This window comes from Polaromonas sp. (assembly GCF_029945895.1).
In the GTDB taxonomy this organism is placed as follows: Bacteria; Pseudomonadota; Gammaproteobacteria; order Burkholderiales; family Burkholderiaceae_C; genus Polaromonas.
In genome coordinates this window covers 1-54984 of record NZ_JAQSDL010000003.1, presented here as the reverse complement: position 1 = coordinate 54984, position 54984 = coordinate 1, and the positions used below count along the sequence as shown (strand labels likewise).

Here is a 54984-nt window from a genome sequence, read left to right as displayed (position 1 = left end):
GAGGCGCAGACGGCGATTGAGGGTTATGAAGCCGCAGCGCGCAAGGCACAACAAACGCGCGCCGTCGCAGACCTGACCAGCCGTTTGCTGGCGGCAGAAGTAAGCGGCTCGCTGGCACAACGGGTACGGGAAGTGGTGGAAGAAAACCGCAAACGCTCCAGCTAGTTGCATGCCGGTTTTCCACCTGCTCGCCGGCCCCAACGGCGCGGGCAAGTCCACCCTTTACCGCGCCTTGGTGCGCGATGGCATCTTCAGCGCCGACCTGGCGTTTATCAACGCTGATCTTTTTGAGCGTGAGCATTTGCAACACATCATCGATCCTGTGCAGCGGTCACAGGCCGCCAGAGACTGGGCCGACGCCCAACGCGCGATCAAACTTGCCGGTGGCGAGTCGTTCGTCAGCGAAACGGTTTTTTCCCATGACTCCAAGCTGGCCCTGATCGACGAGGCGCTTGCGCAAGGCTACGTGGTGGCTTTGTATGTCGTGGCGTTGGACGACCCCCAGCGCCTGCTGGCGCGGGTGCAACGCCGTGTGCAGGAAGGCGGGCATTTTGTGCCACCTGACAAAATCCTCGCGCGTTATCCGCGAACCTTGAGTCATCTGTCCCACGCAGTCGGCCTGGCGACGGTGGCGTATCTCTATGACGGGCGGGATCTGGAGGACGGCGGACCCTTCATGGTCGCGATGTGCGAGGGAGCCAAGGTGACCATCTTCGCCGATCAGCTGCCGCGCTGGGCCCAAACGGTGTTGGGCGCCGCGGAGGCCGGCTGATGCCTGGCAGCGGGCCTACCCCCGCATCAAGGCCTCGATCTCATCGGCTTCCACCGGCACACCCCGCGTCAGCAGTTCGCAGCCTTTGGCCGTGACCAGCGCGTCATCCTCGATGCGGATGCCGATGTTCCAGAACTCTTTCGGCACACCTTTGGCCGGGCGCACATAGATGCCGGGCTCGATGGTGGTCACCATGCCGGGACGCAGGATGCGCGAAGGCTTGCGCATCACGGTCTGGCCCAGCGCGTCTTTTTCCTCGCGCGGCTTGCTGCCTGGCTCGGTGTAGTCGCCGCAGTCGTGGACGTCCATGCCCATCCAGTGGCCGGTGCGGTGCATGTAGAACTGGCGGTAGGCGCCCGATGCCAGCACGTCGTCGACCTTGCCGTGCTTCTTTTTGTCGAGCAGGCCGGTGTCCAGCATGCCCTGGGCCAGCACGCGCGTGGCCGCGTCGTGCGGGTCCGTGAAACGTTTGCCGGGCCTGGTCACCTTCACTGCGGCGTTTTGCGCTTCCAGAACAATTTCGTACAACACGCGCTGGGCCGGTGTGAACCTGCCGTTGGCCGGGAAGGTGCGTGTGATGTCGCTGGCATACCCATCGAGCTCGCAACCGGCGTCGATCAGGCACAGGTCGCCGCTTCTGAGTTCGGCGTCGCCGGCACGGTAATGCAGCACGCAGGCATTGGCGCCGGCAGCAACGATGCTGGTGTAAGCCGGAAACTGCGAGCCGTGGCGCCGGAACTCATGCAGCAGTTCCGCTTCCAGGTGGTACTCGCGCAGGCCGCCCTTGACGCCCTCGCGCAGCATGGCCGCCGAGGTCTGCATGGCGCGCACGTGGGCGCCGGCCGAGATGGCTCCGGCGCGCCGCAGGATGGCGACCTCGTGCGCATCCTTGGTCAGGCGCATCTCGTCGAGCAGCCTGCACAGGTCATGCTGGCTTTGCGGGCATTCGGCGCCGAAGCGGATGCGCGCACGCACCTTGCCCAGCCAGCCGTCGACCTGGGTTTCCAGGCCCTTGTGCGTGGCAAACGGAAACCACACCGCCTGCTGGTTGGCCAGCAACGCGGGCATCCTGTCTTCGAGGGTTTCGACGCTGAAAGCAGCCTCCACACCGAGCGTGGCCGGGGCGGCCTTGGGCCCCAGGCGAATGCCGTCCCAGATCTCGCGCTCCAGGTCCTTGGGCTGGCAAAACAGCGTGCTGTGGCCGTTGGCTTCGATCGCCAGCCAGGCGCCCGGCTCGTCGAAACCGGTCAGGTAATAAAAGTAGCTGTCGTGCCGATAGGGAAAGCTGCTGTCGCGGTTGCGCGCCACTTCGGGGGCGGTCGGAAGCAGGGCAATGCCGCCACCGGCGGCCTTGAGGGCGCGCGCCACAGCGGCGCGGCGTTTCTGGTAAATCGTGGTCATGGGTCAGGCGTCTTTTTTTAGCGTGGGATGTTCAATTCGGCCAGGCGTTCGGGCGTCCCCACGTCGGTCCATGCGTCTGAATATAGCGCCGCGGTGACCTCGCCGCTTGACATGGCCTGCCGCAGCAGCGGCGCCAGTGCGGCTTTCTGCCCGGCCGGTGTGTTCCTGAACAGGGCCGGGCGGTACAGGCCCGCCGTGCTGTAGGTGAACTGCTGATCGGCACGCGATAGCGCCAGGCCCGCGTCGCTGATACCGAAGTCGCCTTTTGGGTTGTGCGGCGGGTTGGGCACCAGGTAGATGTGCGCCAGCGCGCTGGATGCCGCAAAACGCTGCGCATCGGCTGCCGGAAAATCAAAGCCCGGCATGAACACGTCGCCAGCCACCAGCCAGAAGGGTGCATCCTGCAGCAGCGGCAGCGCGGTGGCAATGCCGCCCGCGGTTTCCAGTGCGCCGCCAAACCTGGCCCCTTCGTGCGAGTAACGAATGCGCAGGCCGAAGGCGCGGCCGTCACCCAGCGTCGCCGAAAACTGTTCTTCCAGCCAGGCGGTGTTGATCACCACATCGGTGACACCCGCGCGCGCCAGGTGTTCCAGGTGCCACACGATCAGCGGCTTGCCCTGCACCTGCAGCAGCGGTTTGGGGTGGTGGTCTGTCAGCGGACGCATGCGTTCGCCGCGGCCGGCGGCCAGGATCAGGGCTTGGGTGCTCATGTGCTTGCAATTATGCCGGCTTATGGGAAGAAACGGCCCCCTGCCCATACGCATCGGGCGCCATCAGCTACTAAATTAATAGCACGGAAGGCCGGCAGCGCGGCGGCAAACTGCAGGGGGTGGCATCCCGTAAAATCAGGGGTTTTCCCGAGTGCCCGGTTCTTGCCGGTGGCCGAGCCGGCACCGGGCGCTGCGACCTTCACACACCCTGGACTTCAAGCAATGGCTGACACCCCCACATCCCTCATGGCCAACTCCATCCGTGCTCTGGCCATGGATGCCGTGCAGCAGGCCAACTCCGGCCACCCCGGCGCGCCCATGGGCATGGCCGACATGGCGGTCGCACTCTGGGGCCGCCATCTGAAGCACAGCCCGCACAACCCGCACTGGTTCGACCGCGACCGTTTTGTGCTGTCCAACGGCCACGGTTCGATGCTGATTTATGCGCTGCTGCACCTGACCGGGTATGACCTGCCCATGAAGGAACTGAAGAACTTCCGCCAGCTGCACAGCAAGACCCCCGGCCATCCCGAGTTCGGCTACACCCCCGGCATTGAAACCACCACCGGCCCGCTGGGCCAGGGCATCAGCAATGCCGTCGGCATGGCGCTGGCTGAAAAACTGATGGCCGCTGAATTCAACCAGGCCGACCACAGCATCGTCGACCACCACACCTTTGTGTTCATGGGTGATGGCTGCCTGATGGAAGGCATCAGCCACGAGGCCTGCGCCCTGGCCGGCGCCTGGAAACTCAACAAGCTGATCGCGCTGTACGACGACAACGGCATCTCCATCGACGGCCAGGTCACGCCCTGGTTTGTCGACAACACGCCGCTGCGTTTTGCCGCCTACGGCTGGAACGTGATCGGCCCGATCGACGGCCACGATGTGGAGGCCGTCACGCGCGCTCTGACCGATGCCAAAAACAGCGCCGACAAACCGACGCTGATCGTCTGCAAGACCCACATCGGCAAAGGCTCGCCGAACCGCGCCAACACCGCCAAAGCCCACGGCGAGCCACTGGGCGCGGAAGAGATCAAACTCACGCGCGAGGCGCTGGGCTGGACCCACGCCCCGTTCGAGCTGCCCAGGGAAGCCTACGAAGCCTGGGACGCCAAGGCCAAAGGCCTGGCACTGGAAGCCGCCTGGGACGCGAAATTCACCGCCTACAAGGTGACGCACCCCGAGCTGGCGGCGGAATTCACGCGCCGCATGAAGGGCGAGTTGCCGCGCGCCTTCTCTCAAATCGCGGTGGACACCGTGGTCGGCGCCCACACCAAGGCCGAGACAGTGGCTTCGCGCAAGGCCTCCCAGCTCGCGCTGGAAGCCTTCACCGCCGGCCTGCCGGAAATGCTGGGCGGCTCCGCCGACCTGACTGGCTCCAACCTGACCAACACAAAAAGCACACCCGCCCTGCGCTTCGACCTGGCCGGCGACGTGGTCATGTCCGATGCGGCCGACGGCGGCAAGGTCATTGGCCGCCACATCAACTACGGCGTGCGCGAGTTCGGCATGGCCGCCATCATGAACGGCATCGCGCTGCATGGCGGCTACATCCCTTACGGCGGCACCTTCCTGACCTTCAGCGACTACAGCCGCAACGCGATCCGCATGGCTGCACTCATGAAAATCCGCGTGGTGCATGTGTTCACACACGACTCCATCGGCCTCGGCGAGGACGGCCCGACGCACCAGTCGATCGAACACGCTGCCAGCCTGCGCCTGATTCCCAACCTCGACGTCTGGCGTCCGGGCGACACGGCTGAAACCGCTGTGGCCTGGGCCGTGGCCCTGCAGAACAAGGCCAAGCCGACGGCCCTGCTGCTCAGCCGCCAGAACCTGCCCTACGCGCCGAAAACCGACCTCGGTGAAATCAGCAAGGGCGCTTACGTGCTGGCCGAGCCGGCCGAAGTGGGCCTGAACAAGAAGGCCCAGGCCGTGATCATCGCCACCGGCTCCGAAGTGCAGCTGGCACTCAAGGCGCAGGAACTGCTGGCCACCTACAAAATCGCCGTGCGTGTGGTCTCCATGCCCAGCACCACCACCTTTGACAAGCAAAAGCCGGCCTACAAGTCTGAAGTGCTGCCCGAAGGCATTCCGCGCATCGCGGTCGAGATGGGTGTCACCGACGGCTGGTGGAAATACGGCTGCGCTGCGGTCGTCGGCATCGACAGCTACGGCGAGTCCGCACCTGCCCCGGTGCTGTTCAAACATTTCGGTTTCACACCCGAAAACGTGGCCGACACCGTACGCAAGGTCTTGTCGAAAAAGTAAGTACCGCGGCGGTCCGAGGGCTGCCACGGAGACCCCGGTTTTCAGGTTTTCAACTTCCAGGAGCAAAAGCAGATGGCCATCAAACTAGGTATCAACGGCTTCGGCCGCATCGGGCGCAACGTGTTGCGTGCCGCCGTGCAGAACTTCAGCGACATCGAGATCGTCGGCATCAACGACCTGCTCGAGCCGGACTACCTCAAGTACATGCTGCAGTACGACTCGGTGCACGGCCGCTTCAAGGGCGATGTATCGGTCGAAGGCAACACCCTGATCGTCAACGGCAAGAAAATCCGCCTGACCCAGGAACGCGACCCCGCCAACCTGAAGTGGAACGACATCGGCGCCGACATCGTTCTCGAGGCCACCGGCCTGTTCCTGGACAAGGCCTCCGGTGAAAAACACCTGGCCGCCGGCGCCAAGAAAGTCATCTTCTCGGCGCCATCGAAAGACGACACCCCGATGTTCGTCTATGGCGTCAACGACAAGACCTATGCCGGCCAGGCCATCATCTCCAACGCCAGCTGCACCACCAACTGCCTGGCCCCCGTGGCCAAGGTGCTGAACGACAAATGGGGCATCAAGCGCGGCCTGATGACCACCGTGCACGCGGCGACGGCCACCCAGAAAACCGTGGACGGCCCGAGCAACAAGGACTGGCGCGGCGGCCGCGGCATCCTGGAAAACATCATTCCCTCGAGCACCGGCGCGGCCAAGGCCGTCGGCGTGGTGATCCCCGAGCTGAACAAAAAGCTCACCGGCATGTCCTTCCGCGTGCCGACCTCCGACGTCTCGGTGGTGGACCTGACCTGCGAGCTGAACAAGGAAGCCACGCTCAAGGAAATCTGCGCCGAAATGAAGGCGCAAAGCGAAGGCGCGCTCAAGGGCATTCTCGGTTACACCGAAGACAAGGTGGTCGCCACCGACTTCCGCGGCGAGACCTGCACCAGCGTGTTTGACGCCGACGCCAGCATTGCGCTGGACAGCACCTTCGTCAAGATCGTGGCCTGGTACGACAACGAGTGGGGTTACTCGAACAAGTGCCTGGAGATGGTGCGGGTTGTGTCCAGGTAGACCCTGCCAGCCCAGCAAAAAGCGCCTCCTGGAGGCGCTTTTTTTTGATCCGATCGGCTGACCCGTCTATTCGTCATGATTCCAGTGACCCCGTGGAGTCAGGGCGAAGTCGAGCAGCGGCGCTTTTGCCGGGGGCGCTCCAGGGTTTTTTGGCGGCATCGGCCATCTTGGGCGCCTTCTTGATCACCTCCGATCAGGGAACCCTCTGCAATACCGTCAACCGGCCAGTCGCCCGAACCACCTCATGTGACATCCGGCAACGGTGAGTGCCATCCGCGCCCGCCGGGAGAGGCTCAAATCTCACCGCATCTGCCGGCGCGCCGTGCTGTTTGCCTGACAGATGCGCCCGGTGATGGGTTCAGGCGGGTATGACTCGTTGCACCTCTTCGGCGGCTTCACGCAAGCCCTGCACGTCTGCCTCAAACAAATCCGCATGCACAGCGCGCGCGATGGCGTAGCGCGAGAGCTGCTGCACCGCCGTATCAAATTCGGGGTGATGAAGCCGACGGATGGCGGCGAGCGAGCGTTGCAATTGGAGGCCGACCTCCGCTGCCCCGGCCCCATACCGCGCCAGCGGCAAAAACACATCGTCAAGCATGCCGGCTTCATCCAGCGGGGGAGCGCTCACGCGGTCAAACAGCAGATCGGCAGTCCCTGCGTTTGAATGAAGATGGTGTACCCAGTGCGCCAGAGTCCGGACGGCGGTGGCCATCACATCCAGTGCCGTGCCCGGATCGTTGACCCCCGGCGATAACGCCCGTGTGGAAATTTCACCTAACACCACCAGCCCGAACCGAGGATCATGGTCAAAGGTCCGAGAGGCTCCGATCAGCACTGCGCTGCGCATGGCCTCGCGTCTGGCGTCATCCATGACCTGGTCGCCGCTGACGATCAGCGTCGAGGGCTCGACAAAGGCGCCCGGCAGCACGTGGACCTGCAGGGTGTCGTCGTTCTCCTCGGCAAGCTTCTGGAGAATGTCCATGGACACATGCTGTACAAATCCGGTTTCGGATGAGAGCAGGGTGTAGCGGCCCTGGCTGCCCCGGCGAAGCGGTTTGCCACCCAGGCAGGGGCGGGACAGGCGCTGATCCATGGCCTGGGTGGTCGCCTTCTCCACCCGTTGCAAGGTCTCCCCCATCCTGCCAAGTACCGACAGGTAGTCGATCCATCGGAGGAGCACGATCACCACAATCAACAAAATCGCGACGGTGAAGCCAAACAGCACCAGTCGGCCGCCGCCGCCGTAGAGCCGCGCATTCAGGCCGATCAGCGCGATGACGCTGTAAAGAAAAGCGCCAATGAAGGTGGCCAGGGTGTTCTGGATGGTGGTGTCCTCGATCATCAGTTGCGATGCCCGGGGCGTGGCGCTGCTGGCAACCGCCGTGAACGATGACACCATGGTACTGGCCGAAAAAATGGCCACCGTCAGCATGCTGGTTGCGATGATGTTGAGCATGCTGCCGATGGCGTCCGAGCCGAGCTTGACCGCCACGTCCTCCGGAATCGACGGACCGAGCACCATCGACAGCCCCACGGCGAGAACGCCCACCAGCGAAAACAGCACGCAGCGCACCCAGGTCTTGCGCATCACGCGCTGCAGCAGATAGAGCAGTTTTTCCGTCATGGCCGTATCGCCAATTGCGGCGGGCGCTCCTCGCGCCCATCCGGGTGCCGCGCAAACCGCAGGGGGTCGCGCCCATGCACGGGCGCGTCGTCCGCAAACGGCCAGCCGCCGAATTGCGTTTGCTGGTAGTCCCTCAGGGTCTGGGCGATCTCGGCCTCGGTGTTCATCACGAACGGGCCGTATTGCACCACCGGCTCGGCAATCGGTTTGCCCTGCAGCAGCAAAAACTCGGCCTCTTCGCTGCCGCTGTTGAGCAGTTCCGCCGCTGCATCGGCTCGCAGCTCGATGGCCGCAGGGGCGGTGACGGCCTGGCCGCCAATGCGGACGGTGCGGCCCTTGAAAAAATACAGCTGGCGCCGCGTGCCCTGGCCTGCGGCGGCAGGCAGGGTCCAGCGCGCGCCGGGCGCCATTCGAATCGTCCAGATCGCCACGTCAGCGTCGGCCTGGGCGGCCCACGAGTCGGGTGGCGGCGTCATCGGCGGCGCTTCGGCATCGGCGAGCCGGCCCGCAATCACCGCCACCTCGGTGCGGCGGCCTTCCGCGTCCGTGGCGCTCAGGCGCGGGATGTCCTGCGACCAGAACATGGTGAAGTGCGGCTTGGCCATCTTGCTCTGCCGGGGCAGGTTCAGCCAGATCTGGAACAGCTCCAGCGGGTTGGGCGCGCTCGCGTCGAGCAGCGGAAACATTTCGGAATGAACAACGCCCTGCCCGGCCGTCAGCCATTGCACATCGCCGCGGCCGAACCGTGCGGTGGCGCCCAGCGAGTCCGAATGGTCGATCAGCCCCTTGCGCACGATGGTGACGGTCTCAAAGCCGCGGTGCGGGTGGGCCGGAAAGCCCGGGACCACGCTGCCGTGGTACATGCTCCAGCCGTCCTTGCGCGAAAAATCCTGCCCCAGGGCCCGGCCCGCCAGCGCGGCTTGCGGCCCCATCTGCGCATTGGCGGCCGGGTAGGCATCGTCGTGGTACACGCAAAAAAGGAAGGGGTCCATCGTCTCCCACGGAAAGCCGAGCGGCTTGACCTGGACGACGGGAGAGAGCGTATTGGAAGAAGATGAAGATGAAGATGAAGATGAAGAGCTCATGGCGTTGCTTTCAGAAGTCATGGTGGAGCTTACCGACATCTGTTTTCCCTTGCCGGGCGAGGCGGCGATGCCGGTCAATTTCGGACACGCCATCGTGGGTTCGTCCTACAGGGCGTGCCCTGCCGCGCAGGTAAATTTAATGTTCGTCCTCTTGCATCTACGCAGAAATTATTTTGGGCAGTGCAAGGCCGAGGCAGGGAAAACTGCCTGCGCACAATTTCGCGCGCATTTTCCGCTCAAATTCCGAAAGACTCCCCATGAAATATTCATTTCTGCTCGCCGCCCTGATCGCTACCCTGGGTTTGACCGCTTGCGAACGCACCGTTGTCACGCCTACTCCTGCTGTCGTGACCGTTCCAGGTCCTGCCGGCCCTGCTGGCGAAGCGGGTTCCACCGGCGCTACCGGTTCTACCGGTTCGACGGGCTCCACCGGTTCTACCGGCTACACCGGTGCAACTGGCGCGACTGGCTCCACCGGCCCTAGCGGCGGTGCTACCGGCGCCACCGGTGCAACGGGCGCCACTGGCGCCACTGGCGCTACCGGTTCCACCGGCGCCACCGGCGACACCGTGATTGTTGTCCCGCAAAAGTAAGCTTTCATCGCGCGGCCAGCCCTTCCGGGGCTGGTGCTGCATGAAAAGAAAAGGCCCCAGTCACCGCGGTGACTGGGGCCTTTTTTCGTGGCCGGACCTGGCAGGGGGATGCGCCCGAGACAAGCTTTCATCCAGCCGTCAGCGAGCCCTGGCAGGGCCCTGGCACACCCCTGTCAGGTCTTCAATTTCCACCCGGTGCGAAAGATCCACCATACCGCGCCCAGGCACAGCGCCAGGAAGCCCAGAATGGCGATGACGCTGATGCCGACGTTGACGTCGGCCACGCCGTAAAAGCTCCAGCGAAATCCACTGATCAGGTAGACCACCGGGTTGAACAAGGCGATTTTCTGCCACAGTGGCGGCAGCATGTTGATGGAATAAAACGCGCCGCCCAGAAACGTCAGCGGTGTCACCACCATCAAGGGCACGACCTGCAGCTTCTGGAAGTTGTCGGCCCACAGCCCGATGATGAAGCCGAACAGGCTGAAAGTCACCGCGGTCAGCAGCAGAAAGCACAGCATCCAGAACGGATGCGCAATGCTGTAGGGCACGAACAGCCGTGCCGTGGCCAGGATCAGCAGGCCCAGCAAGACGGACTTGCTCGCCGCCGCCCCCACATAGCCCATCACCACTTCCATGGACGACACCGGCGCCGACAGCAGCTCGTAAATCGTTCCCGACCATTTGGGCATGTAGATGCCAAAGGCGGAGTTGGAGATGCTTTCGTTGAGCAGCGACAGCATGATCAGGCCGGGAATGATGAAGGCCCCGTAGCTGATGCCGTCGATGTCGCCCATGCGCGAGCCGATGGCCGCGCCGAACACCACGAAATACAGCGAGGTGGAAATCACCGGCGAGACAATCGACTGCGTCAACGTGCGGAAGGTGCGCGCCATTTCAAACCGGTAAATGGCCCCGATGGCGTACCAGTTCATGCGGCCTCCTTTTGGGGCGCCGGCTTGTCGGCATGGACCAGGCTCACAAAGATGTCCTCCAGCGAACTCTCGCTCGAATGCAGGTCCTTGAAGTCGATGCCCAGCCCGGCCAGCTGCTTGAGCAGCTCCCCGATGCCGGTTTCTTCCCGCTGGGTGTCGAAGGTGTAGACCAGCGTGTGGCCGCTGTCCGTCAGCTCCAGCGCAAGCCCGGCAAGCGCCTGGGGCACGGCAGCCAGCGGCGCGCGCAACTGCAGCGTGAGCTGCTTCTTGCCCAGCTTGCGCATCAGCACGTCCTTGTCTTCCACCACAATGAGCTGGCCCTTGCTGATCACGCCAATGCGGTCGGCCATCTCTTCGGCTTCCTCGATGTAATGCGTGGTCAAAATGATGGTGACGCCGCTTTCCTGCAGCTTGCGCACCATCTGCCACATGCCCTGGCGCAGCTCCACATCGACACCGGCGGTCGGCTCGTCGAGAAACAGGATCTGCGGCTCATGCGACAGCGCCTTGGCGATCAGCACGCGGCGTTTCATGCCGCCCGACAGCGTCATGATCTTGCTGTCCTTCTTGTCCCAGAGCGACAGGTCGCGCAGCACCTTCTCGATGTAGGCCGGGTTGGCCGGCTTGCCGAACAGGCCGCGGCTGAAACTCACGGTGGACCAGACGGACTCAAAAGCATCGGTCGAGAGCTCCTGCGGCACCAGGCCGATCTTGGAACGCGCGGCGCGGTAGTCGTGCACGATGTCGTGCCCGTCGGCCATCACGCGGCCCGAGCTGGGGCGCACGATGCCGCAAACGATGTTGATCAGCGTGGTCTTGCCCGCGCCGTTGGGGCCAAGCAGCGCGAAAATCTCGCCGCGCCGGATGGTCAGGTCGACCGACTTCAGGGCTTCGAAGCCTGAGGCGTAGACCTTGCTGAGATGTTCAATGGAAATGATGTCTGGCAAGTCGGGGTACCGGTTGATGTGGGGGCTGGTGAAGGTGCAGCGGCCCGCGTCACTGTAACCGGATCGCGTGAATGCTGCTGACGCCGGGCTTGTTGACAGTGCGCAGTTGATTTTCCTGGCCTCGGACCGGGTGTCAGGGCTGGTGATAACTGAGCTCGGGGTACCAGTCTTGGCCGCGGCCTTCGGGCGTGCTGTCCAGCAGGGTCCACAGTGGCATCAGGTCAGGCGCGCCGCGCGGGTCCTGGCCGGGGTCGGCGGTGGCCATGCCCATCTCGCCACTCCAGAAATGGCGCAGGCTGCCGCCCTGCCGGGTGAAAACGTTGAAGGCTGGCTCGTCCGCGTCATCCGCGCTCACATAGTCGCGTGTGTAGTCGCCACTCACATCCGAATACAGTTTCAGGTGGCGCCAGCCGCGGGCTTCTTTGAAGGCCAGCAAACGTTCTATCGGCGAGCGCGCCACCACGCCCAGCCCGACGCGCTGCATCACGTCCTCTGCCTCGCCGTCCCAGGCCGACAGCAGCGAGGTGCACATCGGGCAGGGCCGTTTGCGCTGCGGTCCGAACATGTAGCTGTACACGACCAATGACTGCTTGCCTGCGAACAGTTCGGAGAATTTCACCGGGCCGTGTTCGCCCACGAGGTCATAGTCCTTCGGCAACACGCCGCCGGGCGGCAACTCGCGCCGCTGCTGCGCCACGCGTTCGATGTGGCGCCGCAGTTCGATCTCCTCGGCCAGCAACGCGTCACGGGCGCGCCGGTAGTCCGCGCTTTCGTTGGGGAAGCGGACCCCGTTCTTCAGGGCCAGCTCTCTGGCGGATGGCAGGGGGCGTGGCGTGCTCACGGTCTCTCTCCGCCCCTTACGTCGCGCGCCGGTAGGTCGCCATCATGAAGCGTTTCCAGCTGCCGTCCGGCTGCAGGGTCTGCGAGTGCAGGGTGCGTTCGTTCTTGCTCTTGATCGTGATCACGTCCTGGTAGCGCGCTGTCGTTCCGTCACCGGTGAAGCTCGGGCCTTCGGTGTCCAGGGTCAGCACTTTCTGCGCGGCGTCAAGCTGGCCTTCGTAGAAAAACATGCCGGGCATCATGGAGCCGGCCCAGCTGCCGACGAATTTCTTCTTGGCGATGTCATAACCCAGCGTCATCAACATATAGCCGGTGTCTTCACTGCCGGGCATTTCGCCCTCACCTTCGCAGACCACAAAAAAGTCGCCCAATGCACGCACGTGTTCCTTGGCCTTGGTGCGGCTGGCGGGCTGGTCGGGCCCCATATCGCATTCGCCGGTCATGGTCCAGTCGCCCAGCATCTGCTGCAGCCAAACGTGTTCCTGTTGAGGTTTTGCGTCCATCGTGTCTTGTGTCTTTGGTTAAAAACGAAACCTGTTTACTGCGCCGGCATCTCGCCCGGCACCACGACCATCCACGACACGCCGAATTTGTCGGCGACCATGCCAAAGCAGGGAGAGAAAAATGTCTTGGCCAGCGGCATCTGCACCTGTCCGCCTTCACTGAGGGCGGCAAAGATTTTTCTGGCGTTGGCTTCGGTTGCTGGCGAGAGGGACAGGGAAATTCCCTTGAACTCCGCTTTGCCCTGTGACATGCCGTCCGAGGCCATGACCTCGGTCTGTCCGACCTTGAAACTCGCATGCATGATGCTGTCGGGGGGTGGCGTGGGGCCTGACGCGCAACCCGTGGGGTCGGCATTGTCCGGCGTCGTGGGCATCTCGCTGAAACGCATCATCGCGGTCACTTCCGCGTTCAGGGCCTTTTTGTAAAAGGTCAGGGCCTCTTCACAGCGGCCCTCAAAGAAAATGTAGGGTTGAACTTGCATGGCTGTCTCCTTGGATGGATCGGTGGGGCGCTCTTCCTGTGAGTGGATTTGCGTCAGGGGCTAAAAGTGGCGGTGCAGGGTGGCGTACAGCCGCAGGGTTTCAGTGTCCAGGAGCCTCATGCGGCCACGGCTGCAGGCAGCGGTTCCTCAAACGGGTCCAGCCAGCCTTCGAGCTGGCTCATTTCACCGTGCCAGCGGCGGATTTCCGGAAAGTCGTCCAGCGGCAGATGCGCCTCTTTGGCGTAGGGCAGCGTGATCGCCACCGCGAAGTCGGCCACGGTCAGGCTGTCGCCGGCCAGGAAGCGGTGCGTGCGCAGGTGCGTGTCCAGCACCGTGGCAAAACGCCTGAAGCCTTCCGTGGCGCGTGCCACTTCCGCTTCATCGGGCGGGCCCGCGCCGAAACGTGATTTGATGATGTATTCAAAGTACAGGGTGCCTGCCTTGGGCGCAAACTCCGTCGCATCCCACATCAGCCAGCGCAGCACCTCGTATTGGCGCCCATCCTGCGGCCACAAGTCCGAGCCGGCTTTTTGCGCGAGGTAACACATGATGGCGTTGGACTCCCACAGCACCAGGTCGCCGTCCACCAGCACAGGCACCTTGCCGTTCGGGTTCATCGCCAGAAAAGCCGGCGCCTTGTGCTCGCCCTTGCCGAGGTTCACGTGTACCCGTTCAACCGGCAGGCGCAGATGCCTGGCCAGCGCGCAGACCTTGCGCGGGTTCAGCACGTCGGAGCAGTAGAGCTTCACACCGACCCTCCCACTTCTTCATATGCCTTCTGCAACCTGGCGCTGTCGAACTTGACCATCTGCATCATGACCTGCATGACGTGGTTGACCTTCGCCGGGTCCTTGTCGGCCAGCACCTTGCTCAGCACGGTGGGCACGATCTGCCAGGACACGCCGAATTTGTCCTGCAACCAGCCGCATTGCTGCACGGTGCCGCCTTCGGACAGCTTGTCCCACAGCTCATCGACTTCTTCCTGCGTCGGGCAGTCCACAAACAGCGACATGCCAGGCGCAAAGCCGAAGTCCGAGCCCGCGTTGAGCACATGGAAGGTCTGGCCGGCGATCTCGAAGCTGCCGGTCATGAACGTGCCTTTTGGCTGCGGTCCGCCGTCGCCGTAACGCTGGATGGTCCCGGCCCTGGCGTTTCTGAACACCGAGACGTAGAACTTCAGCGCTTCTTCGGCCTGGTCCTTGAAGGTCAGGAAGGTAGTGATTTTCTGCATGGCTTGTCCTTGAGGATGTGTGGGGGCTGGCCGCCCTCCACTTATTGATCGGGCTTGTCCTGGGTCAATGAACAAGATATTGTGTACACCGTCCACAAAAGAATAACAAAGATAATGGACGCTGTCCACATAAAAACGTAACAAGTCATGAGCAGCCCTTCCGACCCCCCTGCAGCGCCTGCCGCCCGCAGCACCTACCGCCACGGCGACCTGCGCCGCGTGCTGCTGGAAGCCGGCATCGAACTGGCGCGCACGGGTGGGCCCGAGGCCGTGGTTCTGCGCGAAGCCACGCGCCGCGCGGGGGTGGCGCCCAATGCCGCCTACCGGCATTTCGCCAGCCGCCAGGCCCTGTTGCAGGCGGTGCGTGCGGCCGCGTTGTCGGCCGTGGCCCAGGCCATGGAGGCCGAACTGGCCACCGTGCCCACCGGCTTGCCGCCGGCCGATTTCGCCCGCGCCAGCGTGCGTGCCGTCGGCACCGGTTACCTGCGTTTTGCCCAGCTTGAGACCGGGCTGTTCCGCACCGCCTTTGCGGCGTCCGACGACATGAAGCAGGAAGCGCCGCGCGACCCCGACAGGGCCGGCCCGGGCGGCCTGAACCCGTTCGAGTTGCTGGGCGCCGCGCTCGACAAGCTGGTGCAGGCCGGCTTGATGCCACCCGAGCGCCGCCCCGGCGCCGAGTTCCTGGCCTGGTCCGCCGTGCACGGCCTGGCCATGCTGGTCATCGACGGGCCGCTGGGCCCGGTGATCGGCCCGCAGATGCAGCTGGTTGGCCAGCGCCTGCTCGACATGGTCGAAAAAGGGCTGTGACCCGGACCCGTCCGTCCCGGCCCTGAGGAACAGACAAAGACAAGGCCAAACGCAAAGAGGACCTCACCCCATGCCCCAGCCCATGCCACAACACATCGGAATCGTCGGCTGCTCCGCGGAAGGTGCCGCGCTTTGTTACCGCACCATCTGCGCCGAGGGGGCCGCGCTGCTCGGACCCCCCCACGCGCACCCCGAAATTTCCCTGCACACGCCCTCGCTCGCCGCGTACGTAGACTGCCTGGAGCGCGGCGACGTGAAAGGCGTGGGCGAGCTGATGCTGAACTCGGCCTACAAGCTCACAGCCATTGGCGCCGACTTCCTGATCTGCCCCGACAACACCATCCATCAGGCCTTTGACTATGCCGCACCGCGCTCGCCGCTGCCCTGGCTGCATATTGCCGAGGTCGTCGCCGAAGAAGCCGCCAGGCGCGGCTTTCGCCGCGTCGGCATCACCGGCACCCGCTGGCTGGTGGACAGCTCGGTCTACCCGGACAAGCTGGCCGCACGCGGGCTGCAGTACCTGCGCCCGAACGATGCCGAGCGCGACGAAATGGGCCGCATCATCATGGACGAGCTGGTGCGCGGCATTTCCCGGCCCGAGGCCGTGGCCAGTTTCCAGCGCGTGATTGAAAGAATGAAAAACGAAGGCTGCGACGCGGTGGTCCTCGGCTGCACCGAGATTCCGCTGATCATCAACGACGGCAATTCGCCACTGCCCACGCTGGACTCGACGCGCCTGCTGGCGCGGGCAGCCTTGCAGCGCGCGGTGCATAGCACCATTTAGGCATCAAATCGGCCTGCAGCCCAATCGGCACTTGCGCAAGCTGCTATCAAAAGAGAAGTATTTGGGGATGCGGCCCAGGCACAGCACCCTCATCGTCAGTGCGCCGGCTCACAGCATTTTCTTGGGCACCAGGGCAATCGTCAGCCCCTTGGCCGTGACGGTGATGCTGCCCGGCTCCAGCCCCAGGCCGTCGGTCAGCATCAGGTCCTGCGGCTTGAGCTTGTGCAGCACCACTTCCTTGAGCGCCTGGCTGGCCAGCGTGGGGGCGTAGGCCTGCAGCAGCGCCGCTGGGCCGGGCGCCATGTCGTCCAGGCGCAGGGCGTTGAGCCGTATCTGGTGCGCACGCAGCGTCTGGTCGCTGGCCTCATAACGCAGCGCAAAGTCCACGTCAAAGGTGCCGGTCGAGGGGCGTCCCAAGGCCGGGCCCGCCGCGTCCACCACCATCTCGGTGCCCAGGCGGTTCTGCTCTGGCAGCAGGCGCACGCGCGGCGCCTGCACATTCAGGTTCAGCAGGCTGCCCATCTCATAACGCCGCGGGAAACGCTGCGCCACAGCCTGCTGCAGTTGCTCAACCGTCACCTTGTAGCCCGTCCCGCCGGGTGCAGCCGGTGTGGCCGCGCGCGCCGCACCGGCCAGGGCCATCCAGCCGGGCAGAGTCAACAACAGTCTGCGTTTCATCGGTCTTTCAGAAAGGCGCATGCAGGCATGCAATCGTTCATTGTGCGCCGCGCTGCATGGGCCGCCGCACATACCCGCGCGGCGCATGCGGTTGTCGGGAACATCCGGTTACCTGCCGACATGCGCGGCCTACAAGCCAACACAAAAACGACACCTGCCGCATATTCAATACATCCATCCGGCCGCTGATGGACGGGTGTCAGGACACTTCATGAAAACGACTCTTCTGGTTTTGACCGTGGCTGGACTGTCCGGCTGCGCCGTCTATCCCGTGCCGACCTACCCGACCTACCCGACCTATGGCGGCGGCCCGCCCATGGTGGTGGAGCAGCCGGTGTACATCGAAGGCGGCTACCAGCGCCGTGGTTATGCCAACGACTACCCGCGCGGCTTCAGCCGGCCTGCGCCTGTGGTGGTGTTGCCGGTTGCGCCGCGTCCAAGGTACCCCCACCGGGACCCGGACCGCGACGGCGATGGCGTACGCGACCGCTTCGACCGCTGGCCCGGTGATCCACGTCGCCGCTAAATTGCAGCCAAGGTGCAGCCAGGCGCAGGCAACACCCGGTTCTACCAGCCGAGGTTGGTGGACAGGCGGGCCATGGTGGCGTCGTCGGGCGCACCGGACGCCGGCAGCCCGGCACGCTGCTGGTATTTGACCAGCGCCTTTTGCGTGGCCTGCCCATACCAGCCATCCACAAAGCGCGCGCCGCCATAACCCAGCAGCATCAGCGCCAGCTGCACGGTGCGCACCGTCAGGTCGGGCAAGGGCCCGAGCTGGTAACGCTTGTGGGCCAGCGCCAGCTTCTCGTCGTACTTGTTTTTCTGGAAATCCTGCCCGTTGTAATTGAAGGCGAACTGCACCCAGTCGGCGTTGCGCAGATGCGGCGCAAGATGGCCCTGCTCGATGAACCCCGCCATGGCGTCCAGCTGCGCATCTTCTGACGCCTCGCAGGCGCTTACCAGTGCGTCCACGCTGGCAGAGCCGACCTTGCCGGCGTTGAACCCCATGACCTGGCCCAGGCCCCATGACGTGCTTTTCAGCGCCGCCTCGCGGTCGAGCATCATGGCCCGGGTGAGCCGCTCATACTGGGAAGCGTCGCCATCCCCGTAACCCCCCGCGCTGCGATTGCTGATGTCAGGCGCCTGTCCATCAAAACGACCATGGGTGAGCCGGCTGAACCAGTGCCGTTCGAACAGGATTTTGGGTCGCCGGTCCGGCAGGAAGCCGCAGCCACTGGTTTCAACCGTCAGCACCGCCCACAGTGCGGGGGCGTCCACCCCCAGCCTGTCGAGCACCGTTTCGATTCCCTGTTGCGACAGTGGTGACGCCTTGCCTGTAAACATGAGTGGTTCCCTTCAGCAGCCAGCGCCGCAGGAACGGTGCGGTCCTGAAAGAGCGGGCGTGCGTTCTGTGAGTTGTTATGCCCCCGGTTGTAGCGGCCCGGCCGCGATTTGGCATCCCCCAAATGGAGGATGAAAACGGGCGTGCTGCCGCCATGGAACCCGTCGGTTCATCACTGTTTTCCCCGCCCCGCCCACTGCTTCGCTGCGCAGGGTCCACGGGGTTGAGGCATCCAACCGGCCGCCGGCCCAAACCACACGGGCGAAAGCAGCTATAACAACAGGAGTGCCAGCGCGCTGTAGCGAGAGCAGGCCGGCGGACCGTGATCGACAGCAAACAAGGAGGCACATGTTCTTCAGCCATTCCAGCGAGATCTGGACCCAGTGCCCCGAGCTGGTACCGGGCGCCATGTTTGTCCGTGGCATCAGCGCCAGGGCGGCGGTTGGCCCGCAGGTCGCGCGTTTCAGCAGCATGGCCGCGGCGCGGCTGGCCAGCCACGGCGAAGGCGAGCTGCCGGAGATCAAGGCATGGCGCCAGATGTTTTCGAAGATGGGGCTCAAACCCACCAAGTACCGCTGTGCGGCCGAGGCGCTGCTGCGTCGCCTGCGCAAGGAAGGCGCGCTGCCGCGGCTGCACCCGCTGGTGGACCTGTGCAACGCGGTCTCGGCGGCCTTTGCCATTCCGGTGGCCGTGTTCGACCTGGACAAGGTCGTGGGCGACCTGCAGGTGCGCCGCGCCACCGGCCTCGAGCACTACCAGACCTTCTCGGGTGAGGTCGAGCTCCCCGAGGCGCATGAAATCATTTTTGTCGACGAGGCCGACAACGCCCACGCGCGCCGCTGGACCAGCCGGCAAAGCAGCCTGTCGGCCGTCAGCGCCGACACCAGCACGGTGCTGATCGTTGCCGAAGCCCTGCACGAGTCAGCCCATGAAGACGTGCGCACGCTGGTCGCCGCACTCATGCACGAAGTGCCGGCGGCCTGGCCTGCCGCCACCGCCAAGGCCCGCCTGCTGACCCGGTCCGCACCACGCTTCGAGCTGCAGCCGCTGAAGACCTCGCGCTGACCACCGCGCGCGGGCCATGCCATGTAAAGCGCGCGTCCCGACTTGAAACAACTTGTGTGTTGCGTCGTCAGCCTGGCCGCGCCGCGCGTTGTACACGGGATCATCATGACTTCATCTGGTCACAGGTCACCACCAGCTCATTCAAAGGATTCCCATGAACAAATTACTCGCCGCCCTGATCGCTACCCTCGTCACCGGCGCTGCCTTCGCGCAAGCTGCCGCACCCGCTACCCCGGCTGTGCCCGCGACACCTGCGGTGGCCAAGGCAGAAGCCAAGGCCGACAAGTCGGTGGCCGCTGCTGTGAAAAGCGAAGCCAAGGTCGACGCCAAGGCCGACACCAAGGTTCAAAAAGCAGAAGTCAACGCCGCTGAAAAGAAAACCAAGGCCGTGACCAAGTCCGCCAAGGCCAAAGCCAAAGCAAATGCCAAAGCCGCCAAGGCCGACGCAGACGACAAAGCCAAGGCCACCGCCAAAGCTGAAAAAGCCAGCGTGAACGCCGACGCCAAAGCCGACAAGACCATCATCAAGGCCGACGCCAAGGTGGAAACCGTCAAGGCCAACGCCGCAGCTGACAAGGCCACCGCCAAAGTTGAAACCGGCGCTGTCAAGGCAGAAGCCAAGGCCGACGTGAAAGCCGCCGGCAGCAAGTAAACAGCAACGCAGCGGCTCTTCGCCGCTGCATGCCAAAACAAAAAAGACAGGCCTTGGCCTGTCTTTTTTTTATGGGTGGTCCCGGTTCATGGGCCGAACGGGACCGCCAGCTTTTTACGCGCCAGCCGGGGAAACAGCCGCCAGCCCTTTCTGGTTTTACCCCGCAGGTTATTGCCGTCGCAGACCGTTCGCGAGAGCATGGGCCCAACACAGAAGGAAACCCCCATGCCAGCTTATGCCTTTGCGGTCCTCCGCGATGTCCAGATCAATGACGAGATTGCCCAGTACATCAGTCGCATCGACGCCACGCTGGCGCCCTTCGGCGGCGTGTTCAAAATCCATGGCGGCACGACCGAAGTGGTCGAGGGCCACTGGGCCGGCGACCTGATCGCCATCGCCTTCCCCGACATGACCAGCGCCAGGCAGTGGTACCAGTCAGAGGCCTACCAGGCCATTTTGCCGCTGCGTACCCGCAATTCCCACGGCATCGCGTTTCTGGTCGAAGGGGTGGATGAGGGCTACACCGGCCGGCAGATGCTGGCCAAGCTGGCCCCGTGTTGAAGCCTCAGGCGAGCAGCACGATGTGAGTCGGCCGGCATCAGGCCTGGGTGGCCTACCGCCCCACCACCGACCAGCCCGCCTTCAGGTTGGCCTTGTCGTTTTCGTATTCCCAGGCGGTGCCGCAGCGGTCGCAGCGGTACTTGGTGACGGTGACCAGCGCGCCGCCGCGCCTTTCCTGGCGGTTGGCGCCCTGCACCAGCTCCGGGTGCCCGGGGGCCTTGCGCCAGTTGCGCTGGATGCCGGCGCACGAGTCGCACAGCTCCATCTTCTTCAGTTCGGTCTTGCGGTTCAGGTCGTCGGTCATGGTGCTTTGCTTCGGTTGGGGGCTGCGCGTTGGTGCCAGCATCTCGGTGTCAGCGCTTTTTGGTCCCGGCGCGTGAGGTGTGATTGTCGCCGCTTCCCTGCGTGCAGTTAAGCTGCCGGCGCATCCCGTCACGCTGCAAGCTGAGCCAGGTAGGTGCGCAGCAGCGCGACCCGCCGCGGCCGGAAGCTCTCGCCCGCAGCCTCCATCTGCTTGATGCGCTCGACGCGGAACATGCGGAAATCTTCGCGCAGGCAGCACCAGGCAAGGACGACCAGCATGTTGTTTGTATAGACGATGGCGAGCGGCCAGATCTGCCTGTCGGTGACCGCGCCCTTCCCGTCGGCATAACGGATCTGCACCGCCTCTTCGCGCCAGCACCCTTCGCGAATGAGGTGCATGTCGGGCAGCGCCGGAAAGCGCTCTTCAAAACTGTACACCTGCGACACCGCATGCAGCAGGTGCTGCTGCCCCAACGAGGGCAGTGTCGCGGCGACTTTACCCAGCACTGCGGCAGCGGCCCTGGCCAGCGCCGGGTCGCCCATGTGGCTGACTTCGGCCAGGCCCAGTACCAGCGCCTCAATCTCGATGCGGCTGAACATCTGCGGCGGCAGCGTACCGTCTTCAATGAGGCAATAACCGTAGCCGCGCTCACCGCCAATCTCGGCGCCGGCGGCGCGCAGGCTTTCAATGTCGCGGTAGATCGACCGCACGGACACCCCGGTTTCGTCGGCCAGTCGCGCCGCTGTGACGGGCGCGGGCAGCGTACGCAGGGCTTGCAGCAGACGGAAAAGACGATCAGAACGGGACATTGGGCAACTGACAAAAACTGGCAGGAGGGTTGGCTAGAGTAACACCTGCCCTCCGCCGGTTTTTTTCGAAGTGTCACCTTGTCATGTTGCAAGAACGTACGCTATCAAACCGGCTACCTCAACCACCTGAAGGAACCCTCATGCTGACCCTTTTCCATTCCCCCAACAGCCGTTCAACCCGGGTTCTTGCCATGCTCAAGGAGCTCGACGCGCTTCAAGACGTGCAAATCGACATCGTGGCCATTCCCCGCGTTGACGGCTCGGGTGGCCGTGACGCGCGCAACCCGCATCCCGAGGGCAAGGTGCCGCTGCTTGTGCACGACGGCGTCGCCGTGTGGGAGTCCAGCGCCATCCTGATGTACCTGGCAGAGCTGTATCCCCAGGCCGGCCTGCACATACCGCCAGGGCATGCGCAGCGCGGCGCCTATCTCAGCTGGTTCGCCTGGTATTCCGGTGTCGTCGAGCCTATCCTGACGCTTGAGGCCGCCGGGTTGAAGCACCCGTACATCACGTCGACCTTTCGCAGCAGCGCGGAAGTCGTCGCCCGGCTGGAGGCCGTCCTGGCGCACCAGCCGTATCTGTTGGGTGATGAGTTCACCGCAGCCGACCTGCTGCTGCATTCGCCCTATGCCTGGTTTGGCAAACCGGGCAATCCGCTGATTGATGCCTGGGTCGACCGCTGCATGGCCCGGCCCGGAGCGCGCTTTGCGGCCGAGTACGACAAAGCGCATCCGCTGCCGCAAGCGTAGTCCGTCAGGCCTCGGCGACGCACGACTGGCGCAGCGTGCAGGGGGAACCACGTATGCCCGAGGGCTCATGCCACGCACGCCCCTGATGACACGCACGCACACCACGGCAAGAGCGCTACTCACGCAAAGCACTTAAACCTCGCAGCCGCTGATGCGCCGCGTCTTCCATGTCCACCGGCAGCTGCTGTTTGGCGCGCAGGTAGTGGTGGGTGAACACGTCTAGGTAGGCCTCCAGCGTCTGCGCCGCGTGGCTTTCACCGGCCAGCTCCAGGCACAGCGCACCCACCTCCGAGGTGCAGAAGTGTGCGTCGCGCTGCGAGCGGCGCAGGCGGTAGCGCGACAGCTGCTCGCTCTGCAGGCTCAGCACCGGCAGCTGGTCGAGGTAGGGGCTTTTGCGAAACATCTTGCGCGCCTCGGGCCAGGTGGCGTCAAGCAGCACAAACAGAGGGCGCCGGGCTGGCGTGCCGCCCAAAGCTTCAGCAGGCAGCAGTTCCGTCACCACCCGCTCCGCCGCCACAAACTCCCCCGGGAACACCAGATAAGGCTGCCACTGCGGATCGGCCAGCAGGGCCAGCAGCGCCGGGTCCACCTCGGTGCGCGCCCAGCCAAAGGCAAAGGTGTCGGCCACCACATCGGCAATCAGCCAGCCCGTGTTGCTGGGCTTGAGCGGCTCGATGTCTGCCATGATCAAACACACGCCGGCACGCACCGTCAGATGCGGGCGCAAGGCGCACAGGCAGTGGCTGGGAACAAGGCGGCAACCGGCGCAGCGCTCCCCGCGCGGGCCACCGCGCGCCAGAAACGGTTTGGAACTGCGCGCCAGGCGCGCGCTGCGCAGGCGGCTCACGGCGTGCGCCTGCGCGGCCGGTGCGAGGCTGCTTGCGTCCATGCTCAGCGGCTGCCCGCGCGTTCCAGCTCGAACAGTGGCACCTCGGCCTTGCGGCTGACCCACAGGCCGCCGCCGACCTCGATGAAGTTTTCGCGCAGGCCCTGGCGGTACAGGGCCGCCGGGTGGCGAAACAGGCGCGGGTCGGCCAGATCGTCGTCAATCGTGCCGCGTTCATGGTCTTCACGCGTGGCGCTTTCCACGTACAGCGCACCCTGGCTCAGGCGGCCCAGGTTGCGCAGCGCCAGCTTCAGGTCAGCAGCGCTCAGGTAAGACAGCACCGCCTGGCAGATCACCAGGTCAAAGGGCTGGGCCGCGCGGTAGTCCACCACCGAGCCGCGCTCCCAGCCAAAGCGGCCGCACAGGTACTCGCTGAACTCCACGCCCTGGTAACTGGCAGCGGGAAAGTGCCTGGCCACGATCTCGCGCCACAGGCCGATGCCGCAACCGATGTCCAGCACCCTGCGCACCGGCACACGCAGGTATTGGAGGTAGCTGCACACAAAGGTGCCCAGCCGCTCAATGTGGCCGGGGTCCACCACGCTGGTTTTTTTGTCGAAGTAGTAGCGCTGGTAATACGCCTCGTCAAACCATGAATCACTGGCAGACGTCACGCGCGTCTCACGCCGCAGGCGGCCGGTACAGGGCGCAGAGCTTGTTGCCGTCGGGGTCGCGCAGATAGGCCAGGTAGAGCCTGCCGACGGAGCCGTCGCGGATGCCCGGCGGCTCTTCACAGGTGGTGCCGCCGTTGGCAATGCCGGCCGCATGCCAGGCGTCACATTGCTCCGGCGACTCCATCTTGAAGCCGATGGTGCTGCCGTTGCCGTGGCAGGCCTCTTCGCCATTGATCGGCGTGGTGATGCCGAACGAGCCGCCCTTGCTGCGGTAGAAATAGCGCTTGTTGTTGGCGACGCCGGGGCCAATGCCCAGGGTGCCGAGCAAGGCGTCGTAAAACTTCCTTGAAACTTCGAGGTCGTTAACGCCGACCATGACATGACTGAACATTGGGTTTGTCTCCTTGGGGTGGCTGGAACTGTGCGCAAATCTGGAACACCGGTGATGGTACATGGCACCCTTTCTACCGGGGCCGGGCATGCAGATGCTCAGGACTTGAGGGCAGGCTGCTCCCAGCCGGACACGTTCACGGCGTAGCGAGTGGCCTTGCCCACGCCTTCCACGCGCAGCAGGCCATGGGCGAGCAAGTCGGCCAGGTCGCGCGTGGCGGTGGCTTTGGAGGTGGCGGTGATCTTGGCGTACTTCTCACTAGTCATACCGCCCAGGAACCCACCGCCCGACCCCACATGCCCGGCTTCCAGCAGTCGCTCAAGCACCTTGCTCTGGCGCGGGTTGATATGGCACTGCGCTGCCCGCAGCCGGAACTGCGCCTTGTCAGTCGCGTCCCGCACCACCGCCTGGCTGGTGATGCACGCGCGGGTAAACGCCTCTACAAACCATTGCACCCAGGGCGTTGCGTCAATCGTGCTGGCCTCGGGTTCAATGCCGCGCAGGCGCTGCGCGCGTTTGAGCGCGTCGTAGTAAGCGGTGCGGGTTTTGAGCATCTGGTGGGCCAGGCCATACACCCGCACCAGCGCCGGGCTGGCTTGCGCGTCATGCGCGTGCATGTCTTGCGCCAGCGCCATGTCTGCCAGGGCGCGACCCAGGCGGCCGTTGCCGTCTTCAAACGGGTGGATGGACTCAAACCACAGGTGCACCAGCGCCGCGCGGGCAATGCCATTCACGGCTGCACTCGTGGCGGATGCAGTGCCGGCCCCTGTGGGGCGGGTGCTGGCAAACCATGCCAAAAAGCAGTCCATCTCCGCAGCCACCTGTGCCGAGGGCGGCGCTTCGTAGTGCACCACCTCGCGCCCCAGTGGGCCGCTGACGATCTGCATGGCATCGGCGTGGCTGCGCACGCGCCCCACGGCAATGCGGGTGATGCCCGACGTGCCCCCGGGGAACAGTGCAGATTGCCAGCGGCACAGCCGGTCCAGATCCAGCGCGGTGCTGTGGTTGGCTAGCGCGTCTTGCATGACCTGCACCAGGCCTTCCACAGACCGGTCCGTGCCCGGCGCATCGGCCAGTGCAAGCCGGTGCGCCACCGACGAGCGCAAGGACTCCAGGTTGAGTTGCTCGCCCTCTATGGCAGCGGTGGCCAGCGCCTCCTGGACCCACAGCTCGCGCTGCACCGCGTTGGCCTGCGCCAGCCCTATGGCACCCAGCAGCCCCAACAAACGGCCCTGCTCCAGCCGGGCTTGCTCCAGCGCGGCAGCCAGTGCAGCAGCATCAAAAGTGAGCTGCGGCCAGGCGCGGTGCTGCCAGATGTAGCGCGGGGATGGGTTTGGGGTGGGCATGAGGCGTATTTTGAACTATGCGGCTCAAAAAGTGAGGTGTATTTGTAAAAATACAGCTCTATTTCAGACGGAAAGGTGGTCGGCTTGGGCAAATGGACGGCGGCCACAGGGTGGCGCAGGCTGGAAGGTGGCGGGCGCAGTACGGGGTATTTGTTGATCAAATAGGGCTGTAGCCCTTGTGGAGTGTGCGCAAACAGCTATTAAAAACAGAGCAACTCCATCTCTCTGTCTGACGCTGAAATGCTGTGCAAAAATACAGTATTCGCCGCGCGGCACGGTTGCTGCCGCTCCAAGGGGTCGCCATGAAAGTTTCGCCTGCCAGCTTTGACGGTCAGTCCATCCGCCGCGTGTATGACGAAGCCACCGAGACCTGGTGGTTCTCGGTGATTGACGTGGTGCAGGTGCTGACGGAGAGCAAAAGCGCCAAGCGCTACTGGTCAGACCTGAAGCGCAAGCTGGCGCAGGAGGCCGGCTCCGGGCAACCGTACGAGGAAATCGTACAGTTGAAACTGACCGCGACAGACGGCAAGCAGCGGGAAACCGATTGCGCTAAAGCCGCCACGCTGTTGCGCATCGTCCAATCCATCCCCAGCCCTAAAGCCGAGCCCATCAAACTCTGGCTGGCCAAGGTTGGCTACGAGCGCATGCAGGAGATGGCCGACCCAGCTCTCTCGCTCAACCGCGCCCGCCAGACCTGGCAACAGCACGGCCGCAGCGACAAGTGGATACAGCAGCGCATGACCGGGCAGGAAACCCGCAACAAACTCACCGACTACTGGCGCGAACACGACATCAAGGCGGGCCAGGAATTTGCCATCCTGACCAACATCATCCACACCGAGTGGAGCGGCGTCAGCGTCAAAGACCACAAGGCCGTCAAAGGCCTGAGCAGCCACAACCTGCGCGACCACATGACCGAGGCCGAGCTCATCTTCACCGCCCTGGCCGAGTTATCTACCCGGCAGATTGCTGAAACGATGAACGCCAGCGGCTTGCCCGAAAACACCACCGCAGCCAAAGCGGGCGGTGGCATTGCCAAACAGGCGCGCAAACAACTGGAGAGCCAAACCGGCAAGTCAGTCGTGTCGGGGCAGAACTACCTGGCACCCAAAGCAGCCAAGGCGATCAAGGCGCCGAAGTAGCCTGGTGCGTCCGTGTAACCCAGCCGGTCCTACTCTGTCTCATCCGGGGTGATGGTGCCCGGCAGCTCGGCAAACTTTGCAGCCATCGTGGGGTTGCCCCGTGTGAGCCTCTTGATCGTCAGATCGTCGGCCTTGTCGTTGGCGAGTCGCAAATTATTCGCTGACTTGTGCAGCGCTTCCTTGGTTTTTTCCAGGTCCTTGATCGCATCGTCGATGCGCTTGATGGCTTCTTCAAAGCCCTCTGAGGCCAGGCGCCAATTGCGCCCAAACGCTATCTTGAATTCGTCGAGCTGGGTTTCGAACTTCGTGATATCCACGTTTTGCGAGCGCACCAGCGCCAGCTCGGACTTGTACTTCATCGCGTTCAAAGCGGCATTGCGCAGCAGCGTGATCAGGGGCACAAAGAACTGCGGCCGCACCACATACATCTTCGGATAGCGGTGCGAGACATCGACGATGCCGCTGTTGTACAACTCGCTCTCCGGCTCAATCAGGGACACCAGCACCGCGTACTCGCACGCCTTTTCAGTGCGGTCCTTGTCCAGCTCTTTCAGAAAATCTTCGTTCCTCTTCCTGGTCGCCGTTTCATCGCTCTCGTTCTTCATCTCAAACATGATTGAGACGATCTCGGCGCCCGACTCGTCCGAGTCGCGAAAAATGTAGTCACCCTTGCTGCCGGTGCGGGCGTCGTTGTCTTTCTCAAAATGCGCCCGCTGAAAGGCCGCAGCACGGATGCGGTTGAACTCAATTTCGCAGTGCTGCTCCAGGGTTTCACCGACCATCTTGGTCGATAACCGCGCCTTCATGTTCCGCAGGCGCTCAATCTCCCCATCACGGTCGCGCAGCTGCAAGGCGTATTGCTCCTTGATTGCTTTCTCTTCCAGCTGATTTTTCACGGTGATGAGGGTGAGGTCATTTTTCAACCCATCGCGCTCCCGGGCGACCACACCCACGGCTTCATTCACGGCCAACTGGCGCGCCACCTCGCCGGCCTCCAGCCTGGCTTGCAGCGCCTGAATTTCGGCGTCCTTTTTGGCGGCAACCCCTTGCAGCTCATGGGCCAGCTTGGCCTCGGCCAACTGAGCAGTAGCTTGTTGCGCGTTGCGCGCTTGCTCCAGCTCGTTCGCCAGCCTATCGCGCTCTTTGCTGACCGCGCCCAATGCCTCCGTCACCGCCAGCTTGCGGGCTACCTCACCGGCAGCGAGCTGGGCCTGCAAGGCCTGAATCTCCGCATCTTTTCGGGCCGCAGCGCCTTGCAGCTCGTTGGCGACCTTGGCCTCGGCCAAGGCAACCGCGTCGCGCTTTTCACGCTCGGCCAGCTCCAGCCGCTCGTGCAATTGTTTGTCAAAATCGCCATCACGCACCTGCTTGAGGATATCGGCGTACCCCGCTTCGTCGATCTTGAAGGCTTTGCTGCAGTGGGGACAGATGATTTCATGCATGGCGGCTGGGCCTTTTCTTTTTGGTTGGATGAGTATCTGCCCGAGCATAACGGCGCTCTTTTGGAGAGATTACCTAGGCATCAAACGCCTTGAAGCCGCCGTTACCGGTTGCCTTAAACGAACACCCAGTCACAGTACGATCATGATTCGTGATGGCCGGTGTGGCAGTCTTGTTCAAGCTGGCTTGGGTCCCGATAGCACATTTGGGCAGGAAGTTAGACTTATCAAAGAGCCAACAATTATTAAGTCATAAATGCGCAATCCCCCAGCCCGCTATCTTCAGACCTTACAGGAGCATTTTGCAACTGCCCCAACTTGGTTTTCGAGCTCCGATGGGATGGATACGCTCAATGCGCGCGTGCCGGCAACAGGGGCGTCTCTGACGACAAATCAAGATGGCAAGGGCACTGCGTTTCAGCGTTGGTTTCACTTTAAGGAGGCCTTCTCCCCTTCCTTTGTCACAGCGGCAATAGACTCGTTGGGATACAGACCTACGCACATAGTGGATCCTTTTGGAGGGTCTGGAACCAGCGCAATCACAGCACAATTGTTGTCAATCGACGCGACAACTGTAGAAGTCAATCCTTTTCTTGCCGATGTCATCAAAGCAAAAGTAAGCCAATTGTCTGCAGAGAAGCTGCGTCATGCTGCAGTTGGCTTTCAAGCAAGTTTGAGTGGAACGCGCAGTAATATTTTGCGTCTGAGTCACCTGCCTCCGACTTTCATCGAAGGGCCAGATAAGCCCCGGTGGATTTTTCCGCTAACTGTTGCGCGTCAGCTGTCACGGTATCTCACATGTATTGATCAAATTGTCGACGCTGGCATACAACGGTTTTTCAAGGTTGTTCTCGGTGCAGTGTTGGTAGAGTGCAGCAACATTTACGTCAACGGCAAAGGCCGAAGGTACCGACGAGCATGGCAAGAAAATCAACCGACGCCTGAAAAACTTGACGCGCTGTTTGCGCTCCAATTCAACACTTCGTTCGAAGACGTACTTCGATTTGAGGGGCGGCCGCGATCGCGAATCAATGTAATACATGGGGATTCACGAATCGCACTAGCTCAAATATCCGAGCCAATAGATTTGGCGGTCTTTTCGCCCCCCTACCCGAACACGTTTGACTACACCGACATTTACAACGTCGAGCTATGGGTTCTTGGCTATATTAGTTCGAGCGCAGACAACGCTCGATTAAGGAAAGAAACTCTGCGATCACATGTGCAAATTAGTCGGCCATATGATGCGCCAAAGAAGTCGTCGCCACTTCTATCTCGGACACTCGATGCATTGAAGCATCAGCAAAGTCAACTTTGGGATGCAAGTATTCCTGCAATGGTTGGGGCGTATTTTCGTGACCTTGAAATCGTGCTTGAAGAGTCCCAACGATTGCTGGCGCCATCCGGCAAAGTAATGATGGTTGTTGGCGACTCTCGGTATGCGGACGTCCGCATTGAGGTGGCAAATGTCATCGGCGAAATTGCTACTGATATGGGGTTTGGTTCGGTCACAGTACGTGAGGTACGCCAAATGCGATCAAGCGCACAACAAGGTGGACGTTTGCTCTTAGCCGAAAGTATCGTAGAGCTTAGAAGCTAAATCGGTTTGTCGCTGGCGGCAGTATTCAGCGGGAAGAAGTGCTTTCTATACTCCTCATGTGAAGCTGTAATCCAATAGCGCCGAGGGATGACCTCGTAAAGCGAAGCGTGTGGAGCGACCGCATTTTCAACGTCCATTATGTTTCCTGCGCAGAAATCGTATAGGCAAAGGAACGCACCATCAAGTTTCTCGCTATCGCGATAAGCAGCAGATTGCTGTACACCCGAACATGCCCAATCAATATTCTCCTGAAGTGATATTTTGATTGGAGTTGAAGCCGGGTTCTTAACTGGCGTTCGAACATCCCTCAAGGTCTTCAATTCAAGAACCGCCCCTTGGGCATCTGGGCCTTTTACAGTGGGATATACCGTAATGTCGCGACGACCATTCCCGCTTACTTCTTCCAATCTCACTAGCGCAACCGCAGCAAAGGTTCCTGTCAGGTATATCCACAAATCTCCTTGCACGGTGGCTTCCGGTTGCTCAACCGTGGTTCGAAGGGTTCGATCTTTCCACCACTTAGTATTTTGCTGCGCAACCAATTTGTAAAACTGCGACAGTGCGTCGTCGATCGTAGTCAAATTGACTGGAGCTACATTGTCACTGAGAGGTATCTCAATCGGACTGTATTCACTATCAATTCCCTGAGGCCAAATTAGCAGTTTGGTATCGGAAGCAAGGACGACGGTTGGTGATGATTGAATATTGTGAGCACGTAATTCGTCTTCACATGAGCTCATATCTTGCAAGACAGCAGGGTACGTGTAGCAGCCTATTGAGGCAGTCCCAACTGCTAGCACACCTGCATACTTATCCAAATGAGATGCTCCTAGCATGCGTCTATGAATCCAATTTCTATACTGATCCGAAAACTCGCCAGTGCTCTCTATATGAACGACAACAACCGGTGCCTGCAGCGGCGTACCCCTCTTGCGAAGGTCCTTTGCGTGTTCACTCAAGGTCTGGGACCAGCTCGCGATGAATGATTCAGGTGTACAGGCGTCTGCCACTGAAACACGCGGTGTTGTAGAACAGGCAACTTGCTCAAGAACACTCGCGAGCGCGCCGCCAAAATCAGTTCTAGCTTGGCTCATGCTGCGAGGGCTAATGCCTTGTCAAGATAGTCACAATAAAGGCGAATGCCATCGCGGTCCGCCTGTGGTCGCATGTCTTTTAGCCTGTTCAAAAGATATCGAGCGACTTCCATGTTCTTGTTCTCATCGGTCCATTCTGAGAAATCGACGACCTCACCCTCCAAGACAAGATTGCTGCCATAGTTCGCGTCAATTGGCCCAATTGCCGAATTCGCGAATAAAAACTTTCCAAAGCTTGCTGCGACTAGCTCACGGAACAGTCGTGCTAATCGAGAGGCGTCTGGTGACCCATTTAATAGCAATCGATAAATTTCCAGTCCTTTGGGACCCAGTCCTAGATGTGGCGTCATTTGCCCCTTAGCGCCAAAATCGACACTTTCAATTTTCAGTACGCCGTTGAATGACAGCTTGTCGATTTCCTGTTGAACATCCGGATAGAAAGGGAACTCGCCTCGTTTCAAAACGCGACCACGTACACGGTGAACATCAAATAGTGATGCGAGAGTATTTGCAAGGTACAAGCAGACATGCAACTGGGTTGCTGAAATGGGGGTAGCACCCATACGATGGGACTCCGCCAAACATATAAGTATCCAAGTCTTCCAAATACCTGCGTCTTCCATTTGAGACTCAGTGTGTTGCGCCGCGGTCATGACGGGCTGCCCGCAAAGCGTTCTGGGTACAAGGCACGTTCCCGCTCGAGCACATACGGCTCCCTAAATCTCTCCAAAGCCCGCGTCGGAACCGCAATCGATAGCAAGTCCAAAACATGCTTCTCCCGTTCTTCTATCGGGACCGTAGGAGGCGATACTTGTGCTGTTTCGTCAACCACCTGGCCATAAAACCGTTGATCTGGATACGCGCCAAACAGCGCTGGAATCATTAGTTCGCGGTTTACGTTCGAAGAGGCAATAAGTCGGGTCCCAATGGCGGGGCCTTGGCGGGCGGCAAAGCGTCTTAACAAATCCGCCGCACGGGGCACAAATACAGAGTCCAAACTTGCTTCTGGCGTCTCAAGAATAAGCATGGCAGGTGTATTCGGTGCAGCGATTTCAAGCAGGGCCATACGAAATGCCAAGTCGACGAACTCTTTCTGCGACTCTGAAACAGACTGACCGTGTTCTCGAACTGTTGCATTCATTCGATGCACGCCGGATGTAAGCGCTGGCACAAAGTGAGGGAAAGCAAAGCTCTCTGTGGCTGAACGTTGACCAATACGACCTTGCCGCGGTGTGTACTTGATTGAACAGCTTTCGGCCAAAAACCCACTTATGAATTTTGAGAAACTGTTCTCGATCAAGCCGGAAACCGTTTGCACTTCAGTATCGATGGCGGATGCAAGTCCTTTGAACTCTTGAGTCAAATTCCGGCTTTCAACCTCAAGCTGGTTGAGTGCCGATTGAAAAGCGTTTAGATGTGATTGGGTGCGGTCTCTTCGTTCAATTGCGTGGGGTACTGATCCTCCGAGAGCGGCGAGTTGACCTTCAAGCTGCGATACCTCGGCTGTTGCGGCAACTAAAGTCGCTGCGGTCTGCGCATATTCACTTTCACTATCGGCCAAAGGTCGAATCATTGATGCGAGCTGCCGTTCCAGCTCAATGATTGATTCCCTCCGTTGTTCAATATCTTCACCAGCGTGTGGGTCGTGCGCTGGTTGATCTGAGTGTTCAATGGGACTTTCGCAGACAGGGCAGGTATTCATCACCATTTTGGCTTTTACACCGGCTATTGCCGTTGCAGAGCCACTTCCACAGACAAGGCAGTTGTTGTTTGCTTCAAATTGGGAAAGTAAGTACTTGGCTGTATCGCTTACTTGTGGGAAGAAGGACTCATAGTAGCTATTGAGCTTCGATGCCACTGCCGCCCGCTCGTCGAATATGTCTTGTTTTGTGTTCTCGATTTGACCTCGCAAAGAATCTCGTCCTCGACCAAGCTCTTCCTTTTTGTCAATTAACGTAGCGATGTCTGATCGCTTCGAATCGAGTTGTTTAATCAGCATTTCGAGCTGACCACCTTCAACAGTACTGTTCTGTCTCGCGAATTCATTTTTTCGCTTGTTCACCACGGCCAGCATGTTCCGATATTCACTATCTTTGCTTAGTAGCTCATTGAACAGTTCAACATAATGCCTTCGGTCAGCGCTTTGGTCACCGAATAATATTCCTAGAATATCGCCTTGGGCCGAGGCGTCCCAGACTAGGGTTCGACGATCCTCAAGAAAGAAGACAACATAACGAAGCAAGAAGACGAAGTCATCGAATGATGAAAGGCCGGCTGCTTGGGACGTCTGCTGCTGATACGTAGCCTCCAGTTCTGATGCACGGGCAGCTGGCCATAACTGCTGGTCAATGGTTAGACTAAGGATGTCCAAATTCGCTAAAGAGCGCTTAACTTCGAAAAAACGCTCACCGATATGAAACCAAATAGTGGCAGTAGCGTCCACAGCATCATCTTTAACGCGCCGGCGGAACCAAAGTCGATCTGCGGGAACCAAGCGACGCTTTTTTCCTCCAAGCTCATCTCCACCAGGCAGATCGAACGGGCCAGTAAGTGAGCGCAACAAAATGTTTAGCAATGTGGTCTTGCCCAGACCATTTATGCCAACAATGATGTTGACACCAGGCACGAATGAATGGTCAAGCCCGGCCGTGTCAGAGGTACCCGGGTACATTCCGAAGTTCTGAACCGACACCCGGTCAAGTACGGGGAAATTAATCATTTAACACCTCTTCGAATCCAATCCATCACTAAACATTATTTAATTCGCCAAAATTAATAGAGCATGAATTGGATATGTGAAAACACTGTTCTCTCCAAGATGCATGGTTTTTGCATGCTATAGCAACGATCATTCTTTGGCTCCGCAAATATGCATCTAAGTCATGTGTCATTGCCACTTTGTTAGTACCAGCATCGTGTAAACAGCATGAAACATTTTTATCGTGTTCAGACGAACGCATTTGCCCACTTCCCATCCCCACCCACCCCCATAACCAACCTCTGCGTAGCCCTTGTCGCCGCCACATAAAACACCCGCGCCGCTTCCTTCTCGTCCTCCCCCGGCGCGGGCATGTGCCCCACGCCGGGTAGTGCCACCACGGGGAACTCCAGGCCTTTGCTAACCTTCATGGTCATCACCTGAATGGCGTCTGCGCCGGGGTGGTAGTCACCGCTGCGTCGGCGCACGCGGTGCGGCAGCTTGCGTTGGGCCAGGGCGCTGGCGCACTGGTCCATGGTGGCCCAGTCGGCGCACAGCACGGCCATGTCGCCCCAGGCGTGACCTTCCTGATGTGCTTGCCGCAAGTGGTCGGCGATGGCAAATGCTTCTTCGCGCAGACTGGGCAGTTTGATGATGATGGGCGCTTGCCCGTCCCGCCCGCAACTGATGGGTTTGATCAGCGGTATGCCGTCGTCGTCGCGGTCATCCGCGGTCAGCAGGTCCGCCGCCACCAGGCTGGCGGTGTGCAGTATCTGGCGGGTGTTGCGGTAGTTGATCTTCAGGATGGTGGTGCGGCCCTGCGCCTGTATGCCCACGCTTTTGAAGCTGAACTGTTTGCTACGCGCGCGCTCGTAAATGCTTTGCGCATCGTCATACAGCACCAGCAGGCTGTTGGTGGCGGGGTCCACCATTTGGGTGACGAGCTTGAGCCATTCGGGCGCGAAGTCGTGGCCTTCGTCGATCAATATCGCCTGGTACTGGCCGCTGGGAATCTGCTTTCTGTCTACAGCGCGGATGACGCGCTCAACCAGTTCTACAGAGAACTGGGAGCCCTGAGGCGGCAGAGCCTGGCCCGAGTATTTGAGCTGGTCATAACACCACTTGTGAAAATGCCGCGCATGTACCTTGTGGCCCAAGCCCTTGGCTGTCATCACGCTGTGCAGCTTCACGCCCAGCGGCTCGTTGAAACACAGAATGAGGATGGGCTTGCTGCTGGCGGTGCTGGCTTGCGCCAGGTATTCGGCGCGGTAGCCGAGGATCATGGTCTTGCCGGAGCCGGCCACGCCATGAATCACGCGGTGGCCATCGCCCAGGCTGCGGGCCAGTTGCTCCTGCTGCAGGTCCATCACACGCATGATGTCGGGCAGGTCTGCATCCGGATCGCTGTCCTTGAAGAGCAGGTCCTGCGTTTGAACGCGAACTTCCGGAAAAAGGATCCAGCGCACGCGGTCAAGCTGCGGCAGCGACATGATGCCGCTCATCATGAACGGGAACATGCCCCACAACCGGCTCTGGCATTCTTCCGCGCCGACTGACTCCAGCATCTCGTCCTGGCAGATGACGCGGTTCTCTTCGATGGCCTTGAACAGTTCTGCGTCGTTGAACTGCTTGCGGGTGATGTTGGTAAACACCACACCGTAGCTCCACGGGAAGGCCAGCTTGCCCTTGTGGTTGCCCTCGTGCTGAATGAGCTGCTTGTCGCGCTGCAGCGCGTCGATCACCTGGTGCGCGTACTGGCGCGACTGCTCCAGCGGGTTGAGCACGTTTTTGGGAATGCCATCGGGCAAAATTTCCCAGGTCTGTTTGTCGGCCTGCTTGATGGTGGACAGGCGCCAGTCCTTGACCTCCAGCACCAGCACCCCGCGCCGCGGATGCATCACCACAAAGTCGGGGTGCGATTGTTTGGGGCCTATCGGTACGTCGTACCAGAGCAGGTAGTCGTCATCAAGCTTCTGCTCCAGCCGCTCGGCCAGCCGCCGCTCGCCGCTGGTCATGCGGGAAACGCAGCTGCTGATTGCCGGAATAAGAGTCGCCATTGAAGATTGCCGCCGTTTCATAACACTTGGTTACGAACATCATGCCTGTGATCGTGCGCAGAAGTGCCTGGTTTTTCAGTGACTTTTTGCCGTGGCGCTGTTCGGGCCGGGGGTAGTCAGGCTACTCACAGCCTTGGGCAGCACGCACTACGCCCAGTCATCACGCTCCTTCAATAGCCTGGCAGCTCAGCGGTTTGCCTTTCTGGCGATGAACAGCAGATGAACGCGCCGTTCAGCATGCGTACACGGTGGATTTTCCACAATGCAGTTGAACAAGAAAGCAGAACCTTGATGCGTATCAAAAGTGCCGCTGGAATCTGGCTGCCAGGCACCCGCCGGGCAGCAGCGGCACCGCAAACTGTTCATCGTGTGCTGACCCGTTTTAAAGGACTCCCATGAAATACCCCACCTCTTTGCGCCCTGGCTTGCTGGTTCTGTCACTGGGCCTAGCCACCTTGCCCGTATGGGCCGGTGACGATTGCGAGGCGCCTTTGAATCGCTGGCAGACGCGTGAGGCTGTGCGGCAGATGGCAGCCGCACAAGGCTGGCAGATCCAGCGGCTGAAGATTGACGACGGTTGTTATGAAATTCGCGGAACGGATGCCCAGGGGCGCAGCTTCAAGGCCAAGATCGACCCGGAAACCCTGAAGGTGTTGAAGCTGAAGCAAGACGCCCCCCAGCGCACCCGGGAACGCGATCGTGACGACAAGGGTGCTGCGCAGCAGGCCCGACCGCCGCAACCGGACGGCGCCGCCGCGCCTTCGCCTTTATTAACCCCTGGCACCGCGCCGCGCGGCCAGATCCAGTAACCACCCACCCCACAGGAACATCACCATGTCCAAACCTCTCATGACCATTTTGGCTACCGCCTGCGCGCTGGCCCTTCCCGCCCTGGCACACAGCCGGCCGGTCACGCTGACCGCCCAGCTCAAGAACTACGGCGGCGACGGCGCCTATCTGGCGGCGTACCTGACCGATGCCAAAGGCGCTTATGTGCGCACCTTGTGGGTGGCCGGCGGTAAGGCCAAGTACCACAAGCACCTGTCTGACTGGAGCCGCCTCTCGGCCGGTGACGCCAGGCGCCTGGATGGCGTCACCGGCGCCAGCGTGGGCGCGGGGCGCACGCTCAAGGTCACGGCCGATCTGGCCGATGCACTGATGGATGCGGGTTACGAAATCCGCATCGACGCCGCCGCAGAAGACATGCGCGACAGCCCGTCAGAGGTCCGCATCCCGCTGTCCACCGCCAACGCCGGCAAGCCGCAGGCCGGCAAGCTGTACATCCAGTCGGCGACTTTCCAGCTCAAGTAAAGAACACGCATGAGCTGGAAAGCCATCCACCGCTGGCTGGGCCTGACGGTCGGCACCCTGGCCGTCGTGTTGGGCGTCACCGGCGCCATCCTGGCGATCGATCCGGTGCAGCAGGCGTGGCAAGCCCCCGCCGCACCGGGCGATCTGCCGGTGGCCACGCTGGTGGAGCGCGTGACACGCACCGTCCCGGACGCGGAAGAAATTCGCCACCTGCCCTCGGGTGCCAACGTGGTGTTCAGCTTCGCCGGCGACCAGCCGCAGGCCTCGTATGTGGACCCGGCCGATGGCCGGGTGCTGGGTGCGTGGCAAGCCTCGGTGCTGCCGCGCTGGGTGAAGAACCTGCACCGCTCGCTGCTGCTGGGCGACGCCGGGCGCTGGGGTGCGGCGGGCATGGCACTGGCCATGGCCCTGATATGCATCTCCGCGTTGGTGCTGTTGCTGCGGCGCATGGGCGGCTGGCGGCGGCTGGCGGCGCGGGTGCGCGGCTCGCTGGCGCAGCGCACTCACGTGGTCGCGGGCCGTGTGGTGCTGGCCGTCCTGTGCCTGACATCTCTGACGGCGCTGACCATGAGCGCCTCCACCCTGGGGCTGGTGGCGCTGGACACCCGGGCCGAGCCGGAAGTGCTCTCGGTGGTCACCGGCAAGCCGGCCTTGCCCGGCGCGCAGCTTGCCGCGCTGCAAGGCCTTGCCGTGCGGGATTTGCGCAAGCTGAATTTTCCCGGAGCCACCGACCCGCAGGACACCTGGAAGGTCGCCACCGCCCAGGGCCAAGGCTGGATTGACCGGTACTCGGGCCAGATGCTGGCCTGGCAAGACGCCACCCTGGCGCAGCGTGTTTACGACTGGGCCGTGGTGCTGCACACCGGCGAAGCGGCCTGGCCGTGGGCGGTGGTGCTCGGGCTGGTGGGCGCCAGCGTGTTGCTGTTCTGGGTGTCGGGCCTTGTCATCTGGTGGCAGGCACGCCGCCTGGTGCCACACATCACGGGCAACACGCCGCTGGCACAGGCCGACGTGCTGATCTTCGTGGCCAGCGAAGGCGGCAGCACCTGGGGTTTTGCCCAAACGCTGCAAGACGCGCTAAGCCAGGGCGGCCACCGCGTTCACACCAGCGCGCTGGAGAACTTTCAGACCACGGCCGCCACGCGGCAGGTGTTTGTGCTGGCTGCCACCTATGGCGAAGGCCAGGCCCCGGCCCACGCCAGCCACGCCTTGCAGCACATTGCCAGCCTCAAAGCCAGTGGTGTGCCGGTGACCGTGCTGGGCTTTGGCGACCGGCAGTTCCCGGCCTTCTGCGCCTTTGCCGAGGCGCTGGACCAGACGCTGCGCACGCAGGGCTGGCCCGCGCTGCTGCCGCTGGAGTGCATTCACCAGCAATCGGGCCAGCAGTTCGCGCGCTGGGGCGTTGCCCTGGCACAGGCGCTGAACGAACCCCTGGTGCTGGCGCATGTGCCGCGCGTGCCAGTCACCACCGCGCTCACGCTGGTCGCGCGCCAGGACTACCCCGGTGCCACCGGACAGGCCACGGCGATCCTGCGTTTTGCGTGGCCTGCACAGGGCCTGGGCGCACGCTTGCGCGGGCACGGTCTGGCGCGGTTTGCTGCAGGCGATCTTGTGGGCATCGTGCCGCCGGGCTCGGCCGTGCCGCGCTACTACTCGCTGGCCTCGGGCTGGAAAGACGGGTTTCTGGAAATCTGCGTGCGTCAGATGCCCGGCGGCCTGTGCTCGACGCACCTGCTGGCCTTGCAGCCGGGGGATTTAGTGGCGGCCTTCATCCGGTCCAACCCCGGTTTTGCACTGCCGCGAACGCGGCGGCCCGTGCTGCTGATTGGTGCGGGCACCGGCGTGGCACCGTTGGCCGGGTTCATTCGCCGCAACGACAGGCGAAGCCCGATGCACCTGTTTTTTGGCGGACGCGACCCGGCGCGGGATTTTTACTTCGGCCCCGAAATTCAACGCTGGCTCGGCGAAGGGCGCCTGACAAGCTTGCAGACGGCTTTCTCCCGCGTGCCCGACGGCGGCGGCTATGTGCAGGACGCCCTGCGCCGAGATGCCGAGCGCGTGCGCAGCCTGGTGGCACAAGGCGCCATCGTGCGTGTCTGCGGCGGCCGCGCCATGGCGCAGGGCGTGGCCGAAACGCTGGACGTGGTGTTGGCGCCGCTGCAGTTGAGCGTCGCGAAGCTGAAAGCCAAGGAGTGTTATGCCGAAGATGTCTTCTGAACCCGCTGCGCCCTGCAAACGCACCACCCTGCACGGCCCCACCATGGGCACACGCTGGTCGGTCAGTGTCTACGCCGACAGCACCCTGGACCTGGTGGCCTTGCGCCAGGACCTTGCCGCTGCGGTGGAACAGGTCGACGCGCAGATGTCGCCCTGGAAGCCGGACAGCGACCTTGTGCGACTGAACCGCGCGCCTGTGGACGCCTGGGTGGACCTGCCCGCTGAAATGCTGGAGGTGCTGGACGGCGCGCTCAATGTCTACCGCCTGAGCGCCGGCGCATTCGACCCGTGCGTTGGGGCGCTGGTCGATGCCTGGGGGTTTGGCGCGGTGCGCGACGCCCCCGATGCCCAGGCGATTCGCGCTGCAAGCCAGCCCACGCCGCACACGGCGAACGGGTGCCTGGAGCTGGACAGGCCCGCAGGCCGCGCCCGCAGGCGTGCGCCCTTGCAGCTTGACCTGTGCGGCATTGCCAAGGGTTACGCGGTGGACCGCATGGCCGCTGTGTTGCAACAGCACGGTGTGCGGCATGGGCTGGCAGCGCTGGATGGTGAACTGCGTGCCGTGGGCGGCCAGGCCAGCGGCGTGCCCTGGGCCGTGGCGCTCGAACACCCCGGGGCTGGGCGCCGTGCGGTGCACGGGGTCATTGAGCTGGAGGATCTGGCCGTGGCCACCTCGGGCGACTACCGGCGCTACTTGCAGGTGGGCGATGCACGCCTGGCGCACACCATGGACGCGCGCCGCGGCGCGCCTGTGAACAACGCCGTGGCATCGGTCACCGTGCTGGCGTCTGCCTGCATGCAGGCGGACGCGTGGGCCACGGCCTTGCTGGTGGCCGGGCCCGACGAAGGTCTGGCCATGGCACAGCGCATGGGGCTGGATGTGCTGTTCCTGCTGCACCGTGCCGAAGGTCTGGTGGAAGTGGGGCTGGGCCGGTTCGGCCGATCCGCAGATCAGCAGATCGGTCAAGCCATGCAGGCCCCACGCACCGAGGCAGCCGGCAAGCCCGGTTGACAAGCCCTTCTCCCACAAGCGCCGTCATCGCCGGGTTCGATAATGCGTTATGCAAGAGATGCAGACCCACACCCACACCAACGCCAACCCCAACCCCAACACCAACATGCCTGACATCGTCCTGCCGGACGAACCGTGTGTGGATCTGACGGTAGTGGTGGTGGCTGGCTCAGTGTCTGTCGCCGCCGACCCGGGGTTTGACCCCCACAGCACCGCGCACTTCCAGACGAAGATGAAGCGGGCCCCGGTGTGGTTTGTCGCCATTGTTGCCAGCAACCACCGCGAGAAGCGCCGCTTTCGCGAAGAGCTGGCGCATATCAAGGGCGCGTGGCCGCTGCTGATGAAGCAGCGCAAGGGCGAGACCTGGACGCCGGAAGAAAAAGTGCAGCTGAAGGCGATGGTGCGCTCGGCCTCGTCGGTCAGCCCTTACCTGTTTATCTGGGCGGTTCCGGGCTCCATGGTGCTGCTGCCGTTTCTGGCCTGGTTTCTGGACCGGCAGCGCAAAAAGCGCGCCGTCGAGCGCCGCCGCCAGCAGGAGCAGTAGCCGGCCCGGTTTATGCATCAAATCGGGCCCCGGCCCACGTCCTGTAAGCGCAACCAGCTATTAAAATAAGAGCGTCACGACACGCACCATTGCCCATGAAAGCGCCCGCCATGCCTGAACCCAGCGACTACCTGATCATCGGCGGCGGCATTGCGGCGGCCTCAGTGGGCTACTGGCTGGCGCCGCATGGGCGCGTGACGCTGCTGGAGCGCGAGTCGCAGCCCGGCTACCACTCGACCGGGCGCTCGGCCGCACTGTTCATGGAAAGTTATGGCACGCCGCAGGTGCGGGCGCTGACCATGGCCAGCCGCGCTTTTTTTGCCAACCCGCCGGAAGGGTTCAGTGAGCACCCGCTGATCTCGCCACGCGGCGCCATGATGGTCGCCACCCACGGCGAAGAGGCCTTGCTGGCGGAGCAATGGGAGGTTTTTCGCAGCGTCACGCCGCACGCGCGGCTACTGAGCGGCGAGCAGGCCTGCGCGCTGGTGCCGGTGCTGCGGCCTGAGAGGGTGCTGGGCGCGGTGCTGGAGCCCGATGCCGCCGACATGGATGTGGATGCGATTCACCAGGGCTTTCTGCGCGGCCTGCGTCGCGCAGGTGGCCAGGTGATCTGCAATGCCGAGGTTACGGCGCTGGCGCGCGATGGCGGCCAGTGGCAGGTGCAGGCCGGCGGTCAGACCCATGCCGCACCCGTGGTCATCAACGCGGCTGGCGCCTGGGCCGACGTGATCGCCGCGCTGGCCGGTGTGCCAACCATTGGCCTGGAGCCGCGCCGCCGCTCGGCGTTTATCTTTGCGCCGCCCGAAGGCATCCCCACCGCTGCCTGGCCGCTGACGGCGAGCATCAACGAGGGCTGGTACTTCAAGCCAGACGCCGGCATGTTGCTGGGCTCGCCAGCCAACGCCGACCCGGTGGCGCCGCAAGACATCCAGCCCGAGGAGCTGGACATTGCCATGGCGATTCACCGCATCGAGGAGATGACCACGCTGACCATCCACCGGCCCACGCGCACCTGGGCCGGGCTACGCTCGTTTGTGGCCGACGGCGACCTGGTGGGCGGCTTTGACGCGCAGGCGCCGGGCTTCTTCTGGCTGGCCGCGCAGGGCGGTTACGGCATTCAGACCTCGGCGGCGATGGGCGAAGCCTGCGCCGCACTGGCGCGCGGCCTGCCGCTGCCCGAGCGTATCGCCGGCTTTGGCCTGACGGAGGCGATGTTGTCGCCGGCGCGGCTAAAAAGAGGCTAGAGACGGCTTGAAGCGACAACGTTGCCGCGTTTTCGTTGTCGACGAACACCATGCAACGGGCTGCTGGCTGGCGCCGCACGGTCGGGTGGCGCTGCGAGAGCGCGAGTCGCAGTCGGGCTACCGCTTGACCGGGTGCGGGCAACCGTGCTTTCGGGTATCGTCAGCTGCGCCCTTTCTCCACTTCACCGCCGCGGAGCCCGCCTTGCCAGACACCACCCACTTCTACGAACCCCGCCACGGCCACGGCTTGCCGCATGACCCGTTCAACGCCATCGTCGGGCCGCGGCCGATTGGCTGGATCTCGTCGCACAACGCGGCCGGGGCGCTGAACCTGGCGCCCTACAGCTTTTTCAACGCCTTCAACTACACGCCGCCCATCGTGGGTTTTGCCAGTATTGGCTACAAGGACACGGTGCGCAACATTGAAGCCACCGGCGAGTTTGTGTGGAACCTCACCACGCGTGCGCTGGCCGAGCAGATGAACCAGACTTGCGCGGCGGTGCCGCCCGAGGTCAATGAGTTTGATCTCGCGGGCCTCACGCCCGCGCCTTCGCGCGTGGTGGCGGTGCCGCGTGTGCTCGAGAGCCCGGTCTCGTTCGAATGCCGGCGCACGCAGGTGCTGCAGCTCGAAGGCGTGGACGGCAGCAAGGTCGACACCTGGCTGGTGCTGGGCGAGGTGGTGGCGGTGCACATTGCGAAAGTGCTGCTCAAAGACGGCGTGTACGACACGGCGAACGCCGGCCATGTGCTGCGCGGCGGCGGGCCGGGCGACTACTTCAGCATTGGGCCGGAGCAGCTGTTTCGCATGTACCGGCCGCGATAGCCAGCGGTCCGCGGTCCGCCGGTTTAAAGTGAGGGCTGGCTGGCAGTGCCAGCAGCGATCAGCAACACCGCGCCGGGCCGCCTGGACCCGCGGCGCACCCACCTGAAAGTCACCATGCCCACCCTCGAAACCCTGGAACGTTTTGTCGCCCGCGTCGAGCAGAACGCACACACTGAAGCGATTGCCGAGTTCTACACCGCCGATGCCAGCATGCAGGAGAACCAGGCGCCGCCGCGCCGCGGCCGCGATGTGCTGATCGCCGGCGAAGCGAAAGTAATGGCGCGGGCAAAGTCGCTGACCTCCGAATGTGTGCGGCCGCTGTTCATCAGCGGCGACCGGGTGGTGATCCGCTGGATCTTTAACTTCACCTGGGCCGACGGCAGCACCACGCGCATGGAAGAACTGGCTTACCAGCGCTGGGATGGCGATCGCATCGCCGAAGAAACTTTTTTCTACGACCCGGCGCAACGCACGCCGGCGCCCGCGCAGCCCTGACCCGGCCACGCGGGCCCGTGCGGCGCTGGCTGGCGCCTACCGATGGCCACCGCCCGTGTTCACCAGCGACAGACCAAAGCCAAGGGCAATACCGATGCCGATGCCCATGGTGAGGTTTTCGATCAGCGAGCCGATGATGACGCCGATCATCACGCCGGCGCCTAGCTTGAGGGACTGTTGCTTTTCCTGTTGTGTCATGGCAGAAGCCGCACGACGGGCGGCTGCCCGCTCGCGCTGAAGCTGGGTTGTGGGGATGCACACACCTTAGCGCCGCCGGTGGCTGAGGGCAAACGAAGAAACGCGTTTTTACATTCTGCGGCAGTGCAAAAACGCTCCTCAATCGTCCTACATGGCCGCTGCGCACGCACTGACAGGCCGGGTGGCGGCAGGCTCCTAACGTGGCAGAAGCCCGTTTCGGCGCTGGCGCCGCAAACGATCTTTTCCCCCACCCAAGGAGACCCTCATGCCTGCCCAGAAATACCAGAGCTGTATCGACGCCTGTCAAGCCTGTGCCGCCGCCTGCAACCACTGCGCGGCGTCATGCCTGCGTGAGCCGGATGTGAAAGCCATGGCGCGCTGCATCGCGCTCGACATGGACTGCGCCGCGATGTGTGAAACCGCCGCAGCACTGATGGCGCGCGGCAGCGAGCATGCCCAAGCCGCGTGCGGGCTGTGCGCGGAGATCTGCGATGCCTGCGCCGATGCATGTGTGCGCCACGACATGGACCACTGCCAGGCCTGTGCACGCGCCTGCAAGCGCTGCGCCGAGGCCTGCCACGAAATGGTGGCGCTGGCCTGAGCGGCGGCACTGTCTGCACACGTTGGTGCAAACCATGAAGACGATGTCACCGGCCGCCGCGTTGGGCCGCCTGGCCTTCCCCGTGGCGGCGTGGGGTGGCAGCAAGGTCGGTTGGCGGCTGAACATCGAACCGGTCCCCGACCTTGTGCAGCGAACAGGTGCTGGACGGTGGGCCCGGTGCGATCCAGCGCATCCAAGGTGACAGCCGGCCGAGGCTCGCGGGTTTAAAGTTGGGGGATTGTTGGCACCCTGGAGACACACCCCATGAACATCGCATCGCTCAAAGAAGTTGTCAGCGCCGAAGAATGGCAGCTGCGTGTGGACCTGGCCGCCTGTTACCGCCTGGTGGCGCTGTATGGCTGGAGCGATCTGGTGTTCACGCACATCAGCGCGCGGGTCCCGGGGCCGGAGCATCACTTTCTGATCAACCCCTACGGCCTGATGTTTGACGAGATCACGGCCTCGTCGCTGGTCAAGATTGATGCGCAGTGCAACAAGGTGATTGATTCGCCGTATCCGGTGAACCCGGCCGGTTTTGTGATTCACAGCGCGGTGCACGAGGCGCGGCACGACATGCAGTGTGTGCTGCACACGCACACCCGCGCGGGGGTGGCCGTCAGCGCGCAGAAGTGCGGCATCCTGCCGATCTCGCAGCAGTCGGCCTTCGTGCTGGCCTCGCTCGGCTACCACGACTACGAAGGCGTGGCCTTTCGCGACGACGAGAAGCCGCGCCTGCAGAAAGACCTGGGGCAGGCGCGCCACCTGGTGCTGCGCAACCACGGCCTGCTCACGGTGGGCGAAACGATTGCCGACGCCTTCATGAACATGTACCGCTTTGAAAGCACCTGCCAGATCCAGCTCAGCGCGCAGGCCGGCGGCGAGCTGATTCACTTTGAAGAAGACATCTACACCGGCAGCGACCGCGCCGCTACCTATGTGCGCGGCGGTGGCATGGGCGGCTCCTTTGTGTGGCCGGCCTTGCTGCGCAAGCTCGACCGCATCGACACCAGCTACCAGCATTGAGGCCCCATCGGTCTCGGTTTTTTGAATCAAATCGGCTTCCAGCCCTTGCACAGCAAGCGGGGACAGCTATCAATACAGGAGCAGCGCAGGCTTCTTTTTTCAAACCCGCGCAGGCCAGGGCATCGCTTTCACCCGCCCTTTGCCGGCTCTGCCGGCATCTTCAGCACGCGCCGGATGGTTTGAAGCAGGTCGGTGTTGGAGGTTGAGGCTTTCAGCAGCACCGCGTCGGGCCGCCCCCCCGCCCGGGCGGGCAGTACTTCGCTGGCAGAAAACACCACCAGCGCGGGCCGGGGCTGCAGGCTGTCGATCAGCTCCACCAGATCCCAGCCGGACTCCTTGCCGAGCGACAGGTCCAGCATCACCAGGTCAAAGGCCTTGTCGCGCAGGCGCGCGCGAGCCTCGGCGAGGTTGCTGGCGAATTCAAAGCTGGCGAAGTCGTCCGCGATGGCGGCGGTGATGTGCTGGATGTCCGGGTCGTCTTCCACATGCAGGATGCGTGGCTTGCGGCCGTGCAGGTCGGCCACCGCGCGCTGCATGGCCGAGACCAGCTTTTCCTCGTCAATCGGCTTGGACAGCCAGTCCGACACCGCGGACGGTTTCTGGTCGAGCTGAAGCTGCCCGTCGCCGGTCAGCGTGGAGATCACGATGACGGGCAGGTTGCGGGTGGCTTCGCTCTGACGCAGGCTGTTGAGAAATGCGCCGCCGGTCTGGCCGGGCAGGCGCAGGTCCAGCGTCACCGCGTTGTAGCTGCCCGAGGTGATCATCGAGAGGGCCTGCTCGGCGCTGTGCGCCAGGTCGGAGTCAAACCCGGCCTTGTCCAGCATGATGCCGATCAGCCGGGCCACGTCCACGTCGGATTCACACACCAGTATGCGCGAGCGCGCCACGCGCGCTGCGGACCCCGTGGGCCCCTGCGACAAGGGAAGCTCGAAGAAAAAGGTTGTGCCTTCGCCGAGCCGGGTGTCAAACCCGATGCTGCCGCCCATGCGTTCGACCAGGGCGCGCGAGATGTTCAGGCCGAGGCCGGTGCCGCTTTTCTGCCGTGAGTCGGTCGCGTCAGCCTGCGAGAATTTCTGGAAGATGCGCGTGCGGAATTCCTCCGGGATGCCCGGACCGTGGTCGCGCACCTCCACCCGCGCGCACAGCCCGGCCCGGCGCACATGCACGTCCACACTGCCGCCGGTGGGCGAGAACTTCAGCGCGTTCGACAGCAGGTTGGTCACCACCTGCGTGAGCCGGTCGGCCTCGACAGCGACCTGGAGGTCGGTGTCGTCACAGTGCAGCGTCAGGCTCACATGGTTGGCCAGGCCGTAACCTTCGTTGGCGGCGATGGCCTGCGTCAGCAGCGGCAGCAGCTGCATCGGCTCCAGGTCCAGGCGCATCTTGCCGGACTCGATTTTTTCAATGTCCAGGATGTCGTTGATCAGCCGGATCAGGCGCTCGCAGTTGCTCTTGGCGATGCCGATCAGGTTCATCGCCATGTCGGGCAGCTGGCCCGCCATGCCGCCGGCGACCAGGCCCAGCGAGCCGCGGATCGAGGTCAGCGGGGTGCGCAGTTCATGGCTCACGGTCGAGACAAACTCGCTTTTCAGGCGGTCGATGCGCTTGAGCTCGGTGATGTCGGTGGCCAGGGAGTAAAAGCCGATGACCTTGCCCTCGTCCTCGCCTTCGCCATACCGCGGGAAATAATTGACCACGTAGTCGCGCACGTCGCCGCTGGACGAGCGCTGCCTGCGCTCGTACATCACCGGGTAGCCGGACAGCACTTCTTCCACCCGGGGGCGCAGCTTCTCGTAGAACGCCGGCTCCATCAGCTCGCGCATGCTTTTGCCCAGGATCTCCTCGCTGGAAAGGCCAAAGGCATCCTGGTAGGCGCGGTTGTGAAAGCGGCAGCGCTGCTCGGCATCCACATAGGCAATCAGTGCCGGCACGGTGTCGGTGATCTCGCGCAGCTGGCGCTCGCTGGCCCGGACCCGGTCGCTGGAGCGGCGCATCGCGGTGGTGTCGCGGCCCGTGCCCCGGTAGCCGCTGAAGCGCCCGGCGGCATCGAAGATGGGCACGCCGCTGATGGAGAGGTGACGGACCTGGCCATCAGAGTCCAGCCGCGTGACTTCAAAATCGCGAAAAGGCTCGCGCCTTGCAAGCTGCGCCTCGTGTGCGACCCATTGGCTGTCGTCCATGCCCACATAGGGCAGCTCCCGCCGCAGTTTGCCGATGCTGTTGTTATTGGTGAGGCCTCCCATGTCGGCGAGCTTGCCCGCGACCTGGACAAAGCGGAAGTTCTCGTCCTGTTCCCAGAACCAGTCGTTGGACAATTCCACCAGCGCGCGAAAGCGCCCTTCGTTCGCACGCGAAAGCTGCTCGGCGAGTTTGCGCTCGGTGATGTCCTGCAGCTGCAGGATGAAGTGCAGGGGCTGGCCCTGTGCGTCGCGCACCATCGAACAGGTCAGCGCGGCCCAGACCACGCTACCCGACTTGTGCAGGTAGCGCTTTTCGCGCTGGTAGGTGTCGATCTCTCCGGCCAGTGCGAGGCTGCGCTGCAGCAAGTCCTCGGCCACGTCGTCCGGGTGGGTGACTTCGGGTCCGTCGTCAGCCATCAGCTCGGCGTGCGAATAGCCGAACATTTTGCAGAACGCCTGGTTGACGCGCAGGCGCCGCGAGTTGGTGTCCAGCACGACCATGCCGATGGCGGCGTTTTCGAAGGCGCTGGTGAACTGCTGCCCGCTGTCTGCGTCACCGGCGGCGCGCTCCAGGGCCTCCAGACGGGCCGCCTGCTGCTGCAACTGCTGCTGCAGCTCCTGGTTCAGCTGCGTCAGCGCCAGCAGGCGCTCCTGCAGGTTCTGCGGTGATTGCTGTTGCGCCAGCTGCTCCAGCTGCTCCAGCGGTTCCGACTGTGTCGACTGTTCCGACGGCTTCATTTGCTTCATTTGCTTCACGCTTGTTGCTGCTTGCCTGCTGGCCAGCATCAGGTAGACGCGGGTCGATAGTTGCCACCAAATGTAAGCAGTATGGGTTATTTCAGCGCCTGCGAGCGCGGCTGGGCATGGACTTTTGAGGGGGTTATCCCTAGCCGTTTGCAAGCCGCGCAGCCCGCGGGTCGTGGTTCATCGGGCGCTACGCCGTGATTACAAATGAAATCGGCCTGCAGCCCTTGCCTGTCTTGCGCGAACAGCTCTCATTAGGAGAGCAACGCAACGTTCTGGAAGCGAGTGATCTGTCGCCGCCCTGGCCGCGCTCAACGCTCACGGCGGCGTCCTACAGCGTTTCCTGCCGCGACTGACAAGGCCCTGGGGGGGGCCACGGCTTAGCCTGAAGTTTTCATTCCAGGAAACACCATGCCTCAATCAAGCAAAGACAACAACGGCGGCAAGAACCACCCGGCCAAGGACGGCGGGCGCAGCGCGGCAAAGCCGGCAGACAAGGCGCCCAGAAACCCCCATTCCCCGGTTGGGGCACAGAACAAGGGCGAGAAGAAAACCACGCCCTGACGCGGCCCCGGTCGGGCAGCCCGCCACGTCCCCTGGACGTACCGGTCAGGCCGGTTCGGCCACCGTGCTGACCTGCACCTTCATGTCGCTGACTTCCAGCGGCTGTGGACCGTAATCGGAGATGAAGGCCACGTCGGCAGCATCGCGGCCGTAGGCCAGCACGATGCGGCCGCCGCGCGGCTCTTTCTGCGTGGCGTCGAAGGTGTACCAGCGCCCGCCCACAAAGGCCTCGAACCAGGCGTGCAGGTCCATCGGCTCCAGCGCGTGCAGATAACCCACGACCATGCGCGCGGGAATCTGCAGGCTGCGGCACAGCGCGATGCCCACATGCGCAAAATCGCGGCACACGCCGGCGCCGTGGCCCAGCGAGTCCATGGCGTCGGTGCTGGCGTCGCTCACGCCGTACTGGTAGTCCAGGTTGGCGTTGATCCAGCCGCGTATGGTTTCCGCCTGCGCATAACCGGGCGGCGTGTTGCCGACGATCTCGCGCGCCTTCTCGGACATCTTGTCCGAGGGGCAGTAGCGGCTTTGCAGCAGGTAAAGCAGCACGTCGTCGGGCAGCTCGGCCACGGGGGTGTGCGGCGCGTCGGGCTGCACCGCGATCTGGTCCTCGACCTCCATCACCACTTCGACTTCGATGTGCATCTCGCCCGGCGGCAGCACCAGGCGCTGGCACAGGTTGCCGTAGCTGTCGACGTACTCGGTGGTCGGCACCCAGGGCTGAAGCTCATAGCGGTCGCTGACGATCCACTGCGCCTGGCCGCTGCGCGGGCGCAGCATGGCGACGATGGGGCAGTCGGCGGCCGTGGTCACGGTCAGGGTGCAGGTGGCTTGGAGTTTCATGGCGGGCAGGTTCGGTGGAGTCGATGAAGGTTAAGGTGAAGGTGAAGGCGTGCGCGAAAAATGACTGCCCACCTTACCCGTCTGAAGCGCGCCGATCTGTAGGCAAAGGCTTGCTGTTGATGCAGGCGGCAGCGGGGTCCCGGCCGGACGGGCCAGCACCTCTTTGGCGTGCAGGCGGCGGGATGAACAGGCCCGATTCCAGGTCTGAACCGGCCCTGGCCCTTGCACTGGCTGCGCAAGCAGCTATGAAAAAAGGAGCGTTTTGCGGGCCTGCCCGGGCGCATCCGGCGCCTGGACCGGGCGGCCGGCGGTCCCCTGAACAGAGGTTCAAATACCTTTCGCTTGCGGGCGATGCAGCGCCTTGTCCGGCGTAAGATGAATTGCAGCGTATTCGTGGCGGCCTGCAGGTTCAGGACTTCGGCAAACCGGTTCGCGGCCCCCGTGCCGCCCGCAGATCACCCAGGGAAACGGATGCTTCAACCAGACATTCCTCACAACGAAGTGGAGCGGCTCAGGGCGCTGTACGGGTACGACGTCCTCGATACGCCGGCCGACAGCCTGTTTGACGGCGTGGCGGAGCTTGCCGCCACACTTTGCGGCACCCCTTTTGCCGCCGTCACCCTGATCGACAGGGACAGGCAGTGGTTCAAGGCCGAACACGGCATGGGTGTGGGGCAGAGCGACATTGCGCGTGAGCACAGCCTGTGCGCCCATGCCATTCTTCAGGAAGAGTATTTCGAGGTGCCCGACCTCAGCCTCGATGAGCGTTTCATCGGTAACCCGACGCTCGATGGCGAGGTGAAGATCCGCTTTTACGGCGGCAGCCAGCTCACCACCGACAGCGGCGCCACCTTGGGCATGTTGTGTGTGATGGACCTGCAGCCGCGGCTGCTCAGTGCGGCGCAGCAACGGGCGCTGTCCCAGCTGTCGCAGATGGTGATGGCACTGCTGGCAAGCAGCAAACGCAACCGGCAGCTGCATGACAGCCGCGCCTTGCTGGGACAGCGTTCGTCCGAGCTGGTGTCGGCCAACCTGTTTCTGGATTCGATGATCGAGCACATTCCGGCCGCGGTGTACATCAAGGAGGCCACGCAGCTGCGTTATGTGCGCGTCAACCGCGCGGCGGAAGAGATGATGGGCATGCGCCGCGACGAGGTGATCGGCAAAGGCGCGGCCGAACTGTTCGGGCAGCACCAGGCCGACATTCTGGAAGAGCAGGACCGCCAGGTGGCGGTGAACAACCCGGCCTTCGAGTCGGTGGACCAGCTGATCTCGTCCCGGCGCGGGGTACGCGTGCTGCACACGCGCAAGGTGCCGATCAGCGATGCGCAGGGCGTGTTGACGCACATCCTGGGCATCGCTGAAGACGTGACGCAGCAAAAGGCGATGCAGGACGAAATCCTGGAACTCAATGCCGTGCTTCACGCCAGGGCCAGCGACCTGGAGGCCTTGAACCGCAGCCTGGAGGTTTTTTCGGCCGCGGCCACGCATGACCTGCGTTCGCCGCTGGGCGTGATTGCGGGTTATGCCGGCCTGCTGGAAAAGAAATACGGCCCGCTGCTCGACGACAAGGGCCGTGGCTGGCTGTCCATCATCGGCGGGAGGGCCAAAAGCATGGCCCAGCTGATTGACGACCTGCTGGCTTTTTCAAAGCTGGGCCACCGCGCCGTCAGCACCTGCATGGTGGACATGCAGCTGCTGGTGAGCTCGGTGCTGGCGGAACTGCAGACGGACAGCGCCATCCGCACCCCCATCACGCTGGGGCCGTTGCCGCCCGCCCCGGCCGATGCCGCCCTGCTGCGCCAGGTGTGGATCAACCTGCTGTCCAACGCCGTCAAGTACAGCCGCCAGGCGCCCAGCCCGCAGGTGGACGTGAGCGGCCGTACCGAGGGCGGCGAGGTGGTCTACACCGTGCGCGACAACGGCGCCGGCTTCGACATGGCCGACTACGACAAGCTGTTTGCGGTGTTCCAGCGGCTGCACACCGACCAGGAATTCGAGGGCACGGGCATTGGCCTGCCCATCGTGCACCGCATCGTGACGCAGCATGGCGGGCGGGTCTGGGCCGAAAGCCGGGTCGGCCACGGCGCCGTGTTTCATTTCGCGCTGCCCGTGGTGGCGCAGAACACGCAGGGGACGGATCAGGCGGATGAGGGGCCGCCCGGCGCCTGACGCGGCGCTTCCCGGACGCGCTCAGGCGTGGGCGGGCGGCGGCTCCGGCTGGGGCAGCGCCACAAAGGCCAGGGCGCCCAGCGCCAGCAGCGCGGCAATGCTGGCCAGCACGGCGGTGAAAGGCTTCACCCCGTGGGCCGAGGCCACCGAGGCCACCACACCCGTGAACCACTGCATGGTGGCCACGCCCAGGAACATGGCCATGGTGAAGACCGACAACGCGCGCCCCGTCATGGCCGCGGGGTAGGCGGCGCGCACGTCGGCGTATTGAAGAATCATGTAACCCGACAGCAGGCCGATGACGATGGGCGCCGCCACATCGATGAATGTGTTGTGGGTGAAGGAAAACGCGGCAAACAGGCCGGCCACTCCCAGCGTGAAACCGGTGATCCAGCGGCGCCGGGTGGCGGGCCCGGGGTCGAAGCGGCCGAACAGCGGCGGGCCGGCCAGCGACACCAGCGACATCACCAGCGCCACATTGCCGCTTTGCACCAGCGAAAAACCATGCCGCTCGATCAGCAGCGGCCCCAGCCACAGGCCGCGCAGCGAGACGAAGGAGGCATACCCGACGCTGGCCAGCAGCAGGATGCCCCAGGTGTGCGGCAGCGTGAACAGCGCGCCAAAACCGGCCAGGGCCTGGCCCACGGATTCCTTCTTTTTCAGCGCATCCATGGGGTGCGGCGGCTCGTGCACCAGCGCCCAGATCAGCCCCCAGGCCAGCACGCCCCAGCCGCCCAGCACCCAGAAACCCATGCGCCAGGAGCTGGCCTCGATCAGCCAGGCCAGCGGCGTGCCTGTCAGCAGCAGGCCGATGCCGCCCAGGCTCATGGCCAGACCCGAGATGGCGGCAAAGCGGTGCGGCGGCATGTGCCGCGCAATGAATACCGTGCACACCAGAAAGGCCGGTGCGCAGCCGATGCCGATCAGTACCTGGCCGGCCACCAGCATGCCGAAGCTGGTGGACAGTGCCGACACGGCCGCGCCGGCAATCGCCACCGGAAACGCGGTCAGCACGGTGCGGCGCACGCCGTGCAGGTCGATGCCGATGCCCATGAACAGCTGCATGGCGCCAAAGGCAAAGTGAAAGGCGCCGGCAAACAGGCCCAGCGATTGGGCGCTCAGGCCAAAGTCGGCCTGCAGCGGCGTGGCCATGATGGCAGCCACGGTGCGGCAGGCCTGGCTCAGCGCAAAGGCGGTGACCAGCGCGAACAGCATGACCCAGATGGCGCGCGGAGGCATGGCGCGGGGGTCGGCCAGCAGAGGCGAGGCGGGTGAGGGGTCGATTGGCGGAGCGGCGGCGGTCATGCCTCTGAGGTTACACGACCTGTCTGATGCGTGAAGCGTACGACGGCGTCAGGGTTGGGTGCTGCGGAAACGGGGCGCAGCCTCAGTCGCGGTCGCGGTCGCAGTCTCAGTGCATCGGGCCGGTCTGGCCAGGCGGCGGTGTCAGGCGGTCGAGGTTGTCGGCGTGCCCCTTGCAAAACGCCACCAGTTCTTCCAGGTCGGCAGCTTTGTCGAACACCCTGTCGGCGCCCAGTTGCAGGCAGCGGTCGGTGATGTTCTGGTGGCAATAGCTGGTGAGCACCACCACCTTCTGGGTCGGCTTGCGGCTTTGACAGTCGCGCAACACGCCAAACCCGGATCCTTCGGCGAGGAAGAGGTCAACGATGGCCAGCTGCCAGTCGTCGTTGAAGGTGCGCAGCCATTGGCGAGCCCCGGCCTCGCTGGCGGCATGGCCAACGAATTTGAGAGGGGCTACTTCTTCCATGGCTTCGACCACGGTGTCGCGTATTTCGGGCTTGTCCTCGACAAGGAAAGTGCTGACCAGCATGGCGTCCCTTTATGAACAGACCACCGTAAGCCAACGGCAGTGGAACCCCTGTGGGCCGGGACCACCTCGCCCTGTAGGTGCTGTCCCACGCCCCGGCCCTGGCGCGATGAAGAGGGGAGGCAGGCCCGCGCGCAAGAACGAAGGACGCTACTAGCTATGAATACCGTAGCGACTCAGGGGTGCACGGCACTACCCGATCAGTTGGGGCAACCAGGTCGCAATCGCCGGGATCCAGAAAACCGCGGCGAGCAACACCAGGCTCATGACCACGTAGGGCACGACGGCGATGAAGATGTGGGCCATGGTGACCGACGGTGGCGCCACGCCGCGCATGGTCATCAGGAGCAGGCCGTGCGGCGGCAGCAGCAGGCCCAGCTGCATGCAGATCAGGAACATCACGCCGAACCAGATCGGGTCGATGCCGAGAGCCTGCACGATGGGCATGAAGATGGGCAGCGTGATCATCATCATGCTGACCTGGTCGACAAAGATGCCGAGGAAAATCAGCATCAGCATCATGCCGACCACAATCATGTTGGTGGAGAGTCCCTGGCCGGTGATGAACTGCACCAGGCCGCTGCTGGCGCCCGAGAATGACAGGATCTGCGCAAAGGTGGTGGCGCCCAGGATGATGAACAGAATCATGCCCGAGATGCCGGCCGTGCCCTTGAGCGCCTTGATCACCGCATCCCAGGTCAGCGCGCGGTAACACAGGGCCAGCAGCATGGTGGCAAAGGCGCCGAGGGCGGCGCATTCGGTCGGCGTGGCCCAGCCGGCGGCCAGCGCGCCCACCACCACGCCGAAGATCGACAGGGTGGGAAGCACATAGCCGAAAAACAGGCTCCAGCGCGCCCAGCCGCGGTGCTGGACCACATCGTCCTTGTCGGCCGGCGCAAGCCTGGGGCTGACGCTGACGCGGATGATGATCCACAGCACAAAGGCCACCGACAGAATCACGCCGGGGATCACGCCACCGATAAGCAGCTTGGAAATCGAGATGCCCGACAGCGAGCCCAGCAACACGGTCAGGGCTGAGGGCGGAATCAGCATATCGACTGCGCCGATGGCCATGATGGGGCCGGTGGCAATCGTCGGGTGGTAACCGCGCGCCAGCATGATGGGCAGCATCAGCGAGCCCAGCATGGCGGTGGTGGCAATCGTCGAGCCCGAAATCGCCGAGAACACCGTACCGGCCACCACAGCCACCACGGCCAGACGGCCGGGTACGCGTTTGATCAGGCGCTCCACGCCTTCGATGACCTTGAGGGCCAGGCCAGTGTGGAACAGGATCTCGCCCATCAGCACAAACAGCGGAATCGGCGTCAGTGAAAAGGCCGTGACCGAGCTCACGCTGCTGCGCGCCAGCTGCATCAGTCCGGGCTCGCCGCCCATGTAGAGCCAGGCGCCGATGATGTTGATGGTGATGAAGGTCAGCGCCACCGGCATGCCGATGAACAGCAGCACGGTGGAGCCGCCCAGCATCAGCCAGGCGGCAATGCCCCAGCCGCTCATGACAGCACCCTGGCCAAAACTCTCGCGTGATGCGCCGTCCCGCCAGGCGGGAGCGATTCATTCTTCGGGCGGCCGTGCGAATGAATCATGCTGCGCTCACTGCGTCGTGGCGCGGACCGCGCGGGCCGCGTTGCAGCCGGATCATGCGAAAAATCATTTCAATTCCAAGAAGAACAAAAACCAG

Annotated in this window: 56 protein-coding genes (1 of these 56 only partly in view); 26 read left to right on the top strand and 30 right to left on the bottom strand. The window is 63.1% G+C overall.

Annotated elements, in window-relative coordinates; translation table 11 throughout:
- A protein-coding gene (locus PSV33_RS00350) for a hypothetical protein (RefSeq protein WP_300557426.1) crosses the window boundary here: on the top strand, window positions 1-165 show its 3' portion. Its footprint begins 159 nt before the window's first position; the window shows 165 of its 324 coding nt (coding positions 160-324); its start codon lies beyond the left edge, outside the window; it ends in the stop codon at window positions 163-165.
- Window positions 166-169: 4 nt separating this feature from the next.
- Window positions 170-772 carry a zeta toxin family protein gene (locus PSV33_RS00345; protein ID WP_300557425.1) on the top strand — a complete coding sequence of 201 codons (603 nt, stop codon included), beginning with the start codon at window positions 170-172 and terminating at the stop codon, window positions 770-772.
- Between the two features lie 15 nt (window positions 773-787).
- Here the strand turns inward: PSV33_RS00345 and PSV33_RS00340 are convergent, their stop codons facing one another.
- Entirely contained in the window at window positions 788-2173 is a 1386-nt protein-coding gene (locus PSV33_RS00340) for an aminopeptidase P N-terminal domain-containing protein (protein WP_300557423.1), read from the bottom strand.
- Window positions 2174-2190: 17 nt separating this feature from the next.
- Window positions 2191-2883, bottom strand: a complete 693-nt coding sequence (gene murU, locus PSV33_RS00335; RefSeq protein ID WP_300557421.1) for an N-acetylmuramate alpha-1-phosphate uridylyltransferase MurU — start codon at window positions 2881-2883, stop codon at window positions 2191-2193.
- A gap of 222 nt (window positions 2884-3105) precedes the next feature.
- Here murU and tkt point away from each other — a divergent pair, with 222 nt between their 5' ends.
- Together tkt and gap are read left to right on the top strand one after the other, a co-directional pair.
- Entirely contained in the window at window positions 3106-5157 is a 2052-nt protein-coding gene (gene tkt, locus PSV33_RS00330) for a transketolase (protein WP_300557419.1), read from the top strand.
- 72 nt (window positions 5158-5229) lie between these two features.
- Window positions 5230-6228, top strand: coding sequence for a type I glyceraldehyde-3-phosphate dehydrogenase (gene gap, locus PSV33_RS00325; protein ID WP_300557417.1), 999 nt, complete (start codon window positions 5230-5232; stop codon window positions 6226-6228).
- 358 nt (window positions 6229-6586) lie between these two features.
- Here gap and PSV33_RS00320 read toward each other — a convergent pair whose 3' ends face one another.
- Both PSV33_RS00320 and PSV33_RS00315 read right to left on the bottom strand, forming a co-directional pair.
- A complete protein-coding gene (locus PSV33_RS00320; protein ID WP_300557415.1) occupies window positions 6587-7852 on the bottom strand; it encodes a DUF2254 domain-containing protein in 1266 nt (421 codons plus the stop codon).
- Window positions 7849-8937, bottom strand: coding sequence for a pirin family protein (locus PSV33_RS00315; RefSeq protein WP_300557470.1), 1089 nt, complete (start codon window positions 8935-8937; stop codon window positions 7849-7851). Before PSV33_RS00315 ends, PSV33_RS00320 begins: the two co-directional genes overlap by 4 nt.
- A 257-nt stretch (window positions 8938-9194) precedes the next feature.
- Between PSV33_RS00315 and PSV33_RS00310 the strand changes: the two genes are divergently transcribed.
- On the top strand, window positions 9195-9530 hold the full coding sequence (locus PSV33_RS00310; RefSeq protein WP_300557413.1) for a collagen-like protein: 336 nt from the start codon (window positions 9195-9197) through the stop codon (window positions 9528-9530).
- A 173-nt stretch (window positions 9531-9703) separates the two neighbouring features.
- On the opposite strand, the gene PSV33_RS00305 is transcribed toward PSV33_RS00310, so the two are convergent.
- From PSV33_RS00305 to PSV33_RS00275, 7 genes are all read right to left on the bottom strand, one after another.
- Window positions 9704-10465: an ABC transporter permease gene (locus tag PSV33_RS00305; RefSeq protein WP_300557411.1), complete on the bottom strand. Its 762-nt coding sequence runs from the start codon at window positions 10463-10465 to the stop codon at window positions 9704-9706.
- Window positions 10462-11412 carry an ABC transporter ATP-binding protein gene (locus tag PSV33_RS00300; RefSeq protein WP_300557409.1) on the bottom strand — a complete coding sequence of 317 codons (951 nt, stop codon included), beginning with the start codon at window positions 11410-11412 and terminating at the stop codon, window positions 10462-10464. The genes PSV33_RS00305 and PSV33_RS00300 overlap by 4 nt, the downstream gene beginning before the upstream one ends.
- 133 nt (window positions 11413-11545) lie before the next feature.
- Window positions 11546-12253: a DUF899 family protein gene (locus PSV33_RS00295; RefSeq protein ID WP_300557407.1), complete on the bottom strand. Its 708-nt coding sequence runs from the start codon at window positions 12251-12253 to the stop codon at window positions 11546-11548.
- Window positions 12254-12269: 16 nt separating this feature from the next.
- Window positions 12270-12755, bottom strand: a complete 486-nt coding sequence (locus tag PSV33_RS00290) for a DUF1579 domain-containing protein (RefSeq protein WP_300557405.1) — start codon at window positions 12753-12755, stop codon at window positions 12270-12272.
- A 35-nt stretch (window positions 12756-12790) separates the two neighbouring features.
- Complete coding sequence (locus PSV33_RS00285) at window positions 12791-13237, bottom strand: VOC family protein (protein WP_300557403.1); 447 nt, start codon at window positions 13235-13237, stop codon at window positions 12791-12793.
- Between the two features lie 116 nt (window positions 13238-13353).
- Complete coding sequence (locus tag PSV33_RS00280; protein WP_300557401.1) at window positions 13354-13986, bottom strand: glutathione S-transferase family protein; 633 nt, start codon at window positions 13984-13986, stop codon at window positions 13354-13356.
- Window positions 13983-14468 (bottom strand): VOC family protein, encoded by a 486-nt coding sequence (locus PSV33_RS00275; protein ID WP_300557399.1) that lies wholly within the window; start codon window positions 14466-14468, stop codon window positions 13983-13985. The genes PSV33_RS00280 and PSV33_RS00275 overlap by 4 nt, the downstream gene beginning before the upstream one ends.
- A gap of 147 nt (window positions 14469-14615) precedes the next feature.
- On the opposite strand from PSV33_RS00275, the gene PSV33_RS00270 reads away from it, so the two are divergent.
- Window positions 14616-15275 (top strand): TetR/AcrR family transcriptional regulator, encoded by a 660-nt coding sequence (locus PSV33_RS00270; protein WP_300557397.1) that lies wholly within the window; start codon window positions 14616-14618, stop codon window positions 15273-15275.
- An 82-nt stretch (window positions 15276-15357) separates the two neighbouring features.
- Window positions 15358-16059 carry an amino acid racemase gene (locus PSV33_RS00265; protein ID WP_300557468.1) on the top strand — a complete coding sequence of 234 codons (702 nt, stop codon included), beginning with the start codon at window positions 15358-15360 and terminating at the stop codon, window positions 16057-16059.
- A gap of 108 nt (window positions 16060-16167) precedes the next feature.
- On the opposite strand, the gene PSV33_RS00260 is transcribed toward PSV33_RS00265, so the two are convergent.
- Window positions 16168-16737, bottom strand: a complete 570-nt coding sequence (locus PSV33_RS00260) for a DUF1439 domain-containing protein (protein ID WP_300557395.1) — start codon at window positions 16735-16737, stop codon at window positions 16168-16170.
- Window positions 16738-16948: 211 nt separating this feature from the next.
- Between PSV33_RS00260 and PSV33_RS00255 the strand changes: the two genes are divergently transcribed.
- The gene (locus PSV33_RS00255) at window positions 16949-17263 is read left to right on the top strand and encodes a hypothetical protein (RefSeq protein ID WP_300557393.1); all 315 of its coding nucleotides are present in this window, start codon (window positions 16949-16951) and stop codon (window positions 17261-17263) included.
- 41 nt (window positions 17264-17304) lie between these two features.
- Here the strand turns inward: PSV33_RS00255 and PSV33_RS00250 are convergent, their stop codons facing one another.
- Window positions 17305-18081, bottom strand: coding sequence for an N-acetylmuramidase domain-containing protein (locus PSV33_RS00250; protein WP_300557391.1), 777 nt, complete (start codon window positions 18079-18081; stop codon window positions 17305-17307).
- 346 nt (window positions 18082-18427) lie between these two features.
- Here PSV33_RS00250 and PSV33_RS00245 point away from each other — a divergent pair, with 346 nt between their 5' ends.
- The 3 genes from PSV33_RS00245 to PSV33_RS00235 all read left to right on the top strand — a co-directional run bounded on the left by PSV33_RS00245 (window position 18428) and on the right by PSV33_RS00235 (window position 20357).
- Window positions 18428-19144 carry a phenylalanine--tRNA ligase beta subunit-related protein gene (locus PSV33_RS00245; protein ID WP_300557389.1) on the top strand — a complete coding sequence of 239 codons (717 nt, stop codon included), beginning with the start codon at window positions 18428-18430 and terminating at the stop codon, window positions 19142-19144.
- 154 nt (window positions 19145-19298) lie between these two features.
- On the top strand, window positions 19299-19796 hold the full coding sequence (locus tag PSV33_RS00240; protein ID WP_300557387.1) for a hypothetical protein: 498 nt from the start codon (window positions 19299-19301) through the stop codon (window positions 19794-19796).
- 225 nt (window positions 19797-20021) lie between these two features.
- Complete coding sequence (locus PSV33_RS00235) at window positions 20022-20357, top strand: DUF1330 domain-containing protein (protein ID WP_300557385.1); 336 nt, start codon at window positions 20022-20024, stop codon at window positions 20355-20357.
- Between the two features lie 52 nt (window positions 20358-20409).
- On the opposite strand, the gene PSV33_RS00230 is transcribed toward PSV33_RS00235, so the two are convergent.
- Window positions 20410-20661: a hypothetical protein gene (locus PSV33_RS00230; RefSeq protein ID WP_096671011.1), complete on the bottom strand. Its 252-nt coding sequence runs from the start codon at window positions 20659-20661 to the stop codon at window positions 20410-20412.
- A 128-nt stretch (window positions 20662-20789) separates the two neighbouring features.
- On the bottom strand, window positions 20790-21470 hold the full coding sequence (locus PSV33_RS00225) for a YafY family protein (protein ID WP_300557383.1): 681 nt from the start codon (window positions 21468-21470) through the stop codon (window positions 20790-20792).
- Window positions 21471-21610: 140 nt separating this feature from the next.
- Between PSV33_RS00225 and PSV33_RS00220 the strand changes: the two genes are divergently transcribed.
- The gene (locus PSV33_RS00220) at window positions 21611-22219 is read left to right on the top strand and encodes a glutathione S-transferase family protein (RefSeq protein WP_300557381.1); all 609 of its coding nucleotides are present in this window, start codon (window positions 21611-21613) and stop codon (window positions 22217-22219) included.
- A gap of 115 nt (window positions 22220-22334) precedes the next feature.
- Here the strand turns inward: PSV33_RS00220 and PSV33_RS00215 are convergent, their stop codons facing one another.
- The 4 genes from PSV33_RS00215 to PSV33_RS00200 all read right to left on the bottom strand — a co-directional run bounded on the left by PSV33_RS00215 (window position 22335) and on the right by PSV33_RS00200 (window position 25456).
- On the bottom strand, window positions 22335-23108 hold the full coding sequence (locus PSV33_RS00215) for a tRNA-uridine aminocarboxypropyltransferase (protein WP_300557379.1): 774 nt from the start codon (window positions 23106-23108) through the stop codon (window positions 22335-22337).
- A 2-nt stretch (window positions 23109-23110) separates the two neighbouring features.
- Complete coding sequence (locus tag PSV33_RS00210) at window positions 23111-23719, bottom strand: class I SAM-dependent methyltransferase (protein WP_300557377.1); 609 nt, start codon at window positions 23717-23719, stop codon at window positions 23111-23113.
- Between the two features lie 7 nt (window positions 23720-23726).
- A complete protein-coding gene (locus PSV33_RS00205) occupies window positions 23727-24110 on the bottom strand; it encodes a VOC family protein (RefSeq protein ID WP_300557375.1) in 384 nt (127 codons plus the stop codon).
- Window positions 24111-24208: 98 nt separating this feature from the next.
- On the bottom strand, window positions 24209-25456 hold the full coding sequence (locus PSV33_RS00200; protein ID WP_300557373.1) for a DUF4172 domain-containing protein: 1248 nt from the start codon (window positions 25454-25456) through the stop codon (window positions 24209-24211).
- Window positions 25457-25758: 302 nt separating this feature from the next.
- Between PSV33_RS00200 and PSV33_RS00195 the strand changes: the two genes are divergently transcribed.
- Window positions 25759-26598: a Bro-N domain-containing protein gene (locus tag PSV33_RS00195; protein ID WP_300557371.1), complete on the top strand. Its 840-nt coding sequence runs from the start codon at window positions 25759-25761 to the stop codon at window positions 26596-26598.
- A 29-nt stretch (window positions 26599-26627) separates the two neighbouring features.
- Here PSV33_RS00195 and PSV33_RS00190 read toward each other — a convergent pair whose 3' ends face one another.
- Window positions 26628-28040: a DUF2130 domain-containing protein gene (locus tag PSV33_RS00190; protein WP_300557369.1), complete on the bottom strand. Its 1413-nt coding sequence runs from the start codon at window positions 28038-28040 to the stop codon at window positions 26628-26630.
- Between the two features lie 253 nt (window positions 28041-28293).
- Between PSV33_RS00190 and PSV33_RS00185 the strand changes: the two genes are divergently transcribed.
- Complete coding sequence (locus PSV33_RS00185; RefSeq protein WP_300557367.1) at window positions 28294-29637, top strand: SAM-dependent methyltransferase; 1344 nt, start codon at window positions 28294-28296, stop codon at window positions 29635-29637.
- Here PSV33_RS00185 and PSV33_RS00180 read toward each other — a convergent pair.
- The 4 genes from PSV33_RS00180 to PSV33_RS00165 all read right to left on the bottom strand — a co-directional run bounded on the left by PSV33_RS00180 (window position 29634) and on the right by PSV33_RS00165 (window position 35486).
- Window positions 29634-30731 (bottom strand): hypothetical protein, encoded by a 1098-nt coding sequence (locus PSV33_RS00180; protein ID WP_300557365.1) that lies wholly within the window; start codon window positions 30729-30731, stop codon window positions 29634-29636. The two genes, PSV33_RS00185 and PSV33_RS00180, sit on opposite strands and share 4 nt — an antisense overlap.
- Window positions 30728-31294: a hypothetical protein gene (locus tag PSV33_RS00175; protein WP_300557363.1), complete on the bottom strand. Its 567-nt coding sequence runs from the start codon at window positions 31292-31294 to the stop codon at window positions 30728-30730. Before PSV33_RS00175 ends, PSV33_RS00180 begins: the two co-directional genes overlap by 4 nt.
- An 86-nt stretch (window positions 31295-31380) precedes the next feature.
- Window positions 31381-33450, bottom strand: a complete 2070-nt coding sequence (locus PSV33_RS00170) for an AAA family ATPase (RefSeq protein WP_300557361.1) — start codon at window positions 33448-33450, stop codon at window positions 31381-31383.
- 227 nt (window positions 33451-33677) lie between these two features.
- A complete protein-coding gene (locus PSV33_RS00165) occupies window positions 33678-35486 on the bottom strand; it encodes a 3'-5' exonuclease (RefSeq protein ID WP_300557359.1) in 1809 nt (602 codons plus the stop codon).
- A gap of 395 nt (window positions 35487-35881) precedes the next feature.
- On the opposite strand from PSV33_RS00165, the gene PSV33_RS00160 reads away from it, so the two are divergent.
- The 8 genes from PSV33_RS00160 (at window position 35882) to PSV33_RS00125 (ending at window position 43132) form a co-directional block, all read left to right on the top strand.
- Window positions 35882-36295 (top strand): PepSY domain-containing protein, encoded by a 414-nt coding sequence (locus PSV33_RS00160; RefSeq protein WP_300557357.1) that lies wholly within the window; start codon window positions 35882-35884, stop codon window positions 36293-36295.
- 25 nt (window positions 36296-36320) lie between these two features.
- Window positions 36321-36797: a DUF2271 domain-containing protein gene (locus PSV33_RS00155; RefSeq protein ID WP_300557355.1), complete on the top strand. Its 477-nt coding sequence runs from the start codon at window positions 36321-36323 to the stop codon at window positions 36795-36797.
- Window positions 36798-36806: 9 nt separating this feature from the next.
- Window positions 36807-39014, top strand: a complete 2208-nt coding sequence (locus PSV33_RS00150) for a PepSY domain-containing protein (protein ID WP_300557353.1) — start codon at window positions 36807-36809, stop codon at window positions 39012-39014.
- Window positions 38995-40026 (top strand): FAD:protein FMN transferase, encoded by a 1032-nt coding sequence (locus PSV33_RS00145; protein WP_300557352.1) that lies wholly within the window; start codon window positions 38995-38997, stop codon window positions 40024-40026. The genes PSV33_RS00150 and PSV33_RS00145 overlap by 20 nt, the downstream gene beginning before the upstream one ends.
- A 49-nt stretch (window positions 40027-40075) precedes the next feature.
- Window positions 40076-40570 carry a hypothetical protein gene (locus PSV33_RS00140; RefSeq protein ID WP_300557350.1) on the top strand — a complete coding sequence of 165 codons (495 nt, stop codon included), beginning with the start codon at window positions 40076-40078 and terminating at the stop codon, window positions 40568-40570.
- A gap of 110 nt (window positions 40571-40680) precedes the next feature.
- Window positions 40681-41814, top strand: coding sequence for an FAD-dependent oxidoreductase (locus tag PSV33_RS00135; protein WP_300557347.1), 1134 nt, complete (start codon window positions 40681-40683; stop codon window positions 41812-41814).
- Between the two features lie 202 nt (window positions 41815-42016).
- Window positions 42017-42637: a flavin reductase family protein gene (locus tag PSV33_RS00130; RefSeq protein ID WP_300557345.1), complete on the top strand. Its 621-nt coding sequence runs from the start codon at window positions 42017-42019 to the stop codon at window positions 42635-42637.
- 114 nt (window positions 42638-42751) lie between these two features.
- A complete protein-coding gene (locus PSV33_RS00125) occupies window positions 42752-43132 on the top strand; it encodes a nuclear transport factor 2 family protein (RefSeq protein WP_300557343.1) in 381 nt (126 codons plus the stop codon).
- 36 nt (window positions 43133-43168) lie between these two features.
- Here the strand turns inward: PSV33_RS00125 and PSV33_RS00120 are convergent, their stop codons facing one another.
- Entirely contained in the window at window positions 43169-43330 is a 162-nt protein-coding gene (locus PSV33_RS00120; RefSeq protein ID WP_300557341.1) for a hypothetical protein, read from the bottom strand.
- Window positions 43331-43595: 265 nt separating this feature from the next.
- On the opposite strand from PSV33_RS00120, the gene PSV33_RS00115 reads away from it, so the two are divergent.
- Both PSV33_RS00115 and PSV33_RS00110 read left to right on the top strand, forming a co-directional pair.
- Window positions 43596-43931, top strand: a complete 336-nt coding sequence (locus PSV33_RS00115; RefSeq protein ID WP_300557339.1) for a four-helix bundle copper-binding protein — start codon at window positions 43596-43598, stop codon at window positions 43929-43931.
- Between the two features lie 264 nt (window positions 43932-44195).
- Window positions 44196-44954, top strand: coding sequence for a class II aldolase/adducin family protein (locus tag PSV33_RS00110; protein ID WP_300557337.1), 759 nt, complete (start codon window positions 44196-44198; stop codon window positions 44952-44954).
- A gap of 128 nt (window positions 44955-45082) precedes the next feature.
- Here PSV33_RS00110 and PSV33_RS00105 read toward each other — a convergent pair whose 3' ends face one another.
- Window positions 45083-47872 carry a PAS domain S-box protein gene (locus tag PSV33_RS00105; RefSeq protein ID WP_300557335.1) on the bottom strand — a complete coding sequence of 930 codons (2790 nt, stop codon included), beginning with the start codon at window positions 47870-47872 and terminating at the stop codon, window positions 45083-45085.
- 417 nt (window positions 47873-48289) lie between these two features.
- Here PSV33_RS00105 and PSV33_RS00100 point away from each other — a divergent pair, with 417 nt between their 5' ends.
- Complete coding sequence (locus PSV33_RS00100) at window positions 48290-48442, top strand: hypothetical protein (RefSeq protein WP_300557333.1); 153 nt, start codon at window positions 48290-48292, stop codon at window positions 48440-48442.
- Window positions 48443-48487: 45 nt separating this feature from the next.
- On the opposite strand, the gene PSV33_RS00095 is transcribed toward PSV33_RS00100, so the two are convergent.
- On the bottom strand, window positions 48488-49285 hold the full coding sequence (locus tag PSV33_RS00095; protein ID WP_300557331.1) for a transglutaminase family protein: 798 nt from the start codon (window positions 49283-49285) through the stop codon (window positions 48488-48490).
- Between the two features lie 471 nt (window positions 49286-49756).
- Between PSV33_RS00095 and PSV33_RS00090 the strand changes: the two genes are divergently transcribed.
- A complete protein-coding gene (locus PSV33_RS00090) occupies window positions 49757-51457 on the top strand; it encodes an ATP-binding protein (RefSeq protein WP_300557329.1) in 1701 nt (566 codons plus the stop codon).
- A gap of 21 nt (window positions 51458-51478) precedes the next feature.
- Here the strand turns inward: PSV33_RS00090 and PSV33_RS00085 are convergent, their stop codons facing one another.
- The 3 genes from PSV33_RS00085 to PSV33_RS00075 all read right to left on the bottom strand — a co-directional run bounded on the left by PSV33_RS00085 (window position 51479) and on the right by PSV33_RS00075 (window position 54800).
- Window positions 51479-52762 carry a nitrate/nitrite transporter gene (locus PSV33_RS00085; protein ID WP_300557327.1) on the bottom strand — a complete coding sequence of 428 codons (1284 nt, stop codon included), beginning with the start codon at window positions 52760-52762 and terminating at the stop codon, window positions 51479-51481.
- A 106-nt stretch (window positions 52763-52868) separates the two neighbouring features.
- Window positions 52869-53288, bottom strand: a complete 420-nt coding sequence (locus PSV33_RS00080; RefSeq protein WP_300557325.1) for a response regulator — start codon at window positions 53286-53288, stop codon at window positions 52869-52871.
- Between the two features lie 189 nt (window positions 53289-53477).
- Window positions 53478-54800 carry a TRAP transporter large permease subunit gene (locus PSV33_RS00075; RefSeq protein ID WP_300557323.1) on the bottom strand — a complete coding sequence of 441 codons (1323 nt, stop codon included), beginning with the start codon at window positions 54798-54800 and terminating at the stop codon, window positions 53478-53480.
- Between the last annotated feature and the right edge of the window lie 184 nt (window positions 54801-54984).

Coding starts and splice junctions, on each gene's coding strand:
- PSV33_RS00345 (WP_300557425.1), top strand. CDS start 170: ATGCCGGTTTTCCACCTGCTCGCCGGCCCCAACGGCGCGGGCAAGTCC.
- PSV33_RS00340 (WP_300557423.1), bottom strand. CDS start 2,173: ATGACCACGATTTACCAGAAACGCCGCGCCGCTGTGGCGCGCGCCCTC.
- murU (WP_300557421.1), bottom strand. CDS start 2,883: ATGAGCACCCAAGCCCTGATCCTGGCCGCCGGCCGCGGCGAACGCATG.
- tkt (WP_300557419.1), top strand. CDS start 3,106: ATGGCTGACACCCCCACATCCCTCATGGCCAACTCCATCCGTGCTCTG.
- gap (WP_300557417.1), top strand. CDS start 5,230: ATGGCCATCAAACTAGGTATCAACGGCTTCGGCCGCATCGGGCGCAAC.
- PSV33_RS00320 (WP_300557415.1), bottom strand. CDS start 7,852: ATGACGGAAAAACTGCTCTATCTGCTGCAGCGCGTGATGCGCAAGACC.
- PSV33_RS00315 (WP_300557470.1), bottom strand. CDS start 8,937: ATGAGCTCTTCATCTTCATCTTCATCTTCATCTTCTTCCAATACGCTC.
- PSV33_RS00310 (WP_300557413.1), top strand. CDS start 9,195: ATGAAATATTCATTTCTGCTCGCCGCCCTGATCGCTACCCTGGGTTTG.
- PSV33_RS00305 (WP_300557411.1), bottom strand. CDS start 10,465: ATGAACTGGTACGCCATCGGGGCCATTTACCGGTTTGAAATGGCGCGC.
- PSV33_RS00290 (WP_300557405.1), bottom strand. CDS start 12,755: ATGGACGCAAAACCTCAACAGGAACACGTTTGGCTGCAGCAGATGCTG.
- PSV33_RS00285 (WP_300557403.1), bottom strand. CDS start 13,237: ATGCAAGTTCAACCCTACATTTTCTTTGAGGGCCGCTGTGAAGAGGCC.
- PSV33_RS00275 (WP_300557399.1), bottom strand. CDS start 14,468: ATGCAGAAAATCACTACCTTCCTGACCTTCAAGGACCAGGCCGAAGAA.
- PSV33_RS00270 (WP_300557397.1), top strand. CDS start 14,616: ATGAGCAGCCCTTCCGACCCCCCTGCAGCGCCTGCCGCCCGCAGCACC.
- PSV33_RS00265 (WP_300557468.1), top strand. CDS start 15,358: ATGCCACAACACATCGGAATCGTCGGCTGCTCCGCGGAAGGTGCCGCG.
- PSV33_RS00260 (WP_300557395.1), bottom strand. CDS start 16,737: ATGAAACGCAGACTGTTGTTGACTCTGCCCGGCTGGATGGCCCTGGCC.
- PSV33_RS00255 (WP_300557393.1), top strand. CDS start 16,949: ATGAAAACGACTCTTCTGGTTTTGACCGTGGCTGGACTGTCCGGCTGC.
- PSV33_RS00250 (WP_300557391.1), bottom strand. CDS start 18,081: ATGTTTACAGGCAAGGCGTCACCACTGTCGCAACAGGGAATCGAAACG.
- PSV33_RS00245 (WP_300557389.1), top strand. CDS start 18,428: ATGTTCTTCAGCCATTCCAGCGAGATCTGGACCCAGTGCCCCGAGCTG.
- PSV33_RS00240 (WP_300557387.1), top strand. CDS start 19,299: ATGAACAAATTACTCGCCGCCCTGATCGCTACCCTCGTCACCGGCGCT.
- PSV33_RS00235 (WP_300557385.1), top strand. CDS start 20,022: ATGCCAGCTTATGCCTTTGCGGTCCTCCGCGATGTCCAGATCAATGAC.
- PSV33_RS00230 (WP_096671011.1), bottom strand. CDS start 20,661: ATGACCGACGACCTGAACCGCAAGACCGAACTGAAGAAGATGGAGCTG.
- PSV33_RS00225 (WP_300557383.1), bottom strand. CDS start 21,470: ATGTCCCGTTCTGATCGTCTTTTCCGTCTGCTGCAAGCCCTGCGTACG.
- PSV33_RS00220 (WP_300557381.1), top strand. CDS start 21,611: ATGCTGACCCTTTTCCATTCCCCCAACAGCCGTTCAACCCGGGTTCTT.
- PSV33_RS00215 (WP_300557379.1), bottom strand. CDS start 23,108: ATGGACGCAAGCAGCCTCGCACCGGCCGCGCAGGCGCACGCCGTGAGC.
- PSV33_RS00205 (WP_300557375.1), bottom strand. CDS start 24,110: ATGTTCAGTCATGTCATGGTCGGCGTTAACGACCTCGAAGTTTCAAGG.
- PSV33_RS00200 (WP_300557373.1), bottom strand. CDS start 25,456: ATGCCCACCCCAAACCCATCCCCGCGCTACATCTGGCAGCACCGCGCC.
- PSV33_RS00195 (WP_300557371.1), top strand. CDS start 25,759: ATGAAAGTTTCGCCTGCCAGCTTTGACGGTCAGTCCATCCGCCGCGTG.
- PSV33_RS00190 (WP_300557369.1), bottom strand. CDS start 28,040: ATGCATGAAATCATCTGTCCCCACTGCAGCAAAGCCTTCAAGATCGAC.
- PSV33_RS00185 (WP_300557367.1), top strand. CDS start 28,294: ATGCGCAATCCCCCAGCCCGCTATCTTCAGACCTTACAGGAGCATTTT.
- PSV33_RS00180 (WP_300557365.1), bottom strand. CDS start 30,731: ATGAGCCAAGCTAGAACTGATTTTGGCGGCGCGCTCGCGAGTGTTCTT.
- PSV33_RS00175 (WP_300557363.1), bottom strand. CDS start 31,294: ATGGGTGCTACCCCCATTTCAGCAACCCAGTTGCATGTCTGCTTGTAC.
- PSV33_RS00170 (WP_300557361.1), bottom strand. CDS start 33,450: ATGATTAATTTCCCCGTACTTGACCGGGTGTCGGTTCAGAACTTCGGA.
- PSV33_RS00165 (WP_300557359.1), bottom strand. CDS start 35,486: ATGGCGACTCTTATTCCGGCAATCAGCAGCTGCGTTTCCCGCATGACC.
- PSV33_RS00160 (WP_300557357.1), top strand. CDS start 35,882: ATGAAATACCCCACCTCTTTGCGCCCTGGCTTGCTGGTTCTGTCACTG.
- PSV33_RS00155 (WP_300557355.1), top strand. CDS start 36,321: ATGTCCAAACCTCTCATGACCATTTTGGCTACCGCCTGCGCGCTGGCC.
- PSV33_RS00150 (WP_300557353.1), top strand. CDS start 36,807: ATGAGCTGGAAAGCCATCCACCGCTGGCTGGGCCTGACGGTCGGCACC.
- PSV33_RS00145 (WP_300557352.1), top strand. CDS start 38,995: ATGCCGAAGATGTCTTCTGAACCCGCTGCGCCCTGCAAACGCACCACC.
- PSV33_RS00140 (WP_300557350.1), top strand. CDS start 40,076: ATGCAAGAGATGCAGACCCACACCCACACCAACGCCAACCCCAACCCC.
- PSV33_RS00135 (WP_300557347.1), top strand. CDS start 40,681: ATGCCTGAACCCAGCGACTACCTGATCATCGGCGGCGGCATTGCGGCG.
- PSV33_RS00125 (WP_300557343.1), top strand. CDS start 42,752: ATGCCCACCCTCGAAACCCTGGAACGTTTTGTCGCCCGCGTCGAGCAG.
- PSV33_RS00120 (WP_300557341.1), bottom strand. CDS start 43,330: ATGACACAACAGGAAAAGCAACAGTCCCTCAAGCTAGGCGCCGGCGTG.
- PSV33_RS00115 (WP_300557339.1), top strand. CDS start 43,596: ATGCCTGCCCAGAAATACCAGAGCTGTATCGACGCCTGTCAAGCCTGT.
- PSV33_RS00110 (WP_300557337.1), top strand. CDS start 44,196: ATGAACATCGCATCGCTCAAAGAAGTTGTCAGCGCCGAAGAATGGCAG.
- PSV33_RS00105 (WP_300557335.1), bottom strand. CDS start 47,872: ATGAAGCCGTCGGAACAGTCGACACAGTCGGAACCGCTGGAGCAGCTG.
- PSV33_RS00100 (WP_300557333.1), top strand. CDS start 48,290: ATGCCTCAATCAAGCAAAGACAACAACGGCGGCAAGAACCACCCGGCC.
- PSV33_RS00095 (WP_300557331.1), bottom strand. CDS start 49,285: ATGAAACTCCAAGCCACCTGCACCCTGACCGTGACCACGGCCGCCGAC.
- PSV33_RS00090 (WP_300557329.1), top strand. CDS start 49,757: ATGCTTCAACCAGACATTCCTCACAACGAAGTGGAGCGGCTCAGGGCG.
- PSV33_RS00085 (WP_300557327.1), bottom strand. CDS start 52,762: ATGACCGCCGCCGCTCCGCCAATCGACCCCTCACCCGCCTCGCCTCTG.
- PSV33_RS00080 (WP_300557325.1), bottom strand. CDS start 53,288: ATGCTGGTCAGCACTTTCCTTGTCGAGGACAAGCCCGAAATACGCGAC.
- PSV33_RS00075 (WP_300557323.1), bottom strand. CDS start 54,800: ATGAGCGGCTGGGGCATTGCCGCCTGGCTGATGCTGGGCGGCTCCACC.